Annotated in this window: 43 protein-coding genes and 2 pseudogenes (2 of these 45 only partly in view); 22 read left to right on the top strand and 23 right to left on the bottom strand. The window is 61.0% G+C overall.

Going from position 1 to position 57,671, the window contains the following annotated elements; translation table 11 throughout:
* The 5 genes from AX768_RS22260 to AX768_RS22280 form a co-directional block, all read right to left on the bottom strand.
* Positions 1-81, bottom strand: partial view of a copper resistance CopC family protein gene (locus AX768_RS22260; RefSeq protein ID WP_062002147.1) — the 5' end (the start) only. The gene continues 273 nt to the left of window position 1, outside the view; only the first 81 of its 354 coding nucleotides appear in the window; its start codon is at positions 79-81; its stop codon lies beyond the left edge, outside the window.
* A gap of 14 nt (positions 82-95) precedes the next feature.
* Entirely contained in the window at positions 96-992 is an 897-nt protein-coding gene (locus AX768_RS22265) for a hypothetical protein (RefSeq protein WP_155524301.1), read from the bottom strand.
* A gap of 92 nt (positions 993-1,084) precedes the next feature.
* Positions 1,085-1,471: a DUF2946 domain-containing protein gene (locus AX768_RS22270; RefSeq protein WP_062002148.1), complete on the bottom strand. Its 387-nt coding sequence runs from the start codon at positions 1,469-1,471 to the stop codon at positions 1,085-1,087.
* A gap of 56 nt (positions 1,472-1,527) precedes the next feature.
* Positions 1,528-1,794, bottom strand: coding sequence for a putative hemolysin (locus tag AX768_RS22275; RefSeq protein WP_062002430.1), 267 nt, complete (start codon positions 1,792-1,794; stop codon positions 1,528-1,530).
* 181 nt (positions 1,795-1,975) lie between these two features.
* Positions 1,976-5,800: a chemotaxis protein CheB gene (locus AX768_RS22280; protein ID WP_155524302.1), complete on the bottom strand. Its 3,825-nt coding sequence runs from the start codon at positions 5,798-5,800 to the stop codon at positions 1,976-1,978.
* A gap of 585 nt (positions 5,801-6,385) precedes the next feature.
* Between AX768_RS22280 and AX768_RS22285 the strand changes: the two genes are divergently transcribed.
* From AX768_RS22285 to AX768_RS22310, 6 genes and pseudogenes are all read left to right on the top strand, one after another.
* Positions 6,386-7,750 carry an LLM class flavin-dependent oxidoreductase gene (locus AX768_RS22285; RefSeq protein ID WP_062002150.1) on the top strand — a complete coding sequence of 455 codons (1,365 nt, stop codon included), beginning with the start codon at positions 6,386-6,388 and terminating at the stop codon, positions 7,748-7,750.
* Between the two features lie 153 nt (positions 7,751-7,903).
* A complete protein-coding gene (locus AX768_RS22290; protein WP_062002151.1) occupies positions 7,904-8,821 on the top strand; it encodes a TauD/TfdA dioxygenase family protein in 918 nt (305 codons plus the stop codon).
* Positions 8,822-8,883: 62 nt separating this feature from the next.
* Positions 8,884-9,951 (top strand): ABC transporter substrate-binding protein, encoded by a 1,068-nt coding sequence (locus AX768_RS22295; protein WP_062002152.1) that lies wholly within the window; start codon positions 8,884-8,886, stop codon positions 9,949-9,951.
* A 40-nt stretch (positions 9,952-9,991) separates the two neighbouring features.
* Positions 9,992-10,828: pseudogene (locus AX768_RS22300) on the top strand (ABC transporter permease).
* 12 nt (positions 10,829-10,840) lie between these two features.
* Entirely contained in the window at positions 10,841-11,656 is an 816-nt protein-coding gene (locus AX768_RS22305) for an ABC transporter permease (RefSeq protein WP_062002153.1), read from the top strand.
* A 37-nt stretch (positions 11,657-11,693) separates the two neighbouring features.
* A complete protein-coding gene (locus tag AX768_RS22310; RefSeq protein ID WP_062002431.1) occupies positions 11,694-12,476 on the top strand; it encodes an ABC transporter ATP-binding protein in 783 nt (260 codons plus the stop codon).
* 57 nt (positions 12,477-12,533) lie between these two features.
* Here AX768_RS22310 and AX768_RS22315 read toward each other — a convergent pair whose 3' ends face one another.
* The 3 genes and pseudogenes from AX768_RS22315 to AX768_RS22325 form a co-directional block, all read right to left on the bottom strand.
* Positions 12,534-13,481 (bottom strand): TauD/TfdA dioxygenase family protein, encoded by a 948-nt coding sequence (locus AX768_RS22315; RefSeq protein ID WP_062002154.1) that lies wholly within the window; start codon positions 13,479-13,481, stop codon positions 12,534-12,536.
* A 36-nt stretch (positions 13,482-13,517) separates the two neighbouring features.
* Positions 13,518-14,735 carry an acyl-CoA dehydrogenase family protein gene (locus AX768_RS22320; RefSeq protein WP_062002155.1) on the bottom strand — a complete coding sequence of 406 codons (1,218 nt, stop codon included), beginning with the start codon at positions 14,733-14,735 and terminating at the stop codon, positions 13,518-13,520.
* Between the two features lie 89 nt (positions 14,736-14,824).
* A pseudogene (locus AX768_RS22325) lies at positions 14,825-15,115 on the bottom strand (hypothetical protein); the annotation flags it as partial.
* Positions 15,116-15,241: 126 nt separating this feature from the next.
* Here AX768_RS22325 and AX768_RS22330 point away from each other — a divergent pair.
* Positions 15,242-16,051, top strand: coding sequence for an SDR family oxidoreductase (locus tag AX768_RS22330; RefSeq protein WP_062002157.1), 810 nt, complete (start codon positions 15,242-15,244; stop codon positions 16,049-16,051).
* Between the two features lie 30 nt (positions 16,052-16,081).
* Here the strand turns inward: AX768_RS22330 and AX768_RS22335 are convergent, their stop codons facing one another.
* Positions 16,082-16,474, bottom strand: a complete 393-nt coding sequence (locus tag AX768_RS22335) for a carboxymuconolactone decarboxylase family protein (RefSeq protein ID WP_062002158.1) — start codon at positions 16,472-16,474, stop codon at positions 16,082-16,084.
* Between the two features lie 208 nt (positions 16,475-16,682).
* Between AX768_RS22335 and AX768_RS22345 the strand changes: the two genes are divergently transcribed.
* On the top strand, positions 16,683-17,858 hold the full coding sequence (locus AX768_RS22345; protein ID WP_062002160.1) for a Gfo/Idh/MocA family protein: 1,176 nt from the start codon (positions 16,683-16,685) through the stop codon (positions 17,856-17,858).
* Positions 17,859-17,868: 10 nt separating this feature from the next.
* Positions 17,869-18,315, top strand: coding sequence for a DMT family transporter (locus tag AX768_RS22350; protein ID WP_062002161.1), 447 nt, complete (start codon positions 17,869-17,871; stop codon positions 18,313-18,315).
* A gap of 6 nt (positions 18,316-18,321) precedes the next feature.
* On the opposite strand, the gene AX768_RS22355 is transcribed toward AX768_RS22350, so the two are convergent.
* The 6 genes from AX768_RS22355 to AX768_RS22380 form a co-directional block, all read right to left on the bottom strand.
* On the bottom strand, positions 18,322-19,254 hold the full coding sequence (locus AX768_RS22355; RefSeq protein WP_442857263.1) for a GNAT family N-acetyltransferase: 933 nt from the start codon (positions 19,252-19,254) through the stop codon (positions 18,322-18,324).
* A 91-nt stretch (positions 19,255-19,345) separates the two neighbouring features.
* A complete protein-coding gene (locus tag AX768_RS22360) occupies positions 19,346-20,188 on the bottom strand; it encodes a formyltransferase family protein (protein WP_062002163.1) in 843 nt (280 codons plus the stop codon).
* A gap of 91 nt (positions 20,189-20,279) precedes the next feature.
* Entirely contained in the window at positions 20,280-22,505 is a 2,226-nt protein-coding gene (locus tag AX768_RS22365) for a TonB-dependent siderophore receptor (RefSeq protein ID WP_062002164.1), read from the bottom strand.
* 50 nt (positions 22,506-22,555) lie between these two features.
* Entirely contained in the window at positions 22,556-23,926 is a 1,371-nt protein-coding gene (locus tag AX768_RS22370) for a lysine N(6)-hydroxylase/L-ornithine N(5)-oxygenase family protein (RefSeq protein ID WP_062002165.1), read from the bottom strand.
* A 65-nt stretch (positions 23,927-23,991) separates the two neighbouring features.
* Complete coding sequence (locus tag AX768_RS22375) at positions 23,992-28,974, bottom strand: non-ribosomal peptide synthetase (RefSeq protein ID WP_062002166.1); 4,983 nt, start codon at positions 28,972-28,974, stop codon at positions 23,992-23,994.
* Positions 28,971-38,582, bottom strand: coding sequence for a non-ribosomal peptide synthetase (locus AX768_RS22380; RefSeq protein WP_062002167.1), 9,612 nt, complete (start codon positions 38,580-38,582; stop codon positions 28,971-28,973). The genes AX768_RS22375 and AX768_RS22380 overlap by 4 nt, the downstream gene beginning before the upstream one ends.
* 239 nt (positions 38,583-38,821) lie before the next feature.
* Between AX768_RS22380 and AX768_RS22385 the strand changes: the two genes are divergently transcribed.
* Complete coding sequence (locus tag AX768_RS22385; protein WP_062002168.1) at positions 38,822-40,558, top strand: cyclic peptide export ABC transporter; 1,737 nt, start codon at positions 38,822-38,824, stop codon at positions 40,556-40,558.
* A gap of 37 nt (positions 40,559-40,595) precedes the next feature.
* On the opposite strand, the gene AX768_RS22390 is transcribed toward AX768_RS22385, so the two are convergent.
* From AX768_RS22390 to AX768_RS22400, 3 genes are all read right to left on the bottom strand, one after another.
* Positions 40,596-40,886 (bottom strand): hypothetical protein, encoded by a 291-nt coding sequence (locus AX768_RS22390; protein ID WP_062002169.1) that lies wholly within the window; start codon positions 40,884-40,886, stop codon positions 40,596-40,598.
* Between the two features lie 120 nt (positions 40,887-41,006).
* The gene (locus AX768_RS22395) at positions 41,007-41,846 is read right to left on the bottom strand and encodes a helix-turn-helix domain-containing protein (protein ID WP_062002170.1); all 840 of its coding nucleotides are present in this window, start codon (positions 41,844-41,846) and stop codon (positions 41,007-41,009) included.
* A gap of 79 nt (positions 41,847-41,925) precedes the next feature.
* Complete coding sequence (locus tag AX768_RS22400; RefSeq protein WP_062002171.1) at positions 41,926-42,477, bottom strand: carboxymuconolactone decarboxylase family protein; 552 nt, start codon at positions 42,475-42,477, stop codon at positions 41,926-41,928.
* A 286-nt stretch (positions 42,478-42,763) separates the two neighbouring features.
* Here AX768_RS22400 and AX768_RS22405 point away from each other — a divergent pair, with 286 nt between their 5' ends.
* The 4 genes from AX768_RS22405 (at position 42,764) to AX768_RS22420 (ending at position 45,756) form a co-directional block, all read left to right on the top strand.
* A complete protein-coding gene (locus tag AX768_RS22405) occupies positions 42,764-43,603 on the top strand; it encodes a universal stress protein (protein ID WP_062002172.1) in 840 nt (279 codons plus the stop codon).
* Positions 43,604-43,620: 17 nt separating this feature from the next.
* Entirely contained in the window at positions 43,621-44,109 is a 489-nt protein-coding gene (locus AX768_RS22410; RefSeq protein WP_062002173.1) for a universal stress protein, read from the top strand.
* A complete protein-coding gene (locus AX768_RS22415) occupies positions 44,106-44,945 on the top strand; it encodes a universal stress protein (protein WP_062002174.1) in 840 nt (279 codons plus the stop codon). Before AX768_RS22410 ends, AX768_RS22415 begins: the two co-directional genes overlap by 4 nt.
* Before the next feature lie 163 nt (positions 44,946-45,108).
* Complete coding sequence (locus AX768_RS22420; protein WP_062002175.1) at positions 45,109-45,756, top strand: response regulator; 648 nt, start codon at positions 45,109-45,111, stop codon at positions 45,754-45,756.
* Positions 45,757-45,875: 119 nt separating this feature from the next.
* Here the strand turns inward: AX768_RS22420 and AX768_RS33310 are convergent, their stop codons facing one another.
* Positions 45,876-46,190, bottom strand: coding sequence for a hypothetical protein (locus AX768_RS33310; RefSeq protein WP_172811975.1), 315 nt, complete (start codon positions 46,188-46,190; stop codon positions 45,876-45,878).
* Here AX768_RS33310 and fnr point away from each other — a divergent pair.
* Both fnr and AX768_RS22430 read left to right on the top strand, forming a co-directional pair.
* The gene (gene fnr / locus AX768_RS22425) at positions 46,072-46,866 is read left to right on the top strand and encodes a fumarate/nitrate reduction transcriptional regulator Fnr (RefSeq protein WP_062002176.1); all 795 of its coding nucleotides are present in this window, start codon (positions 46,072-46,074) and stop codon (positions 46,864-46,866) included. The genes AX768_RS33310 and fnr overlap by 119 nt on opposite strands.
* A 45-nt stretch (positions 46,867-46,911) precedes the next feature.
* Entirely contained in the window at positions 46,912-47,661 is a 750-nt protein-coding gene (locus tag AX768_RS22430) for a YoaK family protein (RefSeq protein ID WP_062002177.1), read from the top strand.
* Between the two features lie 15 nt (positions 47,662-47,676).
* Here the strand turns inward: AX768_RS22430 and AX768_RS22435 are convergent, their stop codons facing one another.
* From AX768_RS22435 to AX768_RS22445, 3 genes are read right to left on the bottom strand one after another with little or no spacing between them, the layout of a single operon-like run.
* Complete coding sequence (locus AX768_RS22435) at positions 47,677-48,267, bottom strand: flavin reductase family protein (protein ID WP_062002432.1); 591 nt, start codon at positions 48,265-48,267, stop codon at positions 47,677-47,679.
* Positions 48,268-48,292: 25 nt separating this feature from the next.
* Entirely contained in the window at positions 48,293-49,021 is a 729-nt protein-coding gene (locus AX768_RS22440) for a GntR family transcriptional regulator (protein ID WP_062002178.1), read from the bottom strand.
* Positions 49,018-49,995, bottom strand: coding sequence for a polysaccharide deacetylase family protein (locus AX768_RS22445; RefSeq protein WP_062002179.1), 978 nt, complete (start codon positions 49,993-49,995; stop codon positions 49,018-49,020). The genes AX768_RS22440 and AX768_RS22445 overlap by 4 nt, the downstream gene beginning before the upstream one ends.
* Positions 49,996-50,295: 300 nt before the next feature.
* On the opposite strand from AX768_RS22445, the gene AX768_RS22450 reads away from it, so the two are divergent.
* The 4 genes from AX768_RS22450 (at position 50,296) to AX768_RS22465 (ending at position 54,645) form a co-directional block, all read left to right on the top strand.
* A complete protein-coding gene (locus tag AX768_RS22450) occupies positions 50,296-51,354 on the top strand; it encodes an ABC transporter ATP-binding protein (protein ID WP_062002180.1) in 1,059 nt (352 codons plus the stop codon).
* A gap of 64 nt (positions 51,355-51,418) precedes the next feature.
* On the top strand, positions 51,419-52,735 hold the full coding sequence (locus AX768_RS22455; protein WP_062002181.1) for an ABC transporter substrate-binding protein: 1,317 nt from the start codon (positions 51,419-51,421) through the stop codon (positions 52,733-52,735).
* Positions 52,736-52,805: 70 nt separating this feature from the next.
* A complete protein-coding gene (locus tag AX768_RS22460; protein WP_062002182.1) occupies positions 52,806-53,720 on the top strand; it encodes an ABC transporter permease in 915 nt (304 codons plus the stop codon).
* Position 53,721: 1 nt separating this feature from the next.
* Complete coding sequence (locus AX768_RS22465; RefSeq protein WP_062002183.1) at positions 53,722-54,645, top strand: ABC transporter permease; 924 nt, start codon at positions 53,722-53,724, stop codon at positions 54,643-54,645.
* Positions 54,646-54,663: 18 nt separating this feature from the next.
* Here the strand turns inward: AX768_RS22465 and AX768_RS22470 are convergent, their stop codons facing one another.
* The gene (locus AX768_RS22470) at positions 54,664-54,990 is read right to left on the bottom strand and encodes a superinfection immunity protein (protein ID WP_062002184.1); all 327 of its coding nucleotides are present in this window, start codon (positions 54,988-54,990) and stop codon (positions 54,664-54,666) included.
* A gap of 231 nt (positions 54,991-55,221) precedes the next feature.
* On the opposite strand from AX768_RS22470, the gene AX768_RS22475 reads away from it, so the two are divergent.
* Positions 55,222-56,349, top strand: coding sequence for an amidase (locus tag AX768_RS22475; protein ID WP_442857260.1), 1,128 nt, complete (start codon positions 55,222-55,224; stop codon positions 56,347-56,349).
* A 940-nt stretch (positions 56,350-57,289) separates the two neighbouring features.
* Positions 57,290-57,671 carry the 5' portion of a hypothetical protein gene (locus AX768_RS22480; RefSeq protein WP_062002186.1) on the top strand. The gene runs 950 nt beyond the window's last position, so the window shows 382 of its 1,332 coding nt (coding positions 1-382); the start codon lies at positions 57,290-57,292; its stop codon lies off the right edge, out of view.

A 57,671-nucleotide genomic window follows, 5' to 3' on the forward strand; every position in this document is an offset into this window, starting at 1 on the left:
CTTTTGCGGGAACACGTGCGCGAATGCGGTGGCGGCGGACAACAGTCCGGCGGCAAGCGTGATTGAATGTCTGGTTTTCATCGGGGATATCCTCGTTACTGGAACAGCGGCTTGCCGATGGTGTTCGGCGCGACGTCATCGAAGAAAATATGGGCCTGGACCAGAATGCCTACATGCGATCCGCTCGCCCGGTTGATCGGGATCTGTGCCTCCACGCCGAACTGTCCATAGCGGTTGATCCAGATGAAACCCGGGTTCACGGTGCCGGTGGTCTGCCCCTGGCTGCGGGACAACGGAACTTCAACCAGCGGGACGATATTCGACAGCGGTTGCGGCAAACCGAGGTCATGGACGTGCTGCTGCAAGTACGGCAGGCTGTATTGAACGGTGAAGCCGTAATTGAACGCATTCGGCTGGCCGGCGCCCGTGGTCAGCGCGGGACCGGCTTCGCCGGTGATGGCGATCGGGCGCAGGTAGGCGAGCGAATCGGGGAGATCGCCCATGCCCTTGCCTGCAAAGATGGTCGGCGAAAGCGTCGAGAAGCTGTCGGCTATGGCGTGGCTTCCTGTGCCGCCAATCTCGGCATCGAGGCCAACCGATGTCATGAACTCGTGTGCGTCGTTCACGTAGAGCAGGTACTTCACGCCGACATCGAGGTTGTCAAAACCGCGCGCCTTTGCGTTGTTCTGCATCACATAGGTCTCGCCCACCGATACCGCCAACCGTGGCGTAATGAGCTTGTCGTATTCGGCATCGAAGGTATTGATGCTTTGATCGCCGTTGTCTCCCGGTACGCGTTGATGGCCGTACTGGAAATTGGCTTCATCGCCGACACCGGGGTCGTCTACTGACAGGGTTGATGGAAAGACTCGGTCGCCCGCAACCGCATGTGCGTGGGCTGGAGATGGAATCAGGAAGCAGGCGGTAGCGGCAGTCGAAAGAATCGACGACGCAAGCAGCGGCGCCGCGCTGCGCGTTGAAAAGGTTCGCATGGTGATCCGTTTGGTCTGGTGACAGGTCGTCGTCAAGCCGTCGCACGCCGTCGATACGGCGTGCGACCCGGCTATGTATTTGTGGAATCAGATCAGGACAAAACGGGTGGGGCGCGAGGCTGGACGAAGGTGTAAGGCTCGACGCGCACGACACTTTCGAAGCGCGTGGCAACTTGATGTTGTGTCAGCCGGATCGTGTTGGCGAACAGTGCCTGCACAGTCGGCACGGCGGGCATGTGAGCGAGCAAGCTGCAGTATGCGCAGTCCTGGCCGTCGGACATTTGGGTGTGTTTATCGGCGTCCGGCTTGCCTTCGGCCGATGCACCCTGCATGGACGGCATTGAACAATGCTCGTCCTGCATGCCATCGCCTGGATGATTTGCCGCGAGGCTGTGAGAAACCGTCGGCGCGAGCGTTGCCATGAGGATCGCAAGCAATCCCAGCAGGCTGCCAATCTTTCGATAGAAACGGCTCAACATGTCGCGCCCGGTTTTCCGCGGATAAGTCTGCGCGGATTATGACATGCGGCTATCGGTCACGGCTGCCGATGATCCCGGCGATAAAGCGCCCATTCGTCGATGGTCGTGCCGTCGGGCAAGTGACAGACGCTCGATTGGTTGCCGGCGGCATCCTTGCGTGTTTCGCGTTTTCCCCCAAGGCTGATGCAGTACTTGGAAGCGGGGTTTGCCAAACCGACACGGTTAGGCCCTTGCGCACTTTCCTGCGATGCGCACGCGCTCATGGCGGTGGTCAGCACCACTGCGGCTGCAGTGTTGAGTAAAAAGATTGACTGGGAATTCATGACGATAAAACCAAACTTGTGAAAGATCGCGGCGATTATAGTCGGCGCGGAGCACACCGATACATCCGATTGAAATCAATGCCTTGCCGCGTGTTCCCAGGACTTCTCCACAGCCTTGCCAACAGAATCTGTGGATAAGTCAGTGTGGGGCAGCGTAGTAGTTCACCGGGCATCCGCTCCTCTAATGATTCCCCATCGGAAAACCTCTTTCACGACAAACCGCGATGATCGCGCTCAGTTGACTGAGGTCGGCAGGCTTTACCAGATGGTGATCGAAGCCTGCCTCGCGGGCACGCTGAAGATGCTCTTCCTCGCCGTAACCACTATGCGCAATCAGCAAGGTGTCGTGCAGTCCCGGCAGCAAACGCAAGCGCCGGGCGACCTCGTACCCGTCCATCTCAGGCAGGCCGATATCGAGCAGGACAACGTCGGGGCTGAACTCGACGGCACAGCGCAAGGCGGTGGCGCCATCCCGCGCGGTCTGCACCACGTGACCATCGATACGTAACAGCGCCGCGCTGCTCTCCAGCGCATCCACATTGTCATCGACAACAAGGATGCGCATGATCCCAAACTCCGGCGCAGCATGGATCGCCGCGTGCAGCGGTTCATCCGGAACGGTGCCGCGCGGCAACGCAGGCAGGCGCACCACGAACTTGCTGCCCCGGTTGAGCCCTTCGCTAAACGCATGCACGCTGCCGTGATGCAATTCGACCAGCCGATGCACCAGCGCCAGCCCAAGCCCCAGGCCCGCCGCCTTGCGGTCGAGAGAACGCTCCGCCTGGACGAAAATGTCGAAGATCGTGGGGATCAGCTCGGCCGACATGCCAATGCCGTCGTCGGCGAGCGTCAACAGCGCATCATCGAAATGCCGTTCGACCGAGATTCGGATGTGGCCGCCCGGGGGCGTGTATTTGATTGCATTGCCGAGCAGGTTGACCACGACTTGCTCGATGCGCATTGCGTCCGCCGCGATCGGCAATACGTCCACAGGCAGCGCCAACGTGACCTCGTGCCGGTACGCCTCGAATTCCGTGCGCATGGCTTCCACCGCACGATGCACGGTCTCGACCAGATCGATCTTCTCGGACTTCAGAACAATGATGCCGCGCGTGATTCTCGATACATCCAGCAGATCCTCGACCAGCCGGATCTCGTGATCCAGTTGCCGCTGTGCAGCCTCACGAGCGAGAGTCTGCGCCTCCATGTCCGCGTTGCCACTTCCCCAGACCTGCAAGCCGTTGCGAATGGCCGCAAGCGGGTTCCTCAACTCATGCGCGAGCATGGCGAGAAATTCGTCCTTCTGCTGATCGGCGGATTGCAGCCGGTCGAACGCCTGATGCTGCCGGGTCACATCGGCGATGGTCAGCAAGATCAGCGCTTGCGCCGGCCATGCAACCCGCATTGCGTTGAGTTGCATCGTGCGCAAACCGATGCCGGGAAATTCATGCGTGATCTGGAAGTCGCGGACCGTCGTTCGTTGCGGAAGCAGATCTTCGAGCAACTCCCGTAACGCAGGGATGTTCCACTGCTCGTTGCCAAGGTCATACAGCTTGGTGCCGATGGTCTGGTCCGGCGAAGTCTGGAACGTTTGATAAAACGCGCCATTGGCGAGCGTGATCTTGAGATCCGCCTCCAGCACGAGCAACGGCTCCGACATGGTCTCGACAATCGCCTGTGCGAAATCGCGGGCACGAGCGGCCTCGTCAATGGCGCTCTTGAGTTCGTGATTGCGATAACGCAGTTCGTCGTTAGTGGTCGTCAGTTCTTCGTTGACGGATTGCAGCTCTTCCTTCGCGGTTTCCAGTTCCTCATTGGTACTCTGGAATTCCTCGTTGCTCGACAGCAGTTCTTCCTCGCTTGCCCGAAGATCTTCCCGCGCGGTCTCGTGTTCCTCGACCATGGCCAGGAGATGCCGGTGGCTGCCTTCGAGCTCGGCACCCAGTCGCGCGATCTCGATATCCTTGTCGCCGTGGCTCGTCCGACCCGAGCGTCCCGTTGCATTTCGGAAGGCCTGCCCGGCCATCTTCATCAACGATTCGCGGCTGGCCCAGCGCAGCGTGGCGGCCCGTTCTGCAGGCGCCTCGAAATAGATGAGGAAAAACCGGCCGGGGACGTCGGCTATCTGGACCGGATGCACCTCGAGCGCAACCATGTTTGCCCGTCCGCCGCCTGCCGTATTGTTCAGGCGCAGTCCGTTCCTCGCAATCACCGTGGCTCCAAGGCGCGCCTGCCTGACGGCCTCATCTACGGCAAGGAAGACCTCGGGGCGCGCCAGCCGCTTCAGACTGCTGGTCGGCGGACCGCTTGGATTGACGAGGTAGGCCGCGGTATCGCCGCGAAATTCGAGAATGTTCAACTCTTCATCGCACAGCACGCTTGGCGGGGTGTATCGCGCGAGTGTCATGCGATCGACTTCGCGTCGCAACAACTCAGCGCGCGAGGCATTTTCGCGGCCGCTGACCAGCGGCGTTGCAGCGATGTTCATTTGCGGCGTCGGCCTCGTTGCGGGAAGGCCCATTCGCGGTCTTCCCGGGCGGGGCTTTTTGATGTAGAGCTTGCTCGCCACGCTCGGAATGACGCTGAACAGCTCAGAAGATGCGCCAACCGATTCGGAGGGTCCGAGCATCAGGACACCATCAGGCGCCAATGCGTAGTGAAACAACGGCATGACGTTGCGCTGAAGCATCGGGTCGAGGTAGATCAGCAAGTTGCGGCAACTGATCAGGTCGATCCTCGAGAACGGCGGGTCGGTTGCGACGTTGTGACAGGCAAACGTGCAGAGACTTCTGATCGACTTGTCTACGCAATAGTGATCGCCATCGCGAACAAAGAAACGCTCGAGGCGCTCGGGCGACACGTTGCGCGCAATGTTCTCGATGTAGCGGCCGGCGCGCGCGGTCTTCAGCGCATCGACGCTGACGTCGGTGCCAAAGAATTGAATTTGCATATTGGAACCGCGCCCGTCGAGGTATTCCATCAGGCAGATCGCGATGGAATAGACCTCTTCGCCGCTTGCACATCCCGGCACCCAAATTCGGATGGGCGCGCGGGAGTCCGGCAAATCAGCTGACTGCAAGGCGCCGATCAATCGCGGAAACACGGTCCGGGCCAGTTCGTCGAACGTGTCCGGATCACGGAAAAACTCGGTCACGCGAATCAGGAGGTCACGCCCGAGCGCTTGCGTTTCGACGGGATCGGAATCGAGCAGCGTGACGTAGTCGTTCACCGAGGTCAGCTCGCGCAGCGCCATGCGGCGGGACAGGCGGCGCTGGACGGTACCGCGCTTGTAGTAGGTAAAGTCGATATTGCACGCGTTGCGCAGTAGCCGGAATAGAGGGCGCAAGCTCTGGTCGCCAGGATCGGTGGCAGGTCCCATCAATTCGAGCTGGTCAAGCGCGCGCTTCGGGAAGCGGCCAACGCGCCCGATTTCCCGGGCAATATCAGATGGCGACAGCACGCTGTCGACACATCCAAGGCCGATTGCCGCACGCGGCATGCTGCTGTGCCGGGCCGAAGCCGGGTCCTGCGCGAAGGTGATGCCGCCTTCGCCCTGAATGGCTTGCAGCCCGAGCGCGCCGTCCGAGCCGTTGCCGGACAGGATCACGCCGATAGCATCGACGCCCAGATCGGCGGCAAGCGAATCGAACAGATCGTCGACCGGCATTGGCGGGCCGAGTGTCTCTCCGCGCGGCCGCAACCTGATCTGGCGCTCCGCGACCGACATGCTGGCGTTGGGCGGGATGACATAAACGTGGTCGATCTCGATGCTCATGCCGTCGCGCGCCTCGATAACCGGCATCGCAGTCTGTTTCGACAGGATGTCCGGGAGCAGGCTTGGCCGCAGCGGCGCCAGATGCTGGACCACGAGAAAGGCCATGCCGCTCGCCGGTGCAATGCCGGCGAGCAACTCGGAGATGGCTTCGAGGCCGCCGGCTGACGCGCCGATGCCCACTACAGTGAACGATGCCGGCTGTTCTTCGATTCTTGTGCCGATGGTTGTCACCGATGCCCCCGTGACGATGTGCAGCCTCTTACATTCGCCGGCTCGGGTCACGTGACGCGGAGCAAAAAACGAAATCAGCTCTCAAGCAGCTCGATTGAAAGCAAGGGCGTCCGTTGGGCGCCGGTTCGGATTGATCGAACGCCGATGCGCGATGACAGACTGACCGCGCCCCGATTATGCACTAGTGGACAAATGTCGAGATTCCAGCCCCGCTACCTTTCGCGCGAAAACCGGATCATGCGGGTCAGGGTGGCATCTGGAATACGAAATGATGTGCGAGCGCCGCGAACACATGCCAACCGATGAGCACCGTTACCGATCAACTGGGTTCGACCATCGGGTTGAGACGAGCGTCGTACCTGTAAGCCAGCATTCAGGCGTTAATCACCACGCATGGAAACGATCGAAGCAATGCTCGGTTCCACTGCGTTGCATCGCTCCTTATGATCGGACTCGCATGCAGCGGATCGATTGAGGTAACCGCGGACGAATCGACGCTGCAGCTTCCATACTCGATGCCACCGTCCGTCGCAATCGTCGCGTGGCGAGAGACCCGCCTCAGCCCTAACGTCACCGCCACGCACAATGCCAAAACGAACCGGACACCTACGCCTCGGCGCTTTCCTTTATCCGTCGGGACATCACATTGCAGCGTGGCGTCATCCTGACAGTCAGGCAGACGCGGGCATCAACTTCGGGCATTACGTACAGCTTGCACAGGCCGCCGAAGCCGCGAAGTTCGACCTGATTTTTCTCGCCGACGGCGTGGGCACACGCGGCGACAATCTCGACTTCCTCAGCCGCACCGCTCACAGTTATATCGCGCAGTTCGAACCAATCACCCTGCTGTCAGCGCTCGCTGCCGTGACCACGCGGATCGGTTTTGTCGCAACGGCATCGACCAGTTTCAACGAGCCCTATCACGTGGCAAGGAAGTTCGCGTCGCTCGACCATATCAGCGGCGGACGCGCGGGCTGGAACCTGGTGACGTCATCGAGCGAATACGAAGCGAAGAATTTCAATCGCGATAAACATTTCGATCACGCCGAGCGTTATGAACGCGCGGACGAATTCGCTACCGTCGTGCGTGCGCTATGGGATAGCTGGGAAGACGACGCCTTCTCACGCAACAAAGATACCGGCCGCTTCTTCGATCCTGACAAGCGCCACGTGCTCGATCACAAGGGCCGCTTCTTCCAGGTCAAGGGACCGCTCAACGTAGCGCGATCGCCGCAGGGACAACCGGTCCTGGTGCAAGCGGGATCGTCCGAGTCCGGCCGCGCCCTCGCCGCGCGCACTGCGGAAGTGATCTTCACCGCCCAGCAAACGCTGCAGGATGCAATTGACTTCTATGCCGATGTGAAGGGCCGTCTTGCGGTACATGGCCGTCAGCCGGACGATCTCAAGATCATGCCCGGCGTGTTCCCGATCGTCGGGCGCACGCGATCCGAAGCGCAAGAAAAGTTCGAAGCGCTGCAGTCGCTGGTCGATCCCGTGGTCGGCCTCGCGCTTGTGTCGGGCCTGACCGGTGGTATCGATTTATCCGATTATCCCCTCGACGGCCCGATTCCCGAGTTGCCCGAAACCAACGCAAGCAAGAGCCGCCAGGCTCTGACGATAGAACTCGCAAGGCGCGAGAACCTCACCATCAGGCAGCTTTACCTGCGTGTTGCCGGTGCACGCGGTCACTGGCAACTCGTCGGGACTGCACAGGATATTGCCGACCAGCTCGAGGAGCGTTTCGTCAACTACGGTGCAGACGGCTATAACGTGATGCCGCCGACGTTACCCGGCGGACTCGACGACTTCATCGAGCTGGTGCTGCCGGAGCTGCGCCGTCGTGGATTGTTTCGCAGCGACTATGAAGGCCATACGCTGCGCGAAAATCTCGGGCTCAGGCGGCCGGTCAATCGTCATGAAACCGAACGGCAGGCGGCGTTGGCGGTTTAGACGCCGGTGCTATCGATTCCCGCATCCGGGCTGTAAAGCTTAGTCCAATCGCTTCGTTGCCGCGCACGTGTCCGGATGCTTCAATTTATCGGCGCCACAGCTTTTCGCCATTGTCGATGAGAAAAGCCATTCCACCTTTAAAAGGAACATCCGATGACACTCATTGCTACCTCTGCAGTGCAAGCTGAGCCCTCTCTCGAACTCGACATTCATGCGATCGGCGGCCGGATCGGCGCCGAAATCCGTGGCGTGCGTCTCGGCTCGGATCTGGACAGCTCCACGCACGCCGCAATCAACGCGGCGCTGCTCAAGCACAAGGTCATCTTCTTTCGCGGGCAATCGCATCTCGACGATGCCGAACAGGAAGCCTTCGCCAGGCTCTTTGGCGAGACGGTGGCGCATCCTACGGTGCCGTCGGTTGCGAACACCAGCCGCCTGCTCGAACTCGACTCGAAGAACGGCAATCGCGCGAACTCGTGGCATACGGACGTCACCTTTGTCGAGGCCTATCCGAAGATCTCGATCCTGCGCGGCGTGGTGATTCCGCCCGCTGGCGGCGACACGGTCTGGGCGAACACCGTGGAAGCCTACGAACGGCTACCGGAGCCGCTGCGCGCGCTTGCCGATTCATTGCGGGCAATCCACACGAACACCTACGACTACGCGGCGAACCGCAGCGCGCCGAGCACCGACGCCGAGCTTGCGTATCGCGAGCAATTTACGTCAACGGTGTATGAGACCGAGCATCCCGTGGTCCGCATACATCCGGAAACCGGCGAACGCAGTCTGGTGCTGGGTCATTTCGTGCAGCGTTTCGTCGGCCTGTCGCAACGTGATTCGGACCGCCTGAAAGAACTGTTCCACGATCACATCACCCGCCTCGAAAACACGGTGCGCTGGCGCTGGAACCAGGGCGATGTCGCCATCTGGGACAACCGGGCAACGCAGCACTACGCAGTCGCTGACTACGATGAAAGCGCGCGCCGTGTCGTGCGTCGCGCGACGGTCCACGGCGATGTTCCGGTCGGTATCGACGGCAAGCGCAGCCGTGCGTTACGCGGCGCTCATTAAGTCCGCTGCAGCCGCGCTGATTCTACCCAGCGCAGCCCTCCCTCCTCTTTTCATTCAAATACATGACGACACGGCTATTGATTCGCACCCTTCTGGTCACGCTCGGTCTGGCCGCAGTCACCGGTGCGTTTGCTGCTGCACCGGCAGTAGTGCGAATCGGCGTTGCCACGCAAGGTTATGGCGACCCGCCAGTCTTCGGCGGCTCGCCCGCGGCGACGGCGCAATTGCAGCATCGCGTTGAAGATGCACTCGCGCCCGACGGCATCAAGGTCCAGTGGCTCTTTTTCAAGGGCGCCGGGCCCGCTGTCAACGAAGCGCTTGCAAACCATCAGATCGACTTCGCTTATCAGGGCGATCTGCCCGCCGTACTCGGACGAGCGAACGGACTCAAGACCAAGTTGCTGATTGAATCGAATGTACGTACTGGTGTTTATCTCGCCGTGCCGCCCGATTCCGACATCAAGACTGTGAAGGACCTCAAGGGCAAGCGGGTCGCGATATTCAGAGGCACCAATCTTCAACTCGTCGCCGACAACGTCCTGAAGGTCAACGGATTGTCCGAGAAGGACCTGCGTGTCATCAATCTCGACGATGCCGCTTCGCAAGCAGCGCTGGCATCGAAAGGCGTCGATGCCGTGTTCCTCGACTTCAAGCTCTTCAAGTTGCAACGCCAGGGACTCGCGAAAATCATCTATGCGTCACGTGATGGCGGCCTGCAGTACACACGTCAGGCGCATCTGCTCGTGCTCGATGACTTCGAGCGCGATCACCCGGACGTCGTTCAAAAAGTCGTGACGTCGGTGGTCCAGGCGGCGCAATGGTCATCGGAAGAACCGAATCGAGGTGCGCTGTTCACGCTCTGGGCGAAGAGCGGCGTGCCGGTCGAATCGTGGGAATCGGAGTACGCAAACCAGTCGCTAAAGGACCGCAGTTCGCCGTTGCTCGATCCTTTTATTGTGGCCCGCTATCAATCCGTTGCAGATGACGCCTTGCGCCTGAACCTGATCCGTCAACCTGTCACCGTGAACGGCTGGTTCGAACCGAAGTACCTCGACCAGGCGTTGAAGACCTTGAAGCTGGAGAACTACTGGCCACGCTTCGACGCTTCCGGCAAGCCGATCACATCGTAAGCGCTTTAGCTGCTGCACGCATTCCACGGAGAGTCCGACCATGGCGAATAGCATTGCCCGCGCATTATTGCCCGGCAGTCCATCTGAAACACTTCATGCAGACCGCCGTGCCGTGCTTGCCGCACGCTCGATCGGCTGGACTGCGCTGCCGTGGCTGCTGCCCGCTGCGGTCGCGTTGTCATGGGTACTCGGCTCGCATTACGGCTGGATCTCGGCGCAGATCCTGCCGTCGCCCGTGCTTGTCTTCGATACCCTCAACGGTCTCGCCAGAACCGGTGATCTATGGATGCACGTGAGCGCAAGTCTCTCGCGCGTCGCGATCGGGTTTGCGGGTGGCGTTGTGCTGGGTTTGCTTTTGGGCGGTTTGCTCGGTTTGTCGCGCACCGCTGAGGCGTACATTCTTCCGAGCTTCAACGCCGTGGTCCAGGTGCCGGTTCTCGGGTGGCTGCCCTTCCTGATGATCGTGGTCGGGATCGGCGAGCCGCTCAAGTATCTGTTGATTGGACATGCGGCACTGGTGCCCGTCACGCTCAGCACGCTGCAGGGATTTCGAAAGACGCCCCCCGCCTACCTCGACGTTGCGCGCGTCTTCAAGTACTCCCCCTTTCAGAAGATATTCAGCGTGGTCCTGCCATCGGCCGTGCCTGTGATCGGCACCGGAATTCGTCTTGCATTCACTTAGGCGTGGTTGACGCTTGTAGTCGTGGAACTGGTGGCTTCGTCGGAAGGACTGGGATATTTGATCGTGTACGGGCGCCAGTTATTTCAACTGGATCTCGTGCTTGCCTCGGTGCTAATTGTCGGTGCGATCGGTTATGCGGCAGACCGGTTGCTCACGCTGCTCGAGAACAGGTTATCGCCGCCACGGCTGGCATGAAGGAGCTGGCTTATGTCTGCATCGTCTCTTGAACTCGAATCCGGCTCCGGCGCCATTACCGGCGCCGATGCTTCGGGCAACAACGGCCGTTGGCGCGGCTGGGTCTTTCCAGTCGCGGCCTTCGCGGCCTGGTGGTATCTGTCGCGCAACACGGTGACGGGACACGGCATGATGACTTCGCCTGCGCAGGTCTGGCATACCGCGGTCGATCAGGTCAGAACCGGCGCATTGTGGCGCGCGCTTTCCGCATCGCTTGCGCGCGAATTGACAGGATTTACGCTCGGTGCAAGCCTTGGACTTGCGCTGGGCGCATTGCTTGGCGTGTCGCCTTTTGCCAACCGGCTTGTCGGGCCGAGCTTCAATACGTTCAAACAGGTTTCCCTGTTTGCGTGGATCCCGCTGATCTCGGTCTGGTTCGGTCTCGGCGATCTCGCCAAGGTCGTGTTCTTGTCGCTGGCAGCGCTTGTGCCCGTGGTGGCGCACACGAGCGATGGCATTCGCGCGGTCGCGCCCGAACTGCTCGATGTAGGGCGCGTGTTTCGCTATAACAAATGGCAAACGGTGACGCGCATCGTGATCCCCGCGGCTTTGCCGTCCATCTTCACAGGCGTCTATCTCGCGCTGATCTATTCGTGGCTCGCGACGCTCGGCGCCGAGTATCTGCTGGTTGCCGGCAGCGGCATTGGCAATACGCTGGTCGATGGCAGCGAACAGTTCCGCATGGATCTCGTGGTCTTCGGCGTGATCGTGATCGGTATCACCGGGTGGGCGTTGAACTCTCTGGCGCGTGCCGTGCAGCGGCGCTGGTTCCGCGATCCGACCGCCTGATTCCCGCTGTTTCTTACTTCATATGGATTCCGAACTTATGGCGACTCTTGCCGCAACCCGGGCGAATCAGCTCAACCTGCATCGTGTAGCGAAGCGTTTTGCGGGCGATATCAACGTGCCGCCGGTACTGGATGGCATAGACCTGAACGTGAGCAGCGGCGAATTCGTCGCGATCGTCGGTGCGAGCGGTTGTGGCAAGTCCACATTGCTGCGCCTGATCGCGGGTCTCGACGACCAGTTCGACGGCGATATCGAATTCGGCGGGGAGCGCATCTGCACCACGGACCTCGCGCGTGGACTCGTGTTCCAGGATCATCGGCTGTTCCCGTGGCTCAATGTCGAACAGAACATTGCCGTCGCGCTCAGGAACTCGGGGCGAAGCAAAGAGGAAAAGCGCCGCGCCGTGGCCGAGCATATCGAACTGGTTGGACTGAAGGGGTATGAAGGACATCATCCGCATCAGTTGTCGGGCGGCATGGCGCAACGGGTATCGATTGCGCGCGGGCTCGTGAATCGTCCCAAGCTGTTGCTACTCGATGAACCCTTCGGCGCGCTCGATGCGCTTACCCGCAGCCGGATGCAAAACGAGCTGCAACGCATCTGGGAGAGCGAACGCATCACCATGGTTCTCGTGACGCACGATGTTGACGAGGCTGTGTTCCTGGCGGATCGCGTCGTGGTGATGCAGGCGCGGCCTGGAAGGATAAGCAAGCTGGTGCACGTGGGACTGGAGCGGCCGCGCCGGAAGAGTGATCCCGCGTTCGTGCGACTGCGTGACGATATCCTGGGGGATTTCAATGCGCCGGTGGGCGCGGTGTAACGTTGCGGGTGGGGTCGGGATTGAAAGCCCGACGCCACCCGCCATCTGTCAGATCTGTCAGTTGAGTTCAACCGCCGCAGCGGCATCGACCGGCGATCCTTCCAGCGCTACTGAAGCACGGCCATCCGGTCCGACCGGAACATCGCCAACAAGCGTCGTTCGATACAACTGCCGGTCAAATTCCAGATCGAAGATATCCGAAGGCGCGAGGTGCGCGGTCGAGCGGTTGTCCCAGAACGCGACACTGCCCTTCTCCCACTTGAAGCGCACCGTAAACTCCGGCCGCGTCACGTGTTCCCAGAGCAATTCGAGAATCGCCTGGCTTTCGCGGGGCGTCACGCCAACAATGCTTTTCAGGAAGCTCGGACTCACGTAAAGCGCACGCTCGCCCGTTTCCGGATGCACGCGCACGAGCGGATGTTCGCTTACCAGCGTGCGTTCTTTCACTGCCTGTTCGAACGCATTGGTTCCACTTGCACCCGCCGGCGCCGTGAACTTGTGAATCCCGCGCAAGCCATCGATAAAACCCCGCAGCGGCGCCGACAATTTTTCGTACGCGACCACGAGATTGGTCCATTGCGTATCGCCACCGTATGGAGGAATGGTCACGCCTCGAAGTATGGATGCAAACGGCGGATTCACCGCGGCAGTGACATCCGTATGCCAGCCCGTCCACGGACGCAGGAGCGACGGCCCTTCAAAGCGCGTTGCTTTCCTGAACTTCGAGATGGAATAGATTTCGCGATGACCATCGACATGACCGAATACGGGATGCCCGAGCGTCAGCGCTCCAAACTGCGCTGAAAACGCCACGTGCTGTTCGTGCGTCAGGAATTGCTCGCGGAAGAACACGACACGCCACTTCAGCAACGCTGCACGAATCGCAGCAACCTGCCCGGAGCCGAGCGGCCGCGTCAGGTCGACGCCATGAATCTCCGCCCCGATATGCGCGGATAACGGTGTGACGGCAATAGCATCGGTATTGGGTATCAGCGCTGCGCTCATCGTGCATCTCCTCGATGGATCCTTCGTGAAAATCGTTCAGAACACGCGCCCTTCCGTCAGATGGGTCGTGTCGCCGTTCAACTGATAATTGCCGATCACGCGCGCCTTGTGCAGCAGCGGGTTGTGGCTGAAGATCGTGCGCAGATTACGCCAGTGACGATCGAAGTTGTGCACGCGCGATGTGGCCGATGCGCCGCCCGCCTCGAACAGACGTTCTGCAGCGTGCAACGCCAGCTTGCTCACCACGATCTGCGTCTTCGCGGTGGCGAGCGCACCTTGCAGCACGCGTTCTTCGGCGTTACCGTATTGATTGCGGATTGCACTTGCCGAGCGATCGAGCACGCGGGCGTTCTGTTGCACGAGTGCATCGATTGCGTGACTGTGAGCCCCGAGGTCGCCCACGACCTGCTGGATGAAGTGATCCGTGCGCGCTGATTCAGCCGGACTGTGCAGCACCGGCCGTCCATGATTGAGTACGTAGTTCTCGGCATCCGCTACAACATTGCGCACGATGCCGGCAGCCACCGCGACCAGGTGCAATTGCCGCAACGCCCCGCCGTGTCTTCCCGCAAGCGTGGTGTAACCGCGCTTCATGACTTCGTGTGCGAACACCTGGACGTTATCCAAAACGAGGCTGCCGCTCGCGGTCATCCGCTGGCCCATGCCGTCCCAGTCATCGAGCACTTGTACGCCTTCCCGATTGACCGGAATGACGATACTGACCGGTTCGTTCTCTTCGTTTTGCACATTGATGCGCGCGAAGTCGGAGAACGCGGTTCCCGTCGAATAGTATTTCTTGCCGCTCACCCGGAAGTGTTCATCATCGCGTTTCAGCACGGTGCCGATCTCGCCCGGGCGGGACGTGCCGCGCTCGGTTGAAGCGCCGCCGAAAATCGCGCCTTCGAGTACGCGGCCAATTTGTTTGTCGTTGAATTCCGATCTCGGCGCGAGCAACAGCGACTCGGTCACGTCATAGTGAATGCGCAATGCGTGCGCAACATTAGACTCTTTTGCGCCGATCGTGGCGATCACCTGGAACAAGTCCTCGAGCGACCCGCCAAGGCCGCCCCATTCGACCGGAATGCGCAGCAAGCCGAGCTCCGACTTGCGAAACACCGCGAAACCGTCGAATGGAAGCTCGCGCCGCAACTCTCGCGCAGCGCTGTCTTCGCCGATCTTTTCCGCCAGTGCCGGCAAGGCGGCCAATGCGGCATCGAGACGAGATGTCGAGGCAGCTCCCTGCGCTGAAGTCATGCTTTCATTCCTTGTCTGGTGTTTGGTGCGCGCGGGGTCCGGGAATCGGAATTGCCTGCAGCTCGAGCGTCAAAGTATAGAGACGCCTTTCACGGCGCAAAACGACCGATTCCGGATAATGTTATTTCCGATGCTGGATTGGAACCGGCACCGGGACCACTTTCGTGTGCGGTCGGGCAACTCCATCGCTCATGGATGTGACCGGCGGAACCGTCTGCTTCGCGGTTCTTGAGCGTGTCGCTGACAAAGCTGCGAAGCCACGGCACACCCATGCCTTCATAGTCGTTCGAGATGGTGAACGCCGTGATTTCGTACTTGTTGCGGTCCAGCACGTTGGGAAGCAGGCCAACGCGTTGCGGACCATCCTGTGTGATCGCCTGAAATATTCGAAACAGGACACGCACTGAATACTTCTTCATTCCGAAATTTGGAATATCGTTTCCACTGCGCAGGCCTGGGGCGAATCGGACGCAACGCAGGATCTACCACCAACGGAGACGAAATCGATGGGACAGTTCAATGGCAAGGTGGCCGTGGTTACGGGCGGCACGCAGGGACTCGGCGCGGCGGTCGCCGCGTTGTTCGTTGAGCGCGGTGCGGCGGGCGTGGTGATCTGCGGGCGCTCGCATGACAAGGGCGAGCTCAAGGCCCGCGAGTTGAGCGCGGCTAGTGGCGCGGATGTGCATTACGTGCAGGCGGATTTATCGCAGGTTGAAGATTGCCGCGCGGTGATCGGGGCAGCAGACGCGCGCTTTGGCCGTATCGATATCCTGGTCAACGCGGCGGCGTTGACTGATCGCGGCACGATCCTCGATACCGATCCCGCACTCTTCGACCGGATGTTCGCGACCAACGTTCGCGCGCCGTTCTTCCTGATGCAGGAGACAGTCAAGGTCATGCGGCGCGAGCATATCCAAGGGGCGATAGTGAACATCGGCTCCATGTCGGCCATGGCGGGGCAACCGTTCATTGCGGCGTATTGCGCATCGAAGGGCGCGCTCGCCGCGCTCACGCAAAACGCCGCGTATGCGTTGTTGCGCAACCGCATTCGCGTGAACGGCCTGAACCTCGGATGGATGGCGTCGGACGGCGAGGACCGGATTCAGCGGGACTATCACGGCGCCGCCGATGACTGGCTTGAACAGGCCGCGGCCAGGCAACCTTTCGGAAGGCTGATTGCGCCCGAGGAAGCCGCGCGGGCCGTTGCATTCCTGGCGAGCGATGACTCAGGGATGATGACCGGGTCGATGGTGAATTTCGATCAGTCGGTGTGGGGCGCATTCGACGACGCGCCGCATCCTCGCTCCGAAGCGTAGGACATACGCCATCCGGTGGTCATCGGAATCTCACTCGAACGCAGGATCAACAGGCACGCGGTATCCCACCGCAAGCCTGTTGGTCTCGTTGGCCATGCCGACCACGGCGATCAGCTCGCCGAACATCTCATCGGTCATGCCTGCGCGACGCGCGGCGGCCGTGTGGCTCGCGACGCAATAGCCGCAATTGTTCGTTACGCTCACCGCGACGTACAGCAACTCCTTCACGAGCGGATCGAGCGCGCCTGGCGCCATCACGTCCTTGATGCTGTCCCAGGTCCGCGCAAGCGTTGGCGGATGCTGCGCGATGAACTTCCAGAAGTTGTTGACGTCCGGGACGCCCCGTTTCTCCTTGATATCGTCGTAGACGGCCTTCACTTCCGGCGCGGCATCCGCGTATTCGATGGGTCTCATCTGGCTCATGGATTCCTCTTTTCTGACAGTGGTCGTTCGATCGGATGTGAAGCAACGCCTGCCATTCTCCTGCATTCGCTGCCGGATTCAAACACCTGTTCAAGTTTCGTCGATCGACATTCGTCACGCGAATTCGCGGGAATGCTCCGTGCTGCACGAAATCATCGATGCCTGGCCACGCCGGGCGACAACCTGAATATCGACTTGTGGAGCACACATGTCCGTACCGAATCAGGATCACCCGGAAGAGCGCCCACCGTTCGTTGCCGCAAGCGAGCGGCGTGCATCGCCCGAAGACCCACCGCTTGCGCCCGGACAACGCGTGGGATTTGCCGTCATTGGGCTAGGCCGTCTCAGTCTGGACTCCATCCTGCCGGCGCTTGCGTCGTGTAAGCTATGCAAGCTTGCCGCCGTCATGACCGGCAATAAGGAAAAAGGCCGGCGCGTTGCAGCGCAATACGGGGTGCTGGCGGACGCGGTCTACGCATACGACGAGTGGGACAAGCTTGCGCACAATGCAGATGTGCAGGCGGTTTATATCGTGACGCCGAACGGCATGCATCATGAGCAAGTCATCCAGGCCGCGCGGATCGGCAAACACGTGCTGTGCGAGAAGCCGCTCAGCAACACGTCGGCCGAGGCGCTCGAAATGGTTGAAGCTTGCGCTGATGCCGGCGTCAAGTTGATGGTCGCTTACCGGTTGCAATATGAACCGCACAATCGCGACGTCGCGAAAATGGTGCGCTCGGGTGAATTCGGCAAGCTCAAGATCATTGAAGCGCACAACGGTCAGGTACAGGATGACGCAAGCCAGTGGCGTCACGAAGCGAAGCTCGCGGGCGGCGGTTCACTGCCTGACATCGGACTTTACTGCCTGAACTTCGCGCGCTTCGTGACGGGTGAGGAACCCGTCGAAGTGATGGCGTGGGTGTGGAGCACGCCGGGTGATGTACGTTTCACCGAGATCGAAGAGAATGTCGCGTGGCAGATGCGGTTTCCATCAGGCGTCGTCGGGCGTTTTTCAGCGGCCTACGACGCACATGAATCGCGGCACGCGAGGCTTCACTTCCAGACCGCGACCGTCAAGCTCGACCCGGCGTTCTCGTACAAAGGCATCCGGCTTTACGTGAATCACAGGTCTGCCGCACGCGAGGATGTCGAGGTATCGGAAGAACGTGTGTCGGAGGAGAAAAACCAGTTCGGCGCGGAGATGGACCACATGGCGGAATGCGTGCTGACTGGACGCACGCCGGGAACACCCGGCGAAGAAGGTCTGCAGGACCAGCGCATCATGGAAGCGATCTACCGGTCGGCGGCAGAGAACCGGCCGATCATGCTCGAACCCATATCGGGCCCGGACGCCTTCCGCGATGCCCGTCTCTCAGACAAGTGAGCGTGCGTCCATGCAATGGCTTCCTGCGTTCTTTGCGATCCTTGCCGGCATCTCCAATCCGCTGCAGTCGGGCAGCAACTCGGCGCTGCTCAAGACGATCCAGGCGCCGATAGTCGCGGCTTTCATTGTTTATGCAATCGGTGCGGCCTGCCTGCTTGCCGCCATGCCCTTTCTCGGCTTCCCGCTGAAGACAAGCATTTCGAAACTCGCCGATGTCCCTTGGTGGGCGTACATCGGCGGCCTGTGCAACGTGTTGTTCCTGATGTGCACGCTGCTCATCACGAAAAAACTCGGCTCGGCAACGTTCACGACCATCGTGGTGATTTCGGCGGTTTTCACGCCGGTGTTGCTGGATCACTTCGGCCTGCTCGGATTCGAAGTGCGGCCGGCCACGTGGTTGCGCATTGGCGGCGCGGCGCTCGCGGCGATCGGTGTGGTGATGATCGCCGTGTTCTAGCCGTGCTCAGAACTTGAACGTATCGAAGAAGGTCTGCCGCTCCAGCACCGTGAGCGCGGCGCGCTTGTGCGGGAAGTCGAACTCCTTGAGCGTATAAAACCCCATCCTGTGCATGTACGCGATATGCCGCACATGATCGATACGCGGTTCGCCAACCAGGCGCTGCGTGCGAGGTTCATCTATAAACATGTAGTGCAGCACCCCGCTCCACCACGCCTTGAGCTTGCCCGAGCTTTGAAACTGCGCATCGCCTATAAGCAAATGAAGGCCGCGGTCGAAATCGCCGGCATCGTAGAACGGTCCCAGGCGATCTTCCTTCGCCCAGTAGAACTCGAAATACCCGAAAGGTTTGTCGTCGAAATAACCGATCATCGGATGCATGTGCGGGTCCGCCAGCCGCTCTTCCAGATACGCAGCATGTTCCGCACGCGTGCCTTTCTGATCCCAGAAGTAGGCAACGCGATCGAGGTTCATCCATTCGCTGAAGACGTCGGCGTCGGCTTGCGGGTCGACCGTGCGCAAGCTCAACGTCATGCCTATCAACGGAAAATAACGCTCGTATATTGTCCCTTTCGCATTCGGCGGGCGCACCGGATGACGACGATCCTGCGTCACGGTGTAGGTCGATGGCATGGCGCCCGATGCAGTTGCCTTCAGCCACGGGCGCGGTTGCTGCCAGAAGGTCCTGCGTGATGTCGTGAGCAGGACATGGTCATCGAAGGATTGGACGCTATCGATCACGCCTTCGGCAATCGCGCGGGTGGTGAACGCGTCGAGCGCCCGGGCGTCTGCCTTGGCTAAGAACAGTGCGACAGTCGCGCCTTGACGCGAAGGCTCCCCGCAGAAGAGTTCTCCAAGCGCCGGCAATAACGCTTCCGGCGCAAGCTCCGCGTGCCATCCGGTGAATGTGCAATCGGCAATGGCGCTTTCGGCGTCCATCGCTTCAGGATGATAAGAAACGTTCATCGTCGTATCTCCGGCGTTTGGCGAGTCAGGTGCAGAGGGTGGCGCGGATGCACGGGTCGCGCGGTCAAAGCGCCACCTTCGTGAAGCGATCCGCCATCGCAGCAAGGCCGCCTTCCAGCGCGGGGAAAAGGCTCAGGTTGAAATTGTTCCAGCGCAGCTCGAGGATGGTGTCGTCTGCATGAATCGGTGTCTTCAGCACGTCGAAGATCACTTCGCCGGAGTCGATGCCGTTATCGACGTAATGAAACGACGCCCCCGTCATGTTCACAGGTGCGACGGGTTGGGTCTGCATCGTGGTCCAGTCGATCACCTTTTCGCCGCGGGCGCCATGCAGCGCGTCGAGCGTCGCGTAAGCACCACGACGTTCATAAGGCGAATCGGGGCGCGTCACGCCCGGATGAATGTTCGCAATCCGCCGGTGAAACACCGCACCGGGACGCACTAGTTCATCGAGGATCACGAGCAGTCCGTCGAGCACGACACAATCCGCTTCGAGTTCGAGCAGCTTTTCAAGCAAGCGATGCTCGAACGCGCTTTTTTGCGGCACGCGCTCAGGCGCGTGCCGCGCGAGTCGCCTGTAAGTGGATGGAATTGCGTGCAGCAAGTCATTGGCCTCCTTGCCCTGCACACGCAAATGGCCCGGATAAATCCACTGCTTGCCCGGCTGGCACGAGAAACCGTAGTGCCTGAGCTTTTCGCGATCCGCGGGCGAGCCTTGATCGTCGTCGTAGATCACGCCCTCCAGCGAGTAGTGATCGCCGAGCGGGGTAGTGTTCAGGCGGTCAACCAGGAATTCGAGCGGCGACTTCATGTATCGAAGACCGCCCTTGTATTCGATCTGCTGCCCCGCACGGTCTGCGGCAGCGTTCCTCAGCGACAGGATATAAACGAGTTTTTTCTTCGACATGACGTTGGATTGAAGATCGGGAGATTTGGTGCAAACGCGCGGTCCGGATGCACCGCGCGCTCCTGCTCAACACGTGAAGATCAAACCTTGCTTACCAGTCGTATCTCGCGGTCGCCACCACGGTGCGCGGGTTGCCGTAGAAGCACGTCGAAGTCGACTGGCAACCGCTGACGAACGTGCGGCTGAAGATGTTCTGCGCATTGACCGCGAAGCGCCAGTTACGCGTGTCGTAGTGGATCGCGGCGTCGTACACGGTGTAGCTCGGCACGTAGAGCGAGTTGTCGTAGGCGCCCGCCAGTCCGCTTTGATACCTGATGCCCGCGCCAAGACCGAGACCCGTGAGCGGACCCGTATGCCAAGTCCAGTCGCCCCAGAGCGAAGCCATCTGGCGCGGCAACGGAATCGACACCGGCCACTTGTTGAGCGAGTCGTCGTTGGCCTTGATGTTCTTCACATCCTGATACACGTATGCCGCGATCACCGATACATTGCGCGTCACCTTGCCGACTGCGCTCAACTCGATACCGCGCGAACGCACTTCGCCCGTCTGGATTGAAAACGTATTGGTCGGATCGGTTGGATCAGGCGTGAGGACGTTGGTCTGGTTGATCTGATAGACCGCTGCGTTAAGCATCAGGTTTTTGCTCGGCGGCTGCCAGCGCAGACCCGCTTCGATCTGCTTGCCCTTCGTGGGTTCAGCCAGGCCGCCCCCGGCCAACTTGACGCCAACCGTCGGATTGAACGATGTCGCGTAATTGACGTAAGGCGACAGTCCGTAGTCGCCGAGGAACACCAGCCCCGCGCGTCCCGAGAACGCATGATCGTCCTGCTTGAACTGCGTACCCGCGACCAGGTCGTCCTGCTTCGTGTTGCTCCAGTCCTGACGGCCGCCGAGCGTCAGCACCCAGCGCTGCCACTTGATCTGGTCCTGCGCATAGACGCCGAAGCTGTCCATCGATGAACGCGTATTGGTTTGCCCGTACGAATCGGGACCGGCGAAGATCGCGGTCGATACTGGCGTATAAACCGGGTTGTACATGTTCAGGCTTGGCCCTTGCGCAAGCCATTCGCTGTCTGTGGTGTTCTGGCGGTTGTATTCAAAACCGAGCAGAAGCGTGTGCTCGACCGGACCGGTGCCAAAACGCGCTTGCGCCTGATTGTCGACATCGAAGCGGCTGTAGTTCGGCTGGAACAAGCCGGCATAACGCGACATGGTCTGCTGCGTCGGGTCGCTGGCATCGACTCCGGCGCCCCATACAGCGCCCTGATCGAGCGACAGGTGCATCCAGCGCACGTTCTGGCGGAACGTCCAGATGGGATCGAACTTGTGCTCGAACTGATAACCCACCGACCATTCTTTCTTGCGGTAGTACGAATACGTTGGATCGCCCGTGTACAGGTCCGGTGAGATCTTGCCGTTGGGATTGGGCAGGACGGTGCCTTCGGCGGGCAGGAAGTTGTTCGATGCGTCGCCCCAATCCTGCAAATAGCTCGCCGCAATCGTGAGCGATGTACTTGCGGTCGGCTGCCATTTGATTGAAGGCGCGAACGATACGCGTTGCTCCGCATGCGGACCCGTCAGCGAGTTGCCGTCACGTCCTACACCAACGAACCGATACGACAAGGTTCCGTCCTTGTCGATCTTGTCACCAATGTCAAACGCAATCTGCTTGCGTGCGTAGTCGCCGAGTTGCATCTCGACCTGACGCACGCGTTCGCCGTTCGCGAGCTTGCTCTGAATGTCCACGATCGCACCCGGATCGCCCTGCCCGTACAGCACCGATGTCGGCCCGCGCAGGATCGTGATGCTGTCGATCATGTAGGGATCGACGCGCCAGCTCGCCAGGTTGAGCGTGTTGGGAACCTGCAGCCCATCCTGGAACACGCTTGGCGTGAAGCCCCGCAACGCCGAGTACCAGTCCGATCGAACATCCGCTCCATACGATGAAAACCCAGGCGTATAACGCAAGGCTTCATTGATGCTGGTCGCGCCGGTCTGATCCATCTGCGCGGCCGTGATCACGTTGATGGTCTGCGGGATCTCGTTGATCGGCGTATCGGTCTTCGTGCCCGTCGCGCTGCGTTTTGCCACGAGCCCGACCGTGCCGTCTCCTTCCGATCCCGCATTGACCGTTATCGCAGGCAACGTGTCTCCGGGCGTTGCGCCTTGTTGTGTCTTGCTATCCGGCTGTGCGCCCTGGGTCTGCGTACCCTGGGCTGCTGCCTGGGCGTGCGCATATCCGGCCGCCGCTGCGTAGAAGGCGATGCCCGTCGCTGCCGCGATCGCATTCCGACGCGTCCCTGTTGCCCACTCCATTTCCGTCGCTCCAAATCACAATGCGGCCTTTTCTTGCGGCCGCGGTTTTATCAAAGAGCGATAGCCATGCGGCCGTCGCTCATCCCGTTTTTTTGTTGGGCTGAATTCCGGCTGGCCGGCCGGTCCCGTGCCGCGTGCTCAGCGAGCGACGCGACAATCTCATCCGAACGCAGTGCCAGAACTGACAACAGCGTGTCGGACAATCCGTGGCTGTCTTCACAGCAGCCTTGCAAATAAATACGCGGTTTGAAATGCTCCGGCGTGGCGAGCCGGTAGTCGCGTTCGACGTCGCCTTTCACGAGTGCATCGCCGAGATGCGGTGCAAGACCATCGAGTAAAGCGATATGCGTGTCGCGCCTGTAGCCCGTCGCGAGTACGAGCGCATCAAAGCGTTCGGCGCGCGCAAGTCCCGTCAGGTTGTCGCGCAACGTCAGTTCGATCTGGCCGTTCGTCGCGCGTACAGCCGCTTCGATCCCGGTGTTCGCAAGCAGGCGGTGACGGAGATCGTCGGAGACGTTTTGCAGGTAAAGCATCTCGTAGATCTGTTCGATCAACGGCCGGTCGACGACCGCATAATTGGTATCGCGAAACCGCTCGATCAGCGAACGGCGGCCATCTTTCGACTGCCCGTAAACCACGTCCGTGTAGGCAGGGCTGAAGATCTCGTTGACGAAGGGCGTATCGTCGGCGGGCTTGAGCGCGCCCGAGCGAATCACCAGGCTCGCATCGACATGCGGAAAACGCCGCGACATATCCACGAATACTTCGGCGGCGCTCTGTCCGCCGCCGATCACCGCGACGCGTTTGCGGGGCGCATCGGTGGCCTTGCCGACCACGCGGTCGATCGATGTCAGATACGTCGATGAATGGATCACGTTGTGGCTGCCGAGCGCCGCGAACGCCTCGGGAACCTGCGCCGCTCCGCCGATACCCACGGACAACGCCCGCGTAACGCGCTGCCATTCGCGGCCTTCCCGATCGCACGACGAAACGCGCAGCGCGCCGATTTCCTTGCTTCCCGGGCTATGAACCGGTTCGATCGATGTAACGGTTTCGCCGTAATGCAGCCGCTCTTCGAAGGCATCGGCGACCCAGCGCAGATAGTCGTGAAACTCCACGCGAGTCGGATAGAAGCTCTTGAGGTTCACGAAGTCGTTGAGACGGCCGCGTTCGAACAGATAGTTGATGAATGTGAAGCGGCTTTTTGGATCGCGTTGCGTGACGAGATCCTTGAGGAAGGAAATCTGCATGCGGCAGTCGTCGAGCAGCATGCCTCGATGCCAGCCGAACTCGGGCTGCCGTTCAATAAAACAATGCGCAAGCCGTGACGTGGCGGCCTCTTCGGCAAGACGCACGGCCAGTGAAAGATTCGACGGTCCGAAGCCGACGCCGATCAAATCGAATACGGTGTCTCTCTGCATGTCTCAGGTCCCTTATCGGTTTGCGGTGGCGCGTTGAAAAGGCGCGCGGCGGTTGAGTTGATCGGTCACGGTTCGCGCACTTCCATGTTCGACGCTACCTTCGAAGCAAGGCCTGCAACGCTGGGCGCTTCGAAGACATCGCGAATGGTCAGTGCGAAACCGGCTGCACGGGTTGCATCGATAAACCGCACGACATCGAACGAGGTCGCGCCGGCTTCGAAGAGGTTGTCGTCGTGGGACAGCGGCGGCCCGTTGAAAACGTCGCGCCAGAGATGTTCGAGCGTGTGTGCTGTCGAAGCGGCCTCGGCATCCAGCGTGAATGGTTCGGGTACGCTCAATGTCGCTTTGAAACGCGGGTTCGCCGCGTCCAGGGCAATGCTCGGAGCGTCGACGAACTTCGTCACCACGTCGAGATACTCTTGCGCCAGCGCCTCGGCGAATGTTGCATCGACCAGTTCATTTGCGTATGAGAACGCACCCGTCACGCGTCCATCGCGATGTTCGACAATATCCAGTTCCAGCTCGAAGACCACACGGTGCCGGACGTCGTTGAACCCTTCGAGCGAAAGGGCCGCCCAGCTCTGCCCGATCGTGGCAGCCGGGCGCAAGTAGTTGAACATCACCTGGAAGAGCGGATTCGACAAACTTTCGCGCGGTGCGCGCAACGCCGCGACGACGTCGGCGAAAGGCGTATCTGCATGCGCGTAAGCCGCAAGCGCTGCGTCGCGCACTGCATTGAGGATAGTCGCCGGCGTATCGCGTTCCGCGAGTTGCGTGCGAACGACCACCGCGTTGATGAAGAGGCCAAGCGCGTGACGCGCGGCATCGCCGGAATGCTCGCGGGTTGAAGAAAGCACGCCGATGGGTTGATCGGACACGCCCGTCAGCCGGTATAACGCCACATTGAGCGCGGCGTGCAGCAGCATGGGCAGCGTCGCGTGTGCTCCCACGGACATCGCGCGGGCTCGGCGTATGAGCGTTTCATCGAATTCGAACGCGATACGACCCGCCGTCCAGCGCGGTTGCATCGCACGGCCCGATGGGGGCGCCGGCAGGATGCTTGATGAGCCAATGTCCAGCGTTTCGAGCGCATCGCGCCAGAACGCAATGCGTGATTGCGGCGCAGACAGGGGAAGAACTGGCGGCATCGGCAAGGCGCGCGCAACAGGCGAACCCGATATCACCCCGACGTACGTTGAGCGGACTTCCTCGAGCCAGAGGTCGATCGATTGTCCGTCCGAGACAATGTGATGAATCACGAGCGACAGGACATGATCATCTTCGGCAAGTCGCAGAAGCCGGACACGCCAAAGCGGCGATGATTCAAGCAGGTCAAACGGCGTCAATGCGTCCTCGTCCGTGAGCTCGTTCGCACGCGCAACGCGTGACGGTTCGTTCGAGAGATCGATCACACGGAGTTCAACCGGACAGGACCCTTCGATACGTTGACCCGGATGCCCGCCCGTTCGTTCGACAAGACGCGTGCGCAACGCAGGATGCCGCGCGGCAGCTTGAGCAAAGGCTTCACGCAGTGCATTGGCGGAAAGCGTGCCGCGCAGGCGCAACGCGACGGCGATGTTGTAAGCGGCGCTGTCCGGCTGCGAACGCCACAGGAACCACAATCCGAGCTGCGCGGCTGACAGGGGCAAGATGCCGTCGGCATCGGGGGTCGGTTGTTGTCGAACCGATCCGTCGAGCATTGCGTCCACACGTCTGGAAAGCGCTACACGTTGGGCGTATTGCGACAAAACCGGCGCCTCGAAAAGCGTGCGCACCGGCACGTCCCGTCCAAGCTGCTCGGCGACGCAAGTCGCAACCCGTACGGCCGCGAGCGAATGACCACCGAGTTCGAAGAAATCATCCGCGCGACCAACGCGTTTTACCGTTTCCGCGCCAAGCACTTCGCGCCATATCCTCGCCAGCGCGACTTCCAAAGCATCCGAAGGCGCTTCGTAGGCGCGCTGCACACGCTGTGGTTCGGGCAACGCAGCGCGATCGACCTTGCTGTTGGCATTACGCGGCAACGCATCGAGCACGACAATGAACGCCGGCACCATATAGTCCGGCAACGTGTGACGCAGATGCGCGTCGAGCTCGGCGGCATCGGCGCGTGTGGACCATTTGCGCGCCTCGTCAGTCAGTTCGACGTATGCCACCAGCGCTGCCTGAGCGCCCTTGCAGTTCACTACCGCTACTGCCTCGCGCACATCGTCATGCGCGGCAAGTTGCGCTTCGATCTCGCCAAGCTCGATACGCAAGCCACGAAGCTTCACCTGATGATCCACGCGGCCAATGAAGTCGAACACGCCATCGGCACGGCGCTTCACCAGGTCCCCTGTTCTATACAACCGCGCGCCCGGAACACCGAACGGATCCGGCAGGAACCGCTCCGCCGTCATCGCGGGCCGGTCGAGATATCCGCGTGCAACACCAACGCCCTCCCCACCCAGGTACAACTCGCCGATCACCCCGACCGGCAGCGGGTTCAGGCGTGCATCCAGGACATGGGCGGTGCGGGCGCCAACGAGCGTGCCGATCGGAAGGTATGCGCTGTCGGCGAGCTTCGCGGGATCATCGCCGGGATTGAACATCCAGAGCATCGGCGTGATGACGGTTTCGGTCGGGCCATAACCGTTCACGATGCGTGCGTTCGGAAACGCGCGGCGCATCAGTGCGAAGGCCTCGCGCGATGTGGCTTCGCCACCTACGGTCAGCGAACGCAACGTAGGCGGCGCCCCATGCGCGAGCGCCCACTCGGCGAGTTGCGTCGCGCAACCCGGCGGCACATACGTCATGGTCACGCCTTCGCGAATCATCATCTTGCAGGTCAACGCTGGCGGCCACAGGGTATCCGCGGTGACCGCGACCGCCGCGCCCGACATGTACTGCGAGAACCAACCTTCATGCGAGCCGTCGAAGTTGACGGACTGGAACAGCAGGAAAACGTCGTCTTCGCCCGCTCCGTAACGCTTCGCAATCGCCGTGCAATGCAACGCGAACGAGCCGTGATCGACGATCACGCCCTTGGGCTTGCCCGTCGATCCGGATGTATAGATCACGTAGGCCGCTTGCGTCGGTGCAACGGATGGCAGCGCAGTGCTGTCATCGTGGAAGAGGCTTTCGTCATCGACCAGCCAGACGCGGACACGCTCCGAGACAGGCAGCGCGGACAGACTTGCACGCTCGGTGATGATGTGGACGATCTGCGCATCGTCAAGAATTTGCGCGAGGCGTTCGCGCGGATGACTCGGGTCGAGCGGCACGAACGCACCGCCCGATTTCAGGGCGGCGATCAAACCGACAGGCAGGTCCACCGAGCGGCTGAGCGCCACACCCACACGCATTTCGGCGCTTACGCCTGCGGCAACGAGGCGCTGCGCAAGCTGCGCTGCGCGCGTGTTCACTTCGCCGCGCGTGAGCGAACGCTGCATGTCTGCCACGCCGCGCGCCTCGGGTCTCGCACACGCGTGGTCGGCTATGCGTTCATGCACCGGCTTGAACCCGTCGTCTTCTTCGGGCGGATTGTGGTTCCAGGCATCGAGCTGGATGCGTTCGGCAAGCGGCAGCCATTGCAGATCGCCAACCGCAACATCCGGCGTGTCGAGCGCATTCGACAGCAATTCGACGAAACGCTGCGCGAGACGATCGATGGCATCGGCTTCGAACAGATCGAGCGCGTACAGGAAAGAGGCGTCGATGGCACCGCCGTCGCGGAGCTCGAAATTGAGCGTCAGGTCGAATTTTGCGAACGGCGTGCCGGAGGGCAACTCGGTTACGCGAACATCGGCGAACGACGGAAGCGGACGGCGCGCCCCGAACGCGGCCATGACCTGGAACAGCGGGTGGTGGCTCGCACTGCGCGCAACGCCCGTTGCCTCGACCACTTGCTCGAAGGGCACGTCCTGATGCGCCTGTGCATCGACAAGACTTTGCGCCGTTGCATCGATGAGTGTCCCGAAACTTTGCGTGGCATCGATGCGCGTTGCAACCGTCAGCGTGTTTACGAAGAAGCCGATCAGTCCCGCTGTCTCGGCACGTTCCCGATTAGCGGCGGGCACGCCGATGTAGATATGCAGTCCGCCGGACGCGCGCGCGAGCAGTGCATTGAGCGTCGCCAGCAGGACGGCGAAAGGCGTTGCGCGCCGCGCACGCGCAAGACCCGCGACACGCTGCACGAGTGTTGCGTCGAGCTTGAGAACATGACGCGCGGCGGCTGCGCTGCGTTGTGCCGGGCGCGGTGCGGCGCCGGGCAGCGTCAGCACGTCGCGGGCCGGATCGACTTGCACGCGCCAGAATTCGAGTTGACGATCACGTTCGCCGGCATCGAGCCAGCGTCGCTGCCACAGCGCGTAATCGGCATACTGGATCGGCAGCGGTTCGAGCGAAACCGCTTCGCCATTTACATACGACCGGTAGAACGATGCCAGCTCCGCCAGCGCCACGTCCCCCGACCAACCGTCCGACACGATGTGATGCGTCGTCAATGCAAGCCAGTGCGTGGTCGCATCGAGACGGATCAGGCACGCGCGCATCAGCGGGCCGTGGGCAAGATCGAAAGGCCCGGATTCATCGGCGAGGGCGAGTTCCTGTGCCCGCGCCTCGCGTTCGGCGAGCGGAACGCTGCTCACATCAAATGCCTGCCAGCAGCAGCGCTCAGGTGCACGCACGCTCTGTGATACACCGTCGGCGCCATCCGCGAAAGTCGTACGCAACGCCTCATGACGCGCAATCAACGCATCGCACGAACGCCGCAGCGCGTGTTCGTCGAGGGCGCCATCGAGACGCAGCCGCTCGGTGATGTGATACGCCGCAGGCTCGTCGATCATGCGTGCATGCAACCAGAGCCTGGTCTGCGCGAACGATGCCGGAACACTCGCGGAACGCTCGGCGCGCGGCGGTATGGGCAGCATGCGAAAGTCGATACCCGTAGCCGGGAGTCGTTCCAGGAACACCTTGCGTTGTGCGTCAGGCAACTGCGCGAAGCGCACTGCAAGAGAGAGCAGATCCGGTCTTGCCGTCATCGTCGGTCCTTGATTCCCGGTCTTCATTGCGCTTCGAGCTCGCCGAGTAATGCATCGATTGCGCTTACCGCGTCCTGTCCATTTGCGTTTTCATGTGCGGCAAGTGCGCGATCGATCTCCGCGGCGCAGCGTGTAAGCGTGCGTTGATCGAAGAGTGTGCGTAGCGGAAGCATCAACGACCAGTGAAGGTTGGCCTGTGCATTAGCCTGCGTGGCGAGCAGCGAATGGCCGCCGAGCGCGAAGAAATCATCGTCGCGTCCGATTGATTCGATGCGCAAAACGCGTTGCCAGATCGCGGCCAGATCATGTTCTGTCGGCGTCCGCGGCGACTCTACGGAACGGTCCTCGCGCGTGGGTGCTGGCAGCGCGTTGCGGTCGCATTTTCCGTTCGGCGTAACCGGCAGCGCGTCGAGTTCGATCACGCGGGCGGGCACCATGTAAGGCGGTAGCTGGGCGCGCAACGAATCCAGAAGCGCGGCTTGATCGAGCGCGCCCTCGGCACCGCGCGCCACGTACGCGATCAATTGTTCTTCGCGCACGATAACCACGGCGTCATGCACGCCGGGATACGCACGCAGCAGCGCTTCGATTTCGCCCGGCTCGATACGTTGTCCGCGCAGCTTCACTTGTGCATCGATACGGCCGAGGTAATCGAGCGCACCATCACTGCGACGGCACGCAAGATCGCCCGTTCTATACAAGCGCGCGCCCGCCACGAAAGGATCGGGTACAAAGCGCTCCGCAGTCAGTGTCGGCCGGCCGAGATACCCGCGGGCAAGCCCTGCTCCGCCCAGATAAAGCTCGCCGATGGCGCCTTCGGGCAGCGGATTGAACGCTGCATCGAGGACGTGCAGTTGCAGGTTGTCGATCGCGTGGCCGATTGGCACGGAGGCTGCGTCCCCATCTTCTGCGCTGCAGGTCCAGTGCGAGACATCGATGGCGGCTTCAGTCGGCCCGTACAGGTTGTACAAACGCGCGTTCGGCAGCAACTGGGCAGCACGCGTGACGAGCTCAGGCGCGAGCGCCTCGCCACTCGCCACGATTCGCTGCAGGCTCGTGCAGCGTGCCGCAACGTTGAAGTCGTCGATATAAGCGATGAACGCGGCGAGCATCGAGGGAACGAAGTGCAGCGTGGTCACGCCGCGCGCTTCGATTGCAGCGACGAGCCGCGCGGGGTCGCGATGATCGCCGGGGGCGGCAATTGCCAGCTTCGCGCCCACGGAGAGCGGCCAGACGAATTCCCACACTGACACATCGAAGCCGAACGGCGTCTTGTGCAGCACGACATCGCGATCGGTCAGTGCGTAAGCACGCTGCATCCACGCGATCCGGTTCGACAACGCGCCGTGCGTATTGCCCGCCCCCTTTGGCCTGCCTGTTGAACCCGATGTATAGATCAGGTAGGCAAGCTGTTGCGCTTCTGCACTGATGTGTAGGCCGTGCGCCGTATCGTCTTGCATCAGTTCGGCGACCGTGAAGACGCGCGCACTGTCCGCTTCGATACGCTCACGTAGATGGGCTTGCGTCAGAACGACTGCGGGCTTTGCATCGTCGAGCAGGTACGCGATACGCTCAGGGGGGTAGTCCGGGTCGATGGGCAGGTACGCCGCGCCCGCCTTCAACACGCCCATGAGCGCGATCACCATGTCGAACGATCGATCCAGACACAACGCTACCGCCGTATCCGGCTTGACGCCCTTCGCCACCAGCGCTGCGGCAAGGCGATCCGCTAGCGCATCGAGTTCACCATAACGCATCTGGCGCAGTTCGCCGTTTGCATCGGCGAATTCAAGCGCAATGGCATCAGGCGACGCTTTAGCCGCACGTTCGAAATGGCGATGCAACGGCAGTTGTTGTTGCGCCGGCCAAGTGCGTGAAGTCGCGTTGAATTGCGCGATCCTGACAATATCTTCCGGGCTTGCAATCGAGATCGTGCCTAGCAACGCGTGCGGGTTGATAACAAGTGCATCCAGACATGCAGCGAAGGCGCGATGCAGCATCGTCACGCGCTTTTCATCGATTCGCGCCGCGTCGTAACCGTAGTCGATCGTCATCGACTCGCCGGCTTCAATCACGAGCGTCACCGCAAAATCTGTCGCTTCGATATTGCGCAAGTCGCGCATCTTGAGCGCGCGTTCATCGCGGCCGGCCCAGGCTTCATCGACGGGATAATTTTCGAAAACGACCAGCGTGTCGAAGAGCGCACCGCCGCCCTGACGCGCCCATTGCTGGATATCTGCAAGCGGCGTGTGGGCGTGCTCTGCGGCAGCCGCGTTATCGCTTTGCAACTCGCGCAACCACGTCGCGGCCTCACGATGCGGTGACGGCGCCGTGATTACAGGCAGCGTGTTGATGAAAAGACCAAGCACGCTATCGACATCGGGCAAGGCATCCGGCCGACCCGCGACCGTCGCGCCGAACACAACCGATGACTGATGTGTGACCCGCTGCAATGCAAGAGCCCATGCGCCCTGCACCAGCGTGTTGAGCGTGACATGAAGCCGGCGTGCAGTTTCCGTGACGCGGCTCATAGTGTTCGCGTCGAACGTTGCTCGCCACGTGCGGTTGCCCGTCTGCATAGCCACATTGCGTTTCTCGACGAGCACCGGTTCGTCGAGACGGGCAAGACGTTCGAGCCAGAACGCCTTTTCCACGCCTTCATCTTTCTCGGCCAGCCACGCAATGAAATCACGATAGCGCGACTTCGCCCGCACCGAGAAGGGCTGCGCCTGCGGCGGGCCGATGTAATCGCGCAGGATATCGGCGAAGAGACGCGCGGTGCTCCAGCCGTCGAGCAACAAATGATGGCGGGTCCAGACGAGCTTCCACTCGTCGTCCGCGATCTGGATGAGCGTCACGCGCATCAGCGGCGGCGTATTCAGATCAAAACCACGTGCCCGATCCGCCGCAAGCCATGATTCGAGCGTGTTATCGCCATGATCGCGCCAGTCGAGCAGGTCAACAGACATGCGCGCTTGGCGGTGCACGATCTGCATCGGCTTGGCTTCGTCAGGCGTGAAACTCGTGCGCAAAATGTCATGCCGTGGCACTGCTGCTTCGAATGCGGCGCGAAGGCGCTGTACATCCGGCGCATGCAACGTTGCAACCAGTTGATTGACGTAGGTCGCCTGCTCCGGCGCGAGCAGCGAGTGGAACAGAATTCCTTGCTGCATCGGTGAGAGCGGATAGATGTCATCGACCGAGCGAAGATCGTGCGGCACGCGGTCGAGCGCGGCCTGGTTCAAACCCGCTTTGAGCGCCAGCGGGTAGTCGCCCGGGGTCGCTCCGCCACCCTGGAGCTTCAGACGATCCGCGCACGCTGCCACGATCTGTGCGAGGATCGTTTCGAAGCGCTGCGCCAACGCTTCAATCGTCGTGCGATCAAATTGCGTCGCGGCATATACCCACTGCAATTTGAGCGTGCGGGCACCGTTTGTATCGATATATGCGTGAATCGCAAGCGCGTTGCCAAGCGGTCCCGCCGGGTCGCGTTCGCAGCCGGCGCCTCCAAAATGCGGCACGAGCAAGGCATCGCGAGGAGCGTCGAACTGACCAAGATAGTTGAACGTCACGCGCGGGCGCGGTACCGCTGCAAGCGCGTTGCGTGTCGCGTCATCGGCGTAGTGACGCAGGACGCCGAAGCCGAGACCCTTGTGCGGCACTGCGCGCAACGTGTCTTTGGCCTGCGTCAGCGTTCCCAGAGGCAACGCGTCGATGTCCAGCGCTACCGGATAGTGACTCGTCAGCCAGCCAAGCGTGCGGCTTGCGTCGATATCATCGAACAACGCCTCGCGGCCATGACCCTCGAGTTCGATACGGCACGATGAATGTCCGGTTTGCTCGCCGATCGCATGGGCCAGCGCAGCGACCAGCAGCTCGACTGTCTGCGTCCGGTATGCAGCATTTGCTTCGTTCAACGCTGCGCGCGTGAGGTCGGCGGCCAGCGTCTGTTCGAACACAACGGCGTCGGCATTCGTCGCCAATGCTTGTGGATGGTCGAGCGGCATATCCTCGTGCGAGCTGGCAAGTGCGCACCAGTACGACGTTTCCTGCGCGAACGGGGATGTGGGTTCACGTGCGGCACGTGCGAGACGTGCGGCCCAGTCCTGTGCTCGCGTACCAGCGGGCGACAACTGTATGGCGCGACGATCGATTGCGGCGCGATAAGCTGCGTCCAGATCATCGAGCAGGATACGCCAGGACACACCATCGACTATCAGGTGATGGATCGCCAGATAGAGCTGCGTGCTGCCATCCGGAAGCGCCGCGGCCAACGCGCAGACAAGCGGTCCGTTCGTGATGTCGAGCGTGCATTGCAATGCGTCGAACTGCGCGAGCGCGTCAGCCTGATCATTGGCAGTGGTCGCTGCAAGCGGCAATGTATCGAAGGGCTTCGGTGCTCGAACGATCGACCATCCACTACCGCCGGCGCTCTGCACGAACCGCTGGCTGAAAATATCATGATGCGTTAGCAGCGCATCGAAGGCGCGGGCGAAAGCATCGAGATCAAACGGCGTTTGCGTATCGAACTCGACCGACTGGTTCCAGTGCCCGCGTTGCGGCATGTCCAGCGTAAAAAAGCGCAGTTGCGCGGGCGTCAGGACAGCAGTCGACGCACGCACCGGCGCGCTCGCCATCGGCGCTGCCGCTGTATCGATTGACGTAGCGACTGTGGCCAGTTGCGCGATAGTTGGACCATCGAAGAGTTGCTTCGGCGTGAAACGCACGCCGCGTTTGCGCGACCGGGCAATGATCTGAAGCACGAGAATCGAGTCGCCGCCAAGTTCGAAGAAATTGTCGGCGCGTCCAACCCGCTCCGCCTTCAATACGTCTTTCCAGACGGCAGCGAGCGTTTCTTCCCTCGGTCCGCGAGGTGCGTCGCCGTCACTTTCAACGCCTACGGGTGTGACTGCGGCTTCGCGCAGCGCGGCGCGATCAACCTTGCCGTTGGGCGTTACTGGAAGCGCGTCCATCACCACAAGCACGGCGGGCACCATGTATTCGGGCACGCTTGGCGCGAGCGCTTCGCGCAACGTCGATTCCGTTTGAACGCTGTTTTTATGCAATGTGACGAACGATGCAAGGCGCAAGCGCCCTTCGTGTTCGACCGCAAGCGTCTCTGCTTGCAAGACACCGTCGATGCATCGCAGCGTCGCGCTCACCTCACCCGGCTCAACCCGGTAGCCGCGGATCTTCACTTGATCGTCGAGGCGCCCGAGGAAATCCAGTTGACCATCGGCACGTAAGCGAACGCGGTCGCCCGTTCTGTAAAGGCGCTTGCCCGACGCCTCTGGATGGGGAACAAACCTTTCGGCGGTGGCAGCCGCGCGTCCCAGATATCCCCGCGCGACGCCCGGACCACCCAGATACAGCTCTCCGATCGCACCGGCCGGCACGCACGACCCGAATGCGTCGAGCACGCATGCATACGCGTTCGGCAAGGGCCGGCCGATGGGCACCGATTGCCCTCGTGAATGTGCTTGCGTCAAGGCCGACGTATCGCAAGCGAGCGAACCCACCGTCGTTTCAGTCGGACCATAGTGATTGATCACGCGGCAACCGGGCTTGAGCGCGGCGATCCGGTCGACCAAAGCCCAAGGCAACATCTCGCCGCCTGTTATCAACGCGTGCAATGGCAACACGTCTTCCGGACGCTGCGCATCGAGTAACGCATGAAGATGACTCGGCACGATCTTCAGCACGCCGACGCTGCGGGAGCGCATTTCCTCGGAGAAACGGTCCGGGTCGAACGCGCATGACGCGGGCAGCAAGTGCAGCGTGCGGCCGGAGCACAGCGCGCCGAACAACGTCGTATGTCCGAGATCGGCTGCGACAGTGGAAACCATCGCCATGGATGCGCCGGGCGCGAAGTCGAGTTCGTCAAGCATCCCCTGCACGTAGTCCGCGAGCGCGCCATGCGAGACCACGACACCCTTCGGCGTGCCTGTAGAGCCCGACGTGAAGATCAGGTACGCGGCCTGATGCGGCACCGGCGAAACACGACGGGCGGCCGAGTTGGAAAGCGAGACTTCCTGCTCGATGGCATCGATATCCAGTACCGTCGCGTTGGCAATGCTTCGCGGTCCGTTCGAAACGAGCGCCAGGCGCGCCCCGCAAGCTTCGGCGGCAGCGGCGAGGCGTTCTGATGGCATCGCGGGATCAAGCAGGACCGCGTAGGCGCCGGATTTCAGCACGCCCAACAAGGCCACGACAAAGCGCACCGAGCGCTCGATGCACACCACGACCGGCTGTTCGATGGCTGCACCGCGTTGTTGCAACGCGAACGCAACGCAGTCCGATGCATCGTCGAGTTCGGCGCATGTCAGTTGAGTCGTTTCGTCGGCGACCGCCACGCAGTGGGGCGTTGAAACCGCATGAGCGGCGATGAGCGACAGAACGTCCTTGCCCTCGATAGCCAACATGCGCCGCATTCGCACATCGGAAGTACCGGCGCAATCGAGCAGCGCAACGGGAAGCTTCGGATCACGCACGGCATCCGTCACAAGAGCCGCGAAGCTCGCAAGCCAAGCTTCTGCCGTGGCGGTATCGATGCAATCCAGCGCATAGGCGGCCACCAGTTCGATGCCGCGCGAATCGTCCGTGAAATCGAGCGCGAAATCGAAGCGCGCGGCGAGGTCAGGACCGGGCGTTGCAATGGCGGACACGCCGGGCAATGCGGCTTTGATCTCCGTATCGAACTGCTGGGCGAACTTCACGCGCAGCCATTCTTCGCCGCGTCGCACAGGCGGTTTTACAGCGTCCAGAACCTGATCGAAGGGCACGTCCTGATGAGCGAACGCAGCAAGCGAAGTCGCTCGAACGGAGTCGAGCAACACCTCGAACGACGCGAGCGGCTGAACCTTCGTACGCAACGCGAGCGTATTCAAAAACAACCCGATCAAAGGCGCGGTTTCCGCCCGCTGACGATGCGCAACCGGCACCGCGACAACCAGATCCGTTGCGCCCGTCAGCCGATAAAGCCAGGCATCGAACGCAGCGAGCAGCACCGCAAACGGCGACGCATGTACGCGATGCGCAAGTTCGTGCACAGCCATTGACGTGCGTGCACCCAGCCGCAACGACACCCGCCCTCCGCGATGATCACGTTCCGCAGGACGCGTGCGATCGCAAGGCAGCGCAAGCGGCTCGGGCGTGGTATCGAGTTCCTTGCGCCAGAACTCGATCTGGCGCGCGCCCTCTGCGCCTCCCACTACCTCCCGTTGCCACTGCGCGTAGTCCGCGTACTGGATCGGCAACGTTGGTAAGGCGGGATCGCGACCCTCGACGAACGCCGTGTAAGCGGCCGCGAGTTCATCGAATGCACAGTGTGAACTCCAGCCATCGCTGACAGAGTGATGCACCGCGAGCATCAGCCGGTGTGAATCGTTTGCGAACGCCACTAATTGTGCGCGCAGCAACGGGCCTTCGGAAAGATCAAAAGGTTTTGCCGCGTGATCCTGCGCGAGAAGGTCTGCTTGCTCGTCTTGCAGGGCGTCGTTCAGATGACGCAGATCCACGTGGCCGATGCGCACCGGCAACGTCGCATGGATACGCTGCATGACGACGCCATCATCGTTCTCGACAAGAGTCGTACGCCACACATCGTGGCGCTCCATGACGTGATCCAGCGCGCGTTGCAGCGCCTGGGAATCCAGGGCGCCACGAAGCGCCCAGTGTCCCGCGATGTGATAAGCCGATCCCGCATCTTGCGTCTGCGCAAGCACCCAGAAACGTTGCTGCGCGAACGACGCTGGCCGATCAACAAAACTCGCATTGGCCGGCATCGATGGCATGCGTTTCAATGCAACGTGAACCAGGCCGGATTCACGCTCGCTGCTGTCGATCAACGCCGCAAGTGCATCGAGCTGGGGGTCATCGAATAGCGTATCGAGCCGCAGATTGACGTTATGTTCGCTGCGGATCGCGGCTTGCAATTGCATTGCCGCAAGTGAATCACCGCCGCGGTTGAAGAAGCGATCCGTGCGGCCAACAGGCAACGGGTCGCTCAAAATGCGCTGCCAGCATGCCGCTAGCCACCGTTCGGTATCGCTTTGCGGTGCTGCATGGTTCGAATCGGTCTTGAACACCAGCGCCGTTACCGCGTGCCTCAAAGCCTCGCGATCAAGCTTGCCGTTGAGCGTGTATGGAAGATTGTCGAGGCGTGTGTATCGATGCGGCTGCCAGGCATCCGGCAAGCGTTGCTCCAGATATGCCTTGATCGTTGCATCGTCCAGCGCATCTGCCGTCACAATGCAAGCTGTCAGCACGGTGCGGCCATCGGTTGAATCGGTGAGCACGGCTGCATCGCGGACGAGCGGATGCGCCCGCAAACACGCAGCGATTTCGCCCGGCTCGACGCGAACGCCGCGCACCTGCACCTGATCGTCGATACGGCCAAGATAGTCGTATGCGCCATCTGCCCGTTGACGCGCACGATCACCCGTTCGATAAATCCGCGCACCTGGCTCGCCGGATGCATCGGGAATAAAACGTTCAGCGGTAAGCGCCGCACGGCCGTGATAACCGCGTGCAGTACACGCGCCGCCGAGCAGCAATTCGCCCGCATCCCCCACTTCCTGCGCACCGTCGATACGTACCACGCGCGGCCCGATAGCCCATCCGATCGGCAACGACGCATATGCATCATCGCCGGCGAGATCGGGCGAGGCACCCGGCGCGACGGGCCATAACATCGGAGACATGATGGTTTCGGTCGGCCCGTATCCGTTCACGAGCCGGACCGCCGGGAACACACGCCGAACCGTTTCGAAGGCATCCTTTGACAGCGCCTCACCGCCAAACGCAAGCACACACAAAGACGCGGGCACGCCGGATCGTTCGGCAAGCGCAGCAAATTCACGCAGATAAGCCGGCGGGAAAGCCGCGATATTCACCTGTTCGCGATCGATCATCGCGAGCGCGGCCTCAGGTGCGAACGGCGGCGGATCTGTAATCACGATGCGCGCACCCGCGGCAAGCGGAGCGAGCCAGCATTCATGCGCGGCATCGAAATTGACCGATGCAAAATGCAGCAAGCGATCATCCGCCTGAATAGGCAGGGCTGCCGTCAACGCGTCGCAGTGCGCGGCAAGCGGCCCATGCTCGACCACGACCGCCTTCGGCGTTCCCGTGGAGCCGGATGTATAAATCATGTATGCAGCGGCGCGTGGATGGACGAATATTTCGTCGTTATCCTCACCAACCTCTACGCTTAACGACTCCCTCACGTTCGATACCGTCAAACAGTGCGCGAACCGCTGACGCATCATTTCATCCGCCGCAACGTCAACGATCCCATGCGTCAAACCCGCATCGTTCACGATCCAGTCGAGTCGGGCCGCCGGATGATGAGGATCGAGCGGAACGAACGCGCCACCCGCTTTCAGCACGGCCAGCAGCGCCACGAACAACTCACACGAACGCTCGACACATACACCGACGCGCACCTCGGTCCCGACACCCGCCGCGCGCAACTGCGACGCCAGATGTTCCGCGCGCCGGTCCAGCTCGCGACGCGAAAGCCGCGTCTCCACTGGCGAAAACGATGTCAGCGCCGGCGCATCAGGGGCAAGGCGCGCCAACGCGCTGATACGCAGATGCAGCGCGGTCGGGAAACGGGTCGTGTGCGTCGTCATGGGCGTGAAGTCCTCTGAGCCTGGCCGTTTCGGCCCGCTCAATGGCCACAGGAATTGCGGCTTCATTGGGATGACGATTTGCGCACAAGAATATTTACCTTTATTTTCGGGGCCGAATACCGGGCTTCACGCGAAAGGCATGAAACAGATACGCGCGACTAAATATTTCCCCCGCTCAAACGTCAATGAGGCAAGAGGCGCATTCCGCGCCACCGTGCTTCTCTCACTCGCCAAACGTAATGACCCCAGCCACCGAGCGTTACGACGCCACCTCGAACGAGAGCGCGCCACCCAAGCCCGCCTCGCGCCTGATCCTGACGCTGCTCAAGCGTTCACGCGGCGCGTTTACGCTCGCCATCGCCGCGTGCGTGCTGAATGGCGTTGCAAGCGTGACGCTGGTTGCAACGCTGAACCGCGCGCTGTCGCAGCCTTCATCGGCGGATAGCACGCTTGCATGGCGGTTCGCGTTGTGCGCGGTGGTCGCGCTCGCCACGCGGATCGTGTCGGGCGTCCTGTTTGCGCGGCTGTCGCAGGACACGATGGCGCAATTGCGCGAACGCGTGGCCAAGCGCGTCGCGACCGCCGAGTTGCGCGACGTAGAACGTATTGGCGCGGCGCCCGTGCAATCGGTCCTGACCGATGACGCCACCAACGTCTCCATGCTGTTCTTCGCCTTGCCCAACATCGTGATGCACGGTTCCATCGTGTGCGGGTGTCTCGCTTATCTCGCGTGGCTGTCGTTGCCGGTGTGCCTGCTTGCGTTGACCGCCATCGTGGTCGGTTCATTCGGTTATTACACCGGGGACAAACGCGCGATCGCCTCGCTCGAAGCGGCCGGCAAGTCGCAAGACAAGTTGTTCGGCTATCTCGGCGCGCTGTTTAACGGTGCGAAGGAGCTGAAGTTGCATCAGGCGCGCGCAACCCAATTCGTCGATGGACAATTGGGTCTGGCGATTGGCGAAGTGCGCGATCATCGGCGGCGGGCGTTCAGTGCCTATGCCGTTGGCGTGGGCTGGATCATCTTCGTCTTCTATGTGTTCCTGGGCGCTGCCGCTTTTTGGCCGTCGTTGGGTGTCCGTGCCGATACCCCTGCCGCAGCCGGTTACGTCATCGTGTTCCTCTTCATGCTGGTGCCTCTCGATGGCCTGCTCAACAACCTGCCGACCGTGAACGCAGCGCGCGTGTCGCTCGACCGGATCGAAAAGGTGATGGCGGAATTCGGCGGACTGTCCACGGCGGACGTTCAGACGCCGCCGTCATCGAGCGCTTCTCAAGCGTCGTTCAAGACACTGACCCTGCGTGGTGTCACGCATTCGTACTTCCACGAACGAGACGAACGCATGTTCCGCATCGGACCCGTGGACCTGACGTTCAGGCCTGGGGAGCTTGTGTTTATCGTGGGCGGGAATGGCAGCGGCAAGACCACGCTCGCGAAGGTGCTGACAGGTCTTTATGAGCCGGAGGGCGGCGTTATCGAAGTCGATGGCAAGCCGGTGGGGTCGCTCGAGCGCCCCGCTTATCGCGAGCATTTCACGGCGGTCTTCAATGACTTCCATCTGTTCGATGCACTGCTTGGCATCGTCGATCCGAACGATCCTTCCCGTGCCCAGGCGGATGCCCGCGCAAACGCATTGATCGGCAAGCTGGCGCTGGATCACAAGGTGCAAGTGGTCGACGGCGCATTCTCCACGCGCGCGCTTTCCACAGGGCAACGCAAGCGCCTCGCGCTGGTGATCGCATATCTTGAGGACCGGCCGTTCTATCTCTTCGATGAATGGGCCGCCGACCAGGACCCTGCATTCAAGGCCGTGTTCTACGAGCAATTGCTGCCCGAACTGCGTCTCGCGGGGAAGACGGTGGTCGTCATCACGCACGACGACCGCTATTTCCCGCTTGCCGACCGCGTGTTGAAACTCGACAACGGCAGTATCGTCAGCGAGACGTACGGACCAGAGCCTGCCCTCGCGAACGGATGAAGATAAGGCGCTGGCGGACAGGTCTGCACGCCAGTGCTCAAAACACCGTACCGTTGATTGCGAGACCTGCGGGCCGCGCCTCGAACCTGTATTGAAGATGCGTCGGATAGTGCGCATCGATCTCGCGCACCAGGCGGTCGATCTCGTGCGTGAGGGCATCGAACCGTTCCACCTTCAACAAATACCCCGCCTTCATCAAACCTTCGCCGAACTTCTCCACCATCAGCGCTGCAAATGCGGGCGTTTCCGCGCCGCGTTGTACGTCGTGAATGCGGGCGCACGCGTAGCGCTGCATTTCATCGATCAAAGCCTCGGCGTCATCGGTCATTGTTTCCCCGCCTTTAGTAGTTCTATAGCCAGCATCAACCCCAATTGTTCAGGTTTGCAGGTATTTATTGTGTTGAAGAAGGGGTTTGCGGCGTATAGATTTCGTAAACACACCGTCGTTTCATTCCGCGTGAGCGTGTCCGAGCATCCGGAGATGAAGCGCCTCGGTTGCATCGTCGGCAGGAAACAAGGATTCGATTCGCAACTCCTCCGCAGCAACCGTTTGCGGCGTGCCGACGGTCGTGACCATGGAGAAGTAATTGAGTGTCGCGCCGTCCTTGGCGAAGCTGATGGGAATGACCGGCGTGCTGCGCGTAGCCGGTCCGGCGTCGAGGGTCTCCGCAGATTTCCAGCCGGTCTTGACGTCGGGATAAGCGAGCAGCGCGTCGATCAACTCGCGCGACTTTTCATCGATAACCCGCCCGACCGATTCACGATGCACCCGCTGAATCAAACTCCTGGCGACCTCCTCCCAGTTGGCGATGAACGGCCGCATGCCATCGGGATCGAACATCAGGTGCAGCATATTGCGAGGCGTTTTGCGCGCGGACAGGTCGATGAAGCGATTGAAGAAACGCGGCGCCGATTCATTGGGCAAAAGCACGTTCCAGTAGCGGTCCATCACGACTGCCGGAAACGGTTCGTGCTGCTTCAACATGCGCGCGAGCGCCCCTGTCACGCTCTGCATTTCCTCCGCGTTCCAGGCGCCTTCGGAATACATGGGCGCGAAACCCGCAGCAAGCAACAACGCGTTGCGCTCGCGAAGCGGAATGTCGAGCGCCTGCGCAAGATTGAGGAGCGTCTGGCGGCTCGGCGCGCTTCGCCCGCTCTCTATGAAGCTGACATGCCGTTGCGACACGCCGGCATCCAGCGAGAGATCGAACTGGCTCCTGCCGCGCGTACTTCGCCATTGGCGTAGCAGCGTGCCGAGTTCGGTAACAGGTTTGGCAGAGGACTTCATTCCATACTCATTCAATGCGGGTTCGGTCGATCAGGATACGCTCAACTCCAGTCGAGCCGCGCGTACCCCGCGCCAACAGTCATGCAGGGACCCACGCCTGAGCCTTGAACCGGTCTTCGACCGGCGTGCCGGCCATGTTGGTGGTCGTCGCGGCCATCGTCGATATCCCGATACTCGTGATCACCTCGAATATCTGAAGCGGCGAATATCCCGCCGATGTAAACCGCTCGATATCGCCCTCGCTCACGTTACCGCGTTTCTCGATCAGCGCCCGGCTCAAGCCCGAAAGCGCCGCGTATTTCACATTGGCTGGCAGCTTTCCTGCACGGATCGCGTTGACGTCCGCTTCGGCCATGCCGTCTTCAAGCGCAAAGGTGGAATGCGCCGCCACCGTCCACGGGCACTTGATCGTGACCGCGTTCGTGAGCAGCAGGGTCTGTTTCTCGCATTCGTCGAGACTTCCGCCATGAAAACTCGCGAAGCTGCCCGCGAAGCCGTTGAGCAAAACCGGGTTGGCGGCCATGGTTGCCATGACGTTCGGCAAAAAGCCGAATTTTTCAACGAGGGCTTCGAGTGTGGGCCGCGATTTTTCCGGCGCCGATTCGATCGTATAAAGTTCAAAGCTTTGCATTCCTAACTCCTTTGGTGGATTTGAACAAACAACATGAGCACTTCGTGTCCCCGAGCGAGCCGATGTGCCAAGGGATGACTCTCATCTTAAAGAGCGCAGGAATATGTTCAATTACCTCCGATGTAATAACGCAGAGTCCGTCAGCGTACTTTTCGACGCTCTGCGCGCGGGCGAGATCGTTGATCTGCATCAAGGGACGGGATTTCTGAGCCCATAGACTTTTCGTAAGCGCCGGGCGTTCCTGACCGGTAGGCCACCGCGAGCACCCACCAACGGAGTTTCTGCGATGAGCCTTACAAGCATCCTGGTCCAGCTCGACACCAGTTCACGCTCAACCGCGCGCCTCAGGTTCGCAATGCGGCTTGCCCGGCAATACGGCGCGCACCTTACGGGAGCCTTGACCAGCTTCACGCCGGACCCACGCACCTTTTACGTGATGGCCGGTTATTCCGAGTATTTCCAAGAGCATCGCAAGCTGCGCCACGAGCGGCAGAGTGCGCTGGAACAGGTCTTCCACGCAGAACTGGAAGACGCCGGTGTAGCGGGACGCTGGGCCGGCAACATCGACTATCCGAACGATGACATCACCCACCTCGCGCGGTGTGCCGATCTCGTCATTGCCGGACAGGAAGATCCGGACGATCCCGAATCGTTTATCGCCGATCATTTTCCGGAAGCGCTCGTGATGTCCGCAGGGCGCCCGGTGCTTTTCCACCCGTACGCCCGCGAGTTCGCGACGTTCAGCGAAAACGTGATGGTCGCGTGGGACGGCAGCCGCGAGTCCGTGCGCGCCGTGCATGACGCGTTGCCGCTCTTGCGCCGCGCGAAGCGAACCACCATCGTGACGGTCGAAGAATTACATGACGCGGCACGCGGCGATCGCATCCCCGGCGCGGACATCGCGCTCGTTCTGGCGCGGCATGACGTGAAAGCGGACGTGGTTCGGCTCGAACACATCGAAAACACGGCGGCGGGCGGCCTGCTGCTCTCGCAGGCATCTGAGCTGGGCGCCGATCTGATCGTGATGGGCGCGTACGGCCACTCGCGCTGGCAGGAACTGGTCATGGGGGGCGTCACGCGCAGCATGTTCCAGTCGATGACCGTCCCCGTACTGATGTCGCATTGACCACAGGAAGAATTGCCATGTATAAGCTAATCATTGCCCCCGTCGACGGCAGCGAGACCTCCAGACACGCACTGGATGCGGCGCTCGAACTCGCACGCGATCACGACGCCGAGCTCAGGCCCGTCTACGTGATCGACGTTCCGCCGCTGTCGTACTCGGGCGCGGCATTTGATCCCACCCCGATACGCGACGCCTTTGTCACCGAGGGCGAACACGTTCTCGCCGATGCAGCCGCGAAGATGAAACGCTACGGCGTGAAGGGCACGACAAGCATGGTCGAAGTCGAGCCGCTTGCCGACGACATCGCGCAACGCATCGAGCATACGGCGCAAGCCTTCGGTGCCGACCTCATCGTGATGGGCACGCACGGCAGGCGCGGCTGGCGGCGGCTTTTGCTTGGCAGCGTCGCCGAACATTTCGTGCGCCTCTCCACAATGCCGGTGCTGCTCGTTCCGCATCATCCGTCCACACAAATGAAACCGGACGTTGCGGGAGTGCTGACATGAGCTACAAGACCATCCTCGTGCATATCGATGACAGCCGGCGCAGCGGCGCGCGGGTCGACTTCGCCGTCGACCTTGCCCTCAAGCACAACGCCCATCTGATCGGGCTGTACATGGTCTGCCGGAATGAGCTGCGCCCAAATATAAAGTCAGACGAAAGCCTGAGCCTCGCCGTCCACGAGGCGCAGGCTCGCGCCCGGCTCGCGCGGGCGAACGATCACTTTTTATCGGCGACGCGGTTAGCCGCGGCCACATCGGAATGGCGCGCGCCCGTCGGACCGTCGGTGCTTACGGCGACGTTACACGCGCGCCACGCCGACCTGATCGTCCTCGGGCAGGCCGATCCTGCGGACCCAGCGGCGTTTATTGCCGAGCATTTCGCCGATGACGTCGTGATGCGCTGCGGCCGGCCCGCGATCCTCCTTCCGTATGCCGGCCGTGTCGACCGGTTCGGCGAGACCGTGCTCATTGCATGGGACGGCAGTCGCGCCGCAGCGCGCGCCGTGGCGGACGCCCTTCCCGTTTTGAGGCATGCGCGTTCGGTGCAGATCGTGACCGTCGAGCGGCATCGCGAAGAAGATGGCGAAGCCGGTAAAAACACAGGACATACGCTTGCGGCGTATCTTGAACACCACAAGGTGCGGGCCGGTGTCTTATCGATGCCGCCTGCCTCCGGCGCAAGTACAGGCGCCACTTTGCTCGATGTCCTGGCGGACACCGACTCGGATCTGCTGGTGCTTGGCGCATACGGGCATACGCGGTTGCACGAGCGTTTTCTTGGGGGTGTTACACGATCGCTACTGGAAAGCATGACCGCGCCCGTGCTAATGTCGCACTAATGCCTCACGAGTTTCAACAATGCGTTCATGGCTCAGTGTCCTTGCGCATCCTTAATGCCCGCCAGTTTGCGGGCATCTTTTTTTCTGACACGTGCCGTTCCACCAGACGGCAATCCAGCACCCGCGGCGTTTATACGGTGCGCACCGAGGACGATCTCAAGCAATGACCCGGGTCTTGTTATCCGATGACCATACCCTCGTTCGGGACGGACTGCGCCATATCCTGGACAATGCCGATGGCGTGGAAGTGGCGGGCGAGGCCAGCGACGGCGCCACGACCATCGCGATGATCCGCGAGATTCCAGCCGATGTGCTCGTGCTCGACCTGTCGATGCCCGGCCGCAATGGTGTCGAACTGCTCAAGCAGATCAAGGACGAAAAGCCGGCGCTGCGCGTGCTCATCCTGACCATGCACGCCGAGCAGCAATACGCGGTGCGTGCGTTCAAGGCCGGGGCGTCGGGATATCTGACCAAGGAAAGTGCAAGCGCCGAGCTGGTCGCGGCTGTCAACAAGATTGCATCGGGCGGCGTGTATGTAAGCCTCACCATGGCCGAGCGCCTGGCGCTGAGCCTGCACGACCGTGGCGACGACCTGCCGCATCAAAGGCTCTCCGACCGTGAATTCGAGGTGTTCCGGCGCATTGCGAGCGGAGAAACGATCACGCAGATCGCCCAGGCGCTCTCGGTCAGCGCGAAGACCATCAGCACCTACAAGACCCGCATTCTCGACAAGATGCAGATGCCCCACGACGCGGCGCTCGTGCGCTACGCCGTGCGGCACAAACTGTTCGAAGACGACCACGAGACTTGATGGCATCCGGATGATGCGATCAACGCGTGTAGTCCGTTCCCTACAAAGACTCGCAAATCCCTACATCGAGCGCTGCCGCTCGCTGATTTTATTTTGAGATAGAGTCACTCATACTTGTCTCACTGGGCGCCGGCTTGCTCCGGGAACATCGGCGAAAGCCGACAAGCGGCCCATCGTCCCGCCGGCGGATCCTCTGCGCCTCTGCGCGACATCTCCATGGCGAGACGCTCCGCTCCGCACCCGCTACGCGCACCATAGGCACGCACCGCCAGCCGCCGCGTAACGCACCGATGCAAACCACTCACGGGAGACGTCATGACGTCAGCGACCGCTTGCGCACCTTCAGTATCGAATTCGCCCGCTATTAACCGCGCGTCGCAGTGGTCCGCAGCCAGCGCCACTTTGTCCGCTACGTCCGCTACGCGCCTCGACACCCGCTGCTCCGCCTGCTCCCTGCACGCGATCTGCATGCCAACGCAACTGACCGGCGCCGAACTCGACAGGCTCGATGCGATCGTCTGCTCGACTCGGCTCGTGCGGCGCGGCGAGACGCTGTACCGCACGGGAGACGCGTTCAAGAGCATTTACGCCGTGCGCACGGGCTGTTTCAAGACCGTGGTCACGCATCGCGACGGGCAGCAGCAGGTCACGGGCTTTCACATCGCGGGCGAACCGCTTGGACTCGACGGCGTCTGCGCCGGCGAACAGAACTGCGATGCAATTGCGCTCGAAGACAGCAAGGTTTGCGTGATCCCCTTCGACCTCCTGGAGGAGCTCTGCCACGACGTCAAAGCCGTGCAGCAGCATGTCCACCGGATGATGAGCGGCGAGATCGTGAGGGAATCCGGCCTGATGATGATGTTGGGCACGATGACCGCCGAGCAGCGCGTCGCGACCTTCCTGATGAATCTGTCTACGCGGATGAAGGTACGTGGCTATTCGGCGGCAGAGTTCAACCTGCGCATGACGCGAGAAGAGATTGGCAGCTATCTCGGGTTGAAGCTCGAGACGGTGAGCCGGATGTTCTCGAAGCTTCAAAAAGAACGCATCGTCGATTCGAACGGCAAGCAGATCCGGATCGTCGACAGCGAGCGGCTCGCCGAAGTCTGACCGGGCGCGTCATATCGCGGCTCGCAATGCCGATGGCGGAACACGATGCCCCTGAATTATTTGCGCAGCTTCACGCGGCCCGAACGCACCGACCAGAGCAACCGGCGCCTCGGGCGCTGGCTTGCGTTCATTGCAGGCGCCGCGAACGCCGGCGGTTTTCTTGCCGTCGGCCAGTACACGTCGCACATGTCCGGCGTGGTGTCGGCGCTGGCCGATAATCTTTCGCTCGGCGAAACGGGTCTCGTTGTCGCGGGTCTCAGTTCGCTCGTGGCGTTCATGTCGGGCGCCGCCACGTCCGCGATCATGATCAACTGGGGCAGGCGGCGCGCAGCGCAAAGCGAATATGCGTTGCCCTTGCTGCTCGAAGCTGCGTTGCTGCTGCTCTTTGGGCTGATCGGCGCGAACCTGGAACAGGACCGGATCTTGTTCGTCCCGGCCACGGTCGCGTTGCTCTGCTTTGTGATGGGCCTGCAGAACGCAATGATCACCAAGATATCCAAGGCGGAAATCCGCACCACGCACGTGACCGGGCTTGTAACTGATATAGGTATCGAGCTTGGCAAGCTCGTGTACTGGAACGCTTCGAACGATGAACCCGGCATGAAAGCCGTGAAGGCAGACCGGTCGAAGCTCGGGCTGCTGGCCTCGTTGCTCGGGATGTTTTTTACTGGCGGAATTGCGGGTGCGTTGGGATTCAAGTACGTCGGTTATATCGCAACGATACCGCTCGCCGCAATGCTCGTGGTGCTCGCGGTCGTGCCGCTGGTCGATGATCTCGTTGGCCAGCGGCATTGACGTCTTGACGTCGGTTCAATCGAGCGTGAAGCGATCCCGCGTCGTCACATAATCGCTTGCGCCGAAGCGCCCGACCGGAAAGTAATACTGCAGCCGCACACGCCAGGTTTCGGTGTCGATGAGTTCGTCGCGCGCGTGCAGCCTGTGAACCCGCCCGATGAATATATGCCGGCTCGTGGTTTCCAGCGTTTCCCATAACGTACATTCGAACGCCACCGGCGCCTCGGCAATTCTCGGCGGCGCAACGTGCGAACTTGCAACCGGCGTAAGCCCGGCCTTTTCGAGCTCGCTGACATCCGGCGGCAGGCGCTCTCCACAACGATGCATCTTCTCGGCCATCGCTTCGTCGCTGAGATGCACGACAAACTCGCGGCTGCGCGCAATGTTCGTGGCGGTGTCCTTGAGCGACCCGTCGTCGAGACGATTGACGCTGATCATCACAATGGGCGGCTCCTCCCCCATCATGTTGAACATCGAGAATGGCGCCGCGTTGATCGTGCCGGTCTCACTCAAGGTGGTGACCAGCGCGATGGGCCGCGGCACGATCAGGCTCGCCATGAGTTTGTAGCGCTGATATTCGGTAATGGCTTCGAAGTCGATTTCCATGATGGCCTGTTCGGTGTCCACGTGCTCAGGGTTGAACCATGCCGAGCAGTTGCCCAAGGCTTTGCTCGCCTTGCATGCGTGATGTTTCGATGCGCTCTTCGAGCTCGCGAAGATGCGCTTCCATGCGGCTGATGGCGCCAGGCGCATCGCGCGCCTCGATGCAATCGACGATTGCCGCGTGTTCGTCGTGTTCGCATGGCGCGTTGCCCGGTGGCTCGTACACCCCGACGATCAGCGAGCATCGCGATACCAGTTCGTTCAAGTAGCGCTGCAGTATCGAGTTGCCCGCGAGTCCTGCAATGCGTAAATGGAAGTCGCTTGCAAGACGCGCCCACGAAGGCTGGTCGAAGCGATGCATGGCTTCATGTTCATCGGCAAGCTGGCGGCGCAACGCTTCAATATCGCGCGTGGTCGCGCGTTGTACCGCGAGTTCGACTAGCACGCGTTCGAGCGAACGCCGGGCCTCGAAAATCTCTCGCGTCTCCTCGGGCGACGGCTCCGCGATCACCGCACCCTTGTTCGGCCGCAACGCGACGATACCCTCATACGCGAGGCGCTCCAGCACGCGCCGCACGACCGCGCGGCCAACGCCAAACAACTGGCACAACTCCGGCTCGGGCAGCTTGGTACCCGGTGTCAGGCGATGGTTGAGGACGCCATCGAAGATCGCCTGATAGAGGCGCGCGTCCACATCTTGCGGCGTGTCACGCTCGGGCGGTTTGTCTGCAACGTGCAGCGCGGGTTTCGGTGTCATGGTTGTGCCTGAAGGCGCGACGAACCCGTGAGCCCTGCGCGTTCCATCTCGTCCATCTGACGCACGATCGCGCCGGGCGTGGTCATCCAGACATCACCTTTTGCGCGCGCCGCCGCGACATGTTGAAGCGCGCGCCGCAGATGACGCAACCGGTACGGCTGTCCCACCAGGTAGGGATGCAACGCGATACCCATCACGAGCGCCTGCTTGTGGCGGCTGTTGTTCGCTTGCTCAAGCATCTCGTCGAACTGGTCGATGATCATGTCCGCGAAAGCACACGCATCCAGTTGACGGCCGATGATCATGGGCAAGTCGTTGAGTTCTTGCGGATAAGGAATCGACCAGAGCGAGCCGGCGCGCGTCGCCATGCGGACCGGCCGGTCATCGTGGCACCAGTTCAGCGTGTAGCCGTAGCCGGTTTCCGCGAGCAGATCGGGCGTCAGGTGCGACTCCGAGATCCACGGAGATAGCCAGCCCGAGGGCGGCGTGCCCGAATGCAATGCAATCCGCTCGCGGCAATGAAGCAACAACGCGCGTTCGGCGTTTTCATGGAGATCGCTCTGACGATGCGCATTAGTATGCCCATGCGCGATGATTTCATCGCCGCGTGCAACACATGCATCGATGACATCCGGGCAGTGATCATAGAGCGCTGTGTTGATCAGCGTGCCCGACGGCATGTCGAGCTGATCGAACAGTTCCATGCAGCGCCAGACGCCCACCCGGTTGCCGTATTCTCGCCAGCTGTAGTTGAGCACATCGGGTTGCGGCGAGACGGGACCCAGCGCCGCGCCGAGTCCTTCCCCAAACGCAAAGTGTTCGATATTGAAGCCGAGATAGACGGCAAGTCCGGTGTCTCCCGGCCATCGAAACGAATCGGTATCGGCGATTGCCCGATACGGAAACCGCTCATGCGTTACGAGCGGACCGAACGTGGGTCCATGTGATGCGCCGGCATGACCAATGATGTCCATGTTCAAAACCCCGATGACTGCGTGTACAGCGCGTGAACCGTTTTGGTGGATCGCGCCCCGAAGCGGATCGGCGGCGCACCTTGATCGTGCGGTTTCTGGTCTTGAATCGCCGACGGATCGATTTCGAATCGTGTGCAATTTACACGCCATATCGTAGACGTTCAATAGCAGCGATGGTTTGCATGGAACTCAAGACGCTGCGAACAAAGTGGCATGTGTCTTGCATTTGACGACCCGCCAGCCAACGCTTGCCTTTTTGTGCAGCACCGACCCGGGAACGCATCGCATGAGTCCGTCTATATGAGTCAGTCCACTTCTGCCGTACTCAAGACCGAAGCCGCGGACATCGAACTCGTTCATGTGTCGAAGCAGTACGGCGATTCGCTCGCGGTCGACTCCATCGACTTGCGCATTCCCGGCGGACAGTACTGCTGCCTGCTTGGACCGTCGGGCTGCGGCAAGACATCGACATTGAGGATGATCGCGGGCCACGAATCGATCACCGATGGCGACGTCCTCATTGGCCAGCGCAACGTCACGCGCGCGCAACCCGCCACGCGCGGCACCGCAATGGTGTTCCAGAGCTACGCGCTCTTTCCCCATCTGTCCGCACTCGATAACGTCGCGTTCAGCCTGAAGATGCGCGGCGTTGCAAAAGACGCGCGCCGCAAGCGTGCAGGCGAACTGCTCGAACTCGTTGCAATGAGTGCCTTCGCCGAACGCAAGCCGTCGCAGTTATCGGGCGGCCAGCAACAGCGCGTGGCGCTCGCGCGTGCATTGCTGAACGAACCCCGTTGCCTGTTGCTCGATGAACCTTTGTCGGCGCTCGACCCGTTCCTGCGCATCCAGATGCGCGCCGAACTCAAGCGCTGGCAAAAGGAGCTCGGCATCACCTTCGTGCACGTCACGCATTCGCAAGAAGAAGCGCTGGCGCTGGCCGACATGGTGGTGGTGATGAGCCATGGACGCATAGAACAAACCGGCTCGCCGCATGAGGTCTTCAACCGGCCGCGCACCGAATTCGTCGCGCGTTTCCTGGGCGGTCATAACGTGCTGAGCGCAAATGGCCGCGCTTTCACCGTGCGCGCCGATCACCTGCGCATCGCGCCTTACGGCGTGACGCCGGTGCAGACATCGGGCAGCGACGGCGGGGTCAGCCGTATCGGCGGAATTCCGTGCACGGTCCGCGAAACCGAATACCAGGGCACACACTTGCGCATGACACTCGCGCCGCTAGACGGTTCGCCCGAACTCATCTCACTGCTCCCCGATAACGAATACGACCCGCAGCGCCTTGCCACCGATGCGCGAGTCGTGGTCTGGTGGAACGAGCAGGACGCCCATGCATTTGCGGCATGAAAGACCGCTTTGCGTTGCATTGAACGAGAACATTGAAACGACAACGTCACCAAGGGAGATTGCAATGACCGAGCGAAAAGAACATCCGTCCGATACCACCACGAGCGAGCCCGCCGAATCCGGCCTCGGTTCGGGTCAGGGCCTCTCACGCCGCACGTTGCTCAAGGGCGCAGTCGCGGCAGCGGGTATCGCGGGGTTCCCGTATGTGCACGCGCAGGAAAAGATCACGTTGCGATATCTCGGCACCGCAGTGAACCAGAGTTCGGATATCGCGAAGAAGTTTCAGGAAGACACCGGCATCCAGATCCAGTACATTCCCGTCACGACCGATGACGTCGCCAAGCGCATCATCACGCAACCGAATTCCTTCGATATTGTCGACACCGAATATTTCTCGCTGAAGAAGCTGATTCCCGCCGGCACGCTTGCCGGCATGGACGCAAGAAAGATCAAGCTCGCCGACAAGATCACGCCCGTCCTCACGCGCGGTGAAGTCGACGGCAAGAAGATCGGCGACCAGGGAACCGCGCCGAAGAAGGTGATGTTCCTGACCGGCGCGCGTTCGACGCAATTCTCCGCGACGCCCACTGAATGGATGACGCTGATCCCCACCACCTATAACGCGGACACGCTCGGCATTCGCCCCGACCTGATCAAGCGCCCGATCACGAGTTGGTCCGAGCTGCTCAATCCCGAGTTCAAGGGCAAGGCTGCGCTGCTCAACATTCCGGCCATCGGCATCATGGATTCGGCAATGGCGATCGAAGCGATGGGTCATGTGAAGTATGGCGACAAAGGCAACATGACCAAGGCCGAGATCGACCAGACCATCAAGATCCTGATCGAAGCCAAGCGCGCGGGCCAGTTCCGCGCCTTCTGGAAGGACTTCAACGAAAGCGTGAACCTGATGGCGTCCGGCGAAGTCGTGATCCAGTCGATGTGGTCGCCGGCCGTCACGAAGGTTCGCACGATGGGCGTTGCCTGCAAGTTCCAGCCGCTGAAGGAAGGGTATCGGTCGTGGGCATCGGGCTTCGGGCTGCCGCGTTCGCTGCAGGGCCGCAAGCTCGACGCGGCGTACGAGTTCATCAACTGGTTCCAGGACGGCTGGGCAGGCGCCTATCTGATGCGTCAGGGCTATTACCCGGGCGTGACGGACACCGCGAAGTCGCACATGCAGGCGTACGAATGGGACTACTGGATGGAAGGCAAGCCCGCTGCGCAGGACATCAAGGCGCCCGATGGCCAGTTGCTCGAGAAGGCCGGCACGGTACGCGACGGCGGCTCGTACAACCAGCGCATGGGAGCGATCGCATGCTGGAACGCGGTGATGGACGAGAACATCTACATGGTCCAGAAGTGGAACGAGTTCATCGCGGCTTGAGTATGCAAGGGCCGGCTGCGTGCGTTGCACGAAGCCGGCCGGATCAGTTCAAACAATAGGTAATCACGCGATGGCATCGATCGAGCTTCCTGTTCAAACGCTTGAGGCGCCGGTGAAACACCGGCGAGCCGCCGCATGGCTGCAGGCAACGCCGCTTACGCTCACCTTCGCGTTGTTCTTCATCGTGCCGCTCATCATCACGCTGATCGTGAGCTTCTGGGACTTCAACGAATACCAGATCATCCCGGCGTTCACGTTCAAGAACTACGCGGCGATCTTCGATGGATGTTCGTCGATGACCGATGTCTGCGTGACCTTCAAGACCTATTGGTCCACCATCAAGTTCTGCGCGATCGTATGGACCGTCACGCTTTTGATCGGCTTCACGATTGCGTATTTCCTTGCATTCCACGTCCGGTCATCGGGCATGCAAACGGTGCTGTTCCTCGTTTGCACCATACCGTTCTGGACCTCCAACGTGATCCGGATGATTTCATGGATGCCGCTGCTCGGCCGCAACGGCCTCGTCAACCAGGCATTGGTGAGCGCGCATCTGGTCGACCGGCCGCTTGAATGGCTGCTGTACTCGAACTTTTCCGTGGTGCTCGCGTTCGTGCATCTCTACACTTTCTTCATGATCGTCCCCATCTTCAACGCGATGATGCGCATCGACCGCTCGCTGCTCGAAGCTGCGCGCGATGCAGGCGCGAGCGGCTGGCAAGTCATCCGCGAAGTGGTGCTGCCCTTGTCGAAGACGGGAATCGTGATCGGATCGATCTTCGTGATCACGATCGTCATGGGCGATTTCCTGACCGTCGGCGTCATGGGCGGGCAGCAGATTGCGTCGGTGGGAAAGATCATTCAGGTGCAGACGGGCTATCTGCAGTTCCCCGCTGCCGCGGCCAACGCAATCATCCTGCTGGCCGTGGTGCTTCTGATCGTCTGGGCGCTGACTCGTGTAGTCGATATCCGCAAGGAGCTGTGACATGGCCGCCAGCGGTCTCAAACCCGGTCTCAAACATCGTGAACGCAGGCCCGCGAGTTTCTACTGGCTTGCACTCGTGTTCGCGCTTTTCGTGCTGTTCCTGTATGGCCCGGTCATAACCATCTTCATCCTGTCGTTCCAGGGGCCGGAAGGCGGCCTCACGTTTCCCATGCGCGGCGCGTCGCTGCACTGGTTCGAGGTGCTGCGGCAGGGCGTTGGCGACGTCGACATCTGGGCGGCGTTCGGGCGTTCGGTGCGGCTCGCAGCCGTGGTCACAGTGTTGACCGTGCTGTTCTCGGTGACGGCGGGACTTGCGTTCCGCAAGCGTTTTCGCGGAGATACCGCTGTGTTTTATGTGTCGGTGGCAAGCCTGATCATGCCGTCGATCATCGTGTCGCTGGGGATCGGCCTCACGTTCCGGCTGCTCGATAACGGCGTCAAGTATCTCGCCACCGTTCTGGGCCACGAGTCTTTCGTCGACGACTACACCACGTCGATGGGCCTTTACACGTCCGCGCTCGGCGCGCACCTGACGTGGACGCTGCCCTTCGGCCTGCTCGTGATGTTCGCCGTCTTCAACCGGTTCAACCCTGCTTATGAGGAAGCGGCGCGCGATCTTGGCGCTTCGCCTTGGCAGAGTTTCAGGCACGTGGTGTTGCCGATCATCGGGCCGTCTGTGATCGGCGTCGGCATGTTCGGCTTTACGCTGTCATGGGACGAGATCGCGCGTACGTCGCAGGCAATCGGCGACCAGAACACGTTGCCCCTTGAATTGCAGGGCCTGACGACATCCGTGACCACGCCCGTGATCTACGCGCTCGGCACCATGACCACCATGTTGTCGCTCACCGTGATGATCGTCGGGCTGCTCTTGGTGCGCTGGCTGGCCCGGCGCCGCTCGCGCGCACTGGCGCTCGCAGGCTGAGCGTCTAGCGCGTCACGATCAGTACGGTTCGCGTGTGATGCGGATTGCTTTTGCCGGCGGGACATGGCGGGCAAGCGCACGCGCGACGATTGCATCGGCGGTTGCATGGGCCTTCATGCGCGTCTGCATCCGCATGATGCGGTCGACTTTTTTCGGGCTGTCGCGATGAAGCGCCCAGTAAAGCGCGCTCAGCCATCCCACGATTGTCCATCCGAGCAGCGCGTTCATCAGCGCGAGCAGCAGCACGTTGCGCCGCCCTCTCCTGTCCGCCACGATAGACGGCGTAAAGTACACGACCATGGCGACAACGGCGAGAAGAGCCTGGACCAGCGTTTTTGCGACCATTTTTCAATCTCCTTACAGATCGCGTGAGCCGCACGTGGATGCAACCTTCGTGCATTGCAGTCTGCGCTCCGTTCAAGCGAAAATTCAGAATAGACCCGATGGCAGCGAAGGTCCAAGTCACAAATTTAACCGCCGTAATAATCAGGCGCTATCGAACCGCCTCTCACTTATAAGAACATGACCCAAGATCCGGCTTCATCCCGCGCCTTCGTACCCTTCCCCGACTCTCCTGTGGCAAACGCCGCAAGCGGCCCGCTCAGCGGTCTGACATTCGCCGTGAAGGACATCTTCGATGTCGCCGGTTACCCGACAGGCTGCGGCAACCCCCACATGCTGGCAATGTCCGGCATCAAGACGGCCAGTGCGCCCGTCGTCGATGCATTGCTTGCTGCGGGTGCGGTTTTCGCCGGCAAGACACACACGGAGGAACTCGCGTTTTCGATGACCGGCAAGAACGCTCACTACGGCGCGCCGCGCAACGGCGCCGCGCCGGAGCGCATCGCGGGCGGATCGAGTTCCGGATCGGCGGCGGCGGTATCGAACGGATTGTGCGACTTCGCGCTCGGCACCGACACTGGCGGCTCAGTGCGCGCGCCCGCGAGTCACTGCGGACTGATCGGCTTGCGGCCAACGCACGATCGCGTGTCGCTCGATGGCTGCATGCCGCTCGCCCCGGGCTTCGACACGTGCGGCTGGTTTGCGCGCGACATGAATACGTTTGCTCGGGTGAGCGAAGTGCTGCTCGGCGAAGACACCGCCACGCTCGCAGATACACCCGACGCGTGGTTGCCCCGCGATGCGCTCGCGGGCTTGCCCAGGCACGTCGCGACACTTTTCGCGGCAACGCTCGATACATTGCGGCCGCGGTTTGGCGTTATCGAAAGCACCGATGTCATGACGCCTTCCACCGATGCGCTTTATTGGGCTTTCCGCTACATACAGGGATTCCAGGCATGGCAAAGCCACGGCGCGGCGATCGAGAAGCATGACTTCCAGCTTGGGCCAGGCGTGCGCGAACGTTTTTTCTGGTCGAAGACTGTCACGAGCGGTCAGAACGGCCAAAGCGAGAATATCCGCGCGCAGTTTCGCACCGGCCTTATGAAGTTACTGGAAGGCGGCCGCGTCATTCTCATGCCCACGATGCCAGACGTGGCGCCATTGCTTTCTGAAAGCGATGACGCACTCGATGATTATCGAAACCAGTCGATCAGGATGTTATGCATTTCGGGGCTAAGCGGATGTCCGCAGATAACTGTTCCGTTAATGCAGATGGACGGCGTGCCGCTGGGATTTTCCATTATCGGCGCGCCCGGAAGCGATAAGGGTCTGTTGGAATTGGCCCGCAAGCTGATGGTGTAGTCGCAATCGAAAATCGAAACAGACCGGCTATCGATCTCTACTCGTAAAGGGTTACGCAACCCTTTACTCCGCGCTGTCATTCCAGTTCCTGTGGGGATTGGAATTCCTCTCAAAACCATTTGATTTCAGATTTCGCAAATCGACGATGGCAGCCTCCCACATGCCCGGCGCGATCCTGTTTCGTCCGGAAAACTCAAACCGTATTCCCTGCGATGGTTCAGGTCATAAACAACTACTGAAACTCCATTACTAATAATTATTATATTAGGGGGTTTTTCCTGTAAAAAACGGCCCGGAAAACGATGCATCGGTCACTTTTATTGGAGCAGGGGTTTCCGCTAAATTCGCAGGTAAATATCGGCCAAAAATTGTTACATAATCGGGCATTAATTACCCGCAGCAGTCAAAGTGACCGGCAAATATTAAACCTTTCAATTTAATTCATCAGATCAATAGTCCATTCTCATGAGGAAATATTTTTGCGATGAAGTGGCTCGTTAGAAGATTTGCCCTTTTTCGGCGAAAAGATATTAATTCATTTGAGGCCTGCCGCACATTCCGGGTAGGATTTGCGCCTGCCTTTGAGGGAAAAGGTAGAGTTTGCCGGGTCAGATCGCAACACCGGCATCCCGAGCGAAACGTTTGCCGAAGCCTGCATGGGTCTAGACAAGCGCATCTGTTAGCGCCCCGCGGCGCGCAGTGATTTCGCTTGCCTGATGGCGCAGCACCGGGCCACGGCATTCGATTCGTACTCCAAACCGAATCGAACACGGGACGGCCTTCCAGAATCTGAAGCATGAAGTCAGGCATTAAGCTTTTTTAGGTCTACGAACGATTCCAGCAATATCAGTGTGCAGCTTTCACAGTGCTTCGTGTTTCCAAACTGAAATTACCAACTTCTTTTTGTCGGGCCTTTTCTCGACATTGGACACAACTCGCCATGTTAAAAAGACGTCAATTTCTAGGTTGCCTCACGGCTTTGAGCGGCAGCTACATCTTGACCGCCTGCGGCGGTTCGAGCGACAGCAGCAACGCAACAGGCGCAACCGTCAACAGCGCATCGAGTGGTAAGGCAGTCGTCAACGCAGCAGTCAGCAATGCTTCACCCGACGCAACGATGATCCCGCCGGCTTCGTCGCTTATCGACAAGCAAGGCAGGGTCTGGACCGTGTCCGGCGGCGTAATTTACAGAGACGGTACGGTTGTTGGCAACAACTACAACGTAGCCTTGCTCATGTGGTACGGCGGCATGATGTGGCATACGAACACATCGGGCCAGTGTTATGTCTGGACCGATGCAGCCGGATGGCTGCAGGCCAGCG

The sequence above is a fragment of the Burkholderia sp. PAMC 28687 genome (assembly GCF_001577465.1).
Lineage (GTDB): Bacteria > Pseudomonadota > Gammaproteobacteria > Burkholderiales > Burkholderiaceae > Caballeronia.

Coding starts and splice junctions, on each gene's coding strand:
- AX768_RS22395 (WP_062002170.1), bottom strand. CDS start 41,846: ATGAAGTCCTCTGCCAAACCTGTTACCGAACTCGGCACGCTGCTACGC.
- fnr (WP_062002176.1), top strand. CDS start 46,072: ATGACGTCAGCGACCGCTTGCGCACCTTCAGTATCGAATTCGCCCGCT.
- AX768_RS22305 (WP_062002153.1), top strand. CDS start 10,841: ATGTCTGCATCGTCTCTTGAACTCGAATCCGGCTCCGGCGCCATTACC.
- AX768_RS22315 (WP_062002154.1), bottom strand. CDS start 13,481: ATGAGCGCAGCGCTGATACCCAATACCGATGCTATTGCCGTCACACCG.
- AX768_RS22375 (WP_062002166.1), bottom strand. CDS start 28,974: ATGAAGACCGGGAATCAAGGACCGACGATGACGGCAAGACCGGATCTG.
- AX768_RS22445 (WP_062002179.1), bottom strand. CDS start 49,995: ATGGACATCATTGGTCATGCCGGCGCATCACATGGACCCACGTTCGGT.
- AX768_RS22430 (WP_062002177.1), top strand. CDS start 46,912: ATGCCCCTGAATTATTTGCGCAGCTTCACGCGGCCCGAACGCACCGAC.
- AX768_RS22405 (WP_062002172.1), top strand. CDS start 42,764: ATGAGCCTTACAAGCATCCTGGTCCAGCTCGACACCAGTTCACGCTCA.
- AX768_RS22275 (WP_062002430.1), bottom strand. CDS start 1,794: ATGAATTCCCAGTCAATCTTTTTACTCAACACTGCAGCCGCAGTGGTG.
- AX768_RS22350 (WP_062002161.1), top strand. CDS start 17,869: ATGCAATGGCTTCCTGCGTTCTTTGCGATCCTTGCCGGCATCTCCAAT.
- AX768_RS22310 (WP_062002431.1), top strand. CDS start 11,694: ATGGCGACTCTTGCCGCAACCCGGGCGAATCAGCTCAACCTGCATCGT.
- AX768_RS22385 (WP_062002168.1), top strand. CDS start 38,822: ATGACCCCAGCCACCGAGCGTTACGACGCCACCTCGAACGAGAGCGCG.
- AX768_RS22415 (WP_062002174.1), top strand. CDS start 44,106: ATGAGCTACAAGACCATCCTCGTGCATATCGATGACAGCCGGCGCAGC.
- AX768_RS22295 (WP_062002152.1), top strand. CDS start 8,884: ATGACGACACGGCTATTGATTCGCACCCTTCTGGTCACGCTCGGTCTG.
- AX768_RS22360 (WP_062002163.1), bottom strand. CDS start 20,188: ATGTCGAAGAAAAAACTCGTTTATATCCTGTCGCTGAGGAACGCTGCC.
- AX768_RS22440 (WP_062002178.1), bottom strand. CDS start 49,021: ATGACACCGAAACCCGCGCTGCACGTTGCAGACAAACCGCCCGAGCGT.
- AX768_RS22390 (WP_062002169.1), bottom strand. CDS start 40,886: ATGACCGATGACGCCGAGGCTTTGATCGATGAAATGCAGCGCTACGCG.
- AX768_RS22365 (WP_062002164.1), bottom strand. CDS start 22,505: ATGGAGTGGGCAACAGGGACGCGTCGGAATGCGATCGCGGCAGCGACG.
- AX768_RS22270 (WP_062002148.1), bottom strand. CDS start 1,471: ATGTTGAGCCGTTTCTATCGAAAGATTGGCAGCCTGCTGGGATTGCTT.
- AX768_RS22370 (WP_062002165.1), bottom strand. CDS start 23,926: ATGCAGAGAGACACCGTATTCGATTTGATCGGCGTCGGCTTCGGACCG.
- AX768_RS22455 (WP_062002181.1), top strand. CDS start 51,419: ATGACCGAGCGAAAAGAACATCCGTCCGATACCACCACGAGCGAGCCC.
- AX768_RS22465 (WP_062002183.1), top strand. CDS start 53,722: ATGGCCGCCAGCGGTCTCAAACCCGGTCTCAAACATCGTGAACGCAGG.
- AX768_RS22355 (WP_442857263.1), bottom strand. CDS start 19,254: ATGGACGCCGAAAGCGCCATTGCCGATTGCACATTCACCGGATGGCAC.
- AX768_RS22285 (WP_062002150.1), top strand. CDS start 6,386: ATGCCAAAACGAACCGGACACCTACGCCTCGGCGCTTTCCTTTATCCG.
- AX768_RS22460 (WP_062002182.1), top strand. CDS start 52,806: ATGGCATCGATCGAGCTTCCTGTTCAAACGCTTGAGGCGCCGGTGAAA.
- AX768_RS22400 (WP_062002171.1), bottom strand. CDS start 42,477: ATGCAAAGCTTTGAACTTTATACGATCGAATCGGCGCCGGAAAAATCG.
- AX768_RS22410 (WP_062002173.1), top strand. CDS start 43,621: ATGTATAAGCTAATCATTGCCCCCGTCGACGGCAGCGAGACCTCCAGA.
- AX768_RS22265 (WP_155524301.1), bottom strand. CDS start 992: ATGCGAACCTTTTCAACGCGCAGCGCGGCGCCGCTGCTTGCGTCGTCG.
- AX768_RS22470 (WP_062002184.1), bottom strand. CDS start 54,990: ATGGTCGCAAAAACGCTGGTCCAGGCTCTTCTCGCCGTTGTCGCCATG.
- AX768_RS22435 (WP_062002432.1), bottom strand. CDS start 48,267: ATGGAAATCGACTTCGAAGCCATTACCGAATATCAGCGCTACAAACTC.
- AX768_RS22335 (WP_062002158.1), bottom strand. CDS start 16,474: ATGAGCCAGATGAGACCCATCGAATACGCGGATGCCGCGCCGGAAGTG.
- AX768_RS22345 (WP_062002160.1), top strand. CDS start 16,683: ATGTCCGTACCGAATCAGGATCACCCGGAAGAGCGCCCACCGTTCGTT.
- AX768_RS22320 (WP_062002155.1), bottom strand. CDS start 14,735: ATGACTTCAGCGCAGGGAGCTGCCTCGACATCTCGTCTCGATGCCGCA.
- AX768_RS22290 (WP_062002151.1), top strand. CDS start 7,904: ATGACACTCATTGCTACCTCTGCAGTGCAAGCTGAGCCCTCTCTCGAA.
- AX768_RS22420 (WP_062002175.1), top strand. CDS start 45,109: ATGACCCGGGTCTTGTTATCCGATGACCATACCCTCGTTCGGGACGGA.
- AX768_RS22330 (WP_062002157.1), top strand. CDS start 15,242: ATGGGACAGTTCAATGGCAAGGTGGCCGTGGTTACGGGCGGCACGCAG.
- AX768_RS22450 (WP_062002180.1), top strand. CDS start 50,296: ATGAGTCAGTCCACTTCTGCCGTACTCAAGACCGAAGCCGCGGACATC.
- AX768_RS22380 (WP_062002167.1), bottom strand. CDS start 38,582: ATGACGACGCACACGACCCGTTTCCCGACCGCGCTGCATCTGCGTATC.